The organism is Sphingomonas sp. S6 (genome assembly GCF_043498045.1).
GTDB lineage: Bacteria > Pseudomonadota > Alphaproteobacteria > Sphingomonadales > Sphingomonadaceae > Sphingomonas.
The window spans coordinates 1-56439 of sequence record NZ_JBIEOE010000012.1 but is presented as its reverse complement, the minus strand read 5'-3'; the positions used below and the strand labels follow the sequence as shown (position 1 = coordinate 56439).

The window sequence follows — 56439 nt, the reverse complement described above, 5'->3', positions numbered from 1 at the left end:
GGCGCCGACGAACGGACTCCACACCCTCTACGTCTCGCCGCTGAAGGCGCTCGCGGTCGACATCCAGCGCAACCTCGTCACCCCCCTCGACGAAATGGGCGTCGACATCCGCGTCGAAACCCGCACCGGCGACACGCCCAGCGACCGCAAGGCGCGCCAGCGGGTGAAGCCGCCGCAGATCCTGCTCACCACGCCTGAATCGCTGTCGCTGCTGCTCAGCTATCCCGACAGCGTCACGATGTTCGCCGGCCTGAAGACGATCGTGATCGACGAAGTCCACGCCTTCGCCACCGGCAAGCGCGGTGACCTGCTCTCGCTCTGCATGGCGCGCCTCCAGCGGATCAGCCCTGCCTTACGCCGCGTCGCTTTGTCCGCCACCGTCGCCGACACCGACGGCTATCGCGCGTGGCTCGCCCCTGACGGCGACATCGGTGAGGTCGCGCTGGTGCAGGGCGAAGCCGGCGCCGACCCCGACATCACCATCCTGCTCCCCGAAGACCGCGTGCCCTGGTCCGGCCATTCGGGCCGCTATGCCGCGCAACAGGTGATGGCTGAGATCGAGGCGCACGCCACCTCGATCATCTTCTGCAACACCCGCAGCCTCGCCGAACTGATCTTCCAGGATCTGTGGAAGGTGAACACCAACAGCCTGCCGATCGGCGTCCACCACGGCAGCCTTGCGCTCGAAGCGCGCCGCAAGGTCGAAGGCGCGATGGCATCGGGCCGGTTGCGCGCGCTTGTCGCCACCGCCAGCCTCGACCTCGGCGTCGACTGGGGCAATGTCGATTGCGTCATCCAGATGGGCGCGCCCAAGGGCTCCAGCCGCCTGCTCCAGCGCCTCGGCCGCTCCAACCACCGCCTCGACGAAGCGTCGCAAGGCATCCTCGTCCCCGGCAACCGCTTCGAATATCTCGAAGCGCGCGCCGCCTTGGACGCGGTGGAAGCGGGCGAACTCGACCCCGACATCTTCCGCCCCGGCGCGCTGGACGTGCTCGCCCAGCACGTCATGGCGCTCGCCTGCGCCGCGCCCTTCGACCAGGCGGCCTTGCTCGACGAAATCCGCTCCGCTTTGCCCTATTCGGCGCTCGACGACGACACGTTCGACCGCGTCCTCCATTTCATCAGCGACGGCGGCTACAGCCTGAAGGCCTACGATCGCTTCAAGCGCCTGACGAAGGACCCCGACGGCCTGTGGCGCGTCAGCCACCCCAGGTTCGTGACGCAGCACCGCCTCAACGCCGGCATCATCGTCGAGGCGACGATGCTCAACGTCCGCTTCAAGAACGGCCGCCATCTCGGCAAGGTCGAGGAAGGCTTCGCCGCACAGCTCAGCCCCGGCGACACCTTCTTCTTCGCCGGCCTCAGCTGCGAAGTGCAGAGCATCGACACCGAAGACCTGATCGTCCGCGCCTCGAGCAAACCCGCCCGCATTCCCACCTACGGCGGCAGCCGCATGCCGCTGTCGACCAACCTCGCCACCCGCGTCCGCCACTTCCTCGCCGAACCGGAGCAATGGCACCGCTTCCCGCCCGACGTGCGCGACTGGCTGGAATTCCAGGCGAAACGCTCCGCCCTCCCCCGCCCCGGCCAGCTGCTGGTCGAAACCTTCCCGCGCGAAGGCCGCCACTATATGGTCGCCTACAGCTTCGAAGGCTGGAACGCGCACCAGTCATTGGGCATGCTCATCACCCGCCGCATGGAGGCGGAGGGGCTGAAGCCGTTGGGCTTCGTCGCCAACGACTATGCGCTCGCCTGCTACGGCCTCGAACAGGTCACCGACCCCGCCGCCTTGTTCAGCCCCGACATCCTCGAACACGAATTCGTCGACTGGGTGCAGCAGAGCCACCTGCTCAAACGCGCCTTCCGCGAGGTCGCGGTGATCGGCGGCCTCGTCGAACGCCAGCACCCCGGCAAGCGCAAGACCGGCCGACAGGTGACCTTCTCGACGGACCTCATCTACGACGTCCTGCGCAAATACGAACCCACGCACCTGCTCCTGCAAGCCGCCTGGGACGACGCCCGCGCCCGCATGACCGACGTCGGCCGCTTGGCGCACCTGCTCGACCGCGCCGCCGACACGATGCTCCACGTCGACCTCGACCGCATCACCCCCCTCGCGGTGCCGGTGCTGACCCTGATCGGCCGCGAAAAGGTCTCCACCGGCTCCGCCGACGACGCGCTACTGATCGAAGCGGAAGCGCTGGCGGCAGAAGCGATGCGGATCGATTGAGGGATAACCGGAGAGTATCCTCTCGCCCCACTTGCGGACGTTCGAGGCATCAATCAGAACTCTTGCATGAGCTACGACTTAATGGTGTTCGACCCTGCTATTGCTCCGCGCAGCAGAGATGAATTTCTGCGTTGGTATGATGACCAGACAGCGTGGGATGAGGGTCATTCCTATGACGATCCGCAAGTCACCACCCCCTTGCTTGCAGCATGGTTTGCGGAGATGTCGGAAGCGTTTCCGCCAATGAACGGCCCCCATGCGTCGAGCGATTATGACAATCCGAACGTGACCGATTACTCGATTGGCCGATCCGTCATCTATGCGGCATTCGCTTGGTCGGTGGCCGAATTAGCCTTCGCAGAAGTTGACCGCCTTGCAGTAAAACACGGTGTGGGCTTCTTCGATGTTAGCAGTAACGAAGGCGAAATCCGCTTCCCCTGAATGGCCGCCACCTCCGAAGTCGAGACATTCCACGTACGCCCATTTCAACACATTCGGTGGCAAAAACATCCTTCGTCATTCCCGCGAAGGCGGGAATCCATAACCTCTACCGTTTCGTTCAAGCCGGAAGGCCAGCCAGTCTGGATTCCCGCCTTCGCGGGAATGACGGCGGTGCACACCCCCCTCTGTCCTACACCGCACAAATCTGGCAAAGGGCCAGCATGACCCATGCCCGCCGCACCCCGCCCCTCACCCGGCGGGCCCGTCGCGGAGGGCGTTTTCGACACTTACGTACCGTCCACTTCGTCCACTTCCGCGGTGCCGAATCGGCCCGCGCAGCCGCCCGAGACTGCCTGTGACTTCCCCCCGCCGCACCTTCGCGATCATCTCCCACCCCGACGCGGGCAAGACGACGCTCACCGAAAAACTGCTCTATTTCGGCGGCGCCATCCACCTCGCCGGCGAAGTGAAGGCGCGCGGGCAAAACCGCCGCGCCCGGTCCGACTGGATGAAGATCGAACAGCAGCGCGGCATTTCCGTCACCTCGTCGGTGATGACGTTCGAGCGTGACGGCATCACCTTCAACCTGCTCGATACGCCGGGCCACGAAGACTTCAGCGAAGACACCTACCGCACCCTCACCGCGGTCGATTCCGCCGTCATGGTGATCGACGCCGCCAAAGGCATCGAGCCGCAGACGCGTAAGTTGTTCGAGGTCTGCCGCCTGCGTTCGGTCCCGATCATCACCTTCGTCAACAAGGTCGATCGCGAAGGCCGCCCGGTCTTCGAACTGCTCGACGAGATCGCCGACATGCTTGCGCTCGACGTGTGCCCGATGAGCTGGCCGGTCGGCATGGGCGGCGAATTCGAAGGCGTGCTGGACCTCACCACCAACACGATCAGCCGCCCCGAAGGCGACAGCCGCGCGTTCCTCGGCAAGACCGAGGCCGACCCCAAGCTGTCCAACCGCTGGGCGGAGGAGATCGAACTCGCCCAGGCCGGCTATGCCGAATTCGACGGCGAGGCCTATCGCAACGGCGACCTCACCCCCGTCTATTTCGGTTCCGCGCTCAAGGACTTCGGCGTCGCCGAACTGATCGGCGCGCTTGCCGAGCACGCGCCGCCGCCGCGCGCACAGCCCGCAGAACCCGCCCCCGTCGCGCCCGATAACGACGAAGTCACCGGCTTCGTCTTCAAGGTGCAGGCGAACATGGACCCCAACCACCGCGACCGCATCGCCTTCATGCGGCTGTGTTCGGGCACCTTCAAACGCGGCATGAAGCTGACCCCTACCGGTCACGGCAAGCCGATCGCGGTCCATTCGCCGATCCTGTTCTTCGCGCAGAACCGCGAAGTCGCCGATGAAGCCTTTCCCGGCGACATCATCGGCATCCCCAACCACGGCACGCTGCGGGTGGGGGACACGCTGTCGGAGCGCGCCGACGTCCGCTTCACCGGCCTGCCCAATTTCGCGCCCGAAATCCTGCGCCGTGTTCAGCTGAAGGACCCGACCAAGACCAAGCAGCTGCGCAAGGCGCTCGACGACATGGCCGAAGAGGGCGTGACGCAGGTCTTCTACCCCGAAATCGGCAGCAACTGGATCATCGGCGTCGTCGGCCAGCTGCAGCTGGAAGTGCTGCTCAGCCGGTTAGAGGTCGAATATAAGGTCGCCGCGGGCCTTGAGCCCGCTCCGTTCGAAACAGCGCGCTGGGTCTCGGCACAGGACCCCGCCGACCTGAAGGCGTTCACCGACCTCAACCGCTCGGCGATGGCCAAGGACCGCGACGGCAACCCCGTCTTCCTCGCCAAAAGCGCGTGGGAAGTCGGCTACATTGCCGACCGCTATTCGAAGGTCCGATTCGCCGCGACCCGCGAACGGTAATCCCCCTCGCCCTTCGTCATCCCGGCGAACGCCGGGATCCATGGAGGCAGAACGGTAACGGAGGCGCGCCAACGCTTATGGCGCGCAGTCCATGGATCCCGGCGTTCGCCGGGATGACGAAAGGGGTGTTGGACCGGGGTCGGCATAAACCACTCAATTCGCAGCACAATATGACGGAGCCTGTCCTACACGCCCAAGGCCTCCTATCCCCATGTTTCGTCATTGCGAGCGAAGCGAAGCAATCCAGGGCGTCCTGGTCCGGCTCTGGATTGCTTCGCTGCGCTCGCAATGACCGCCGCACTTTCTCAACCCGCACACAAACGGAAACGATACCCCTACACCGTTTCCGTTCAGGTGTTCATGTTGTCTATCTTCACCCCACCCAGTCGCGCCGCAGCGGCTTTACCGCGCACAGCATCAGCCCCGCCGCGACGACATAAAACCCCAGCGCATAGACCGTTGCATAGCGTAGCGCGTCGGCCCCATAGGCCGCGGTCATCGCGTCCGACACGCGCCCCATGATCGTCGACCCCAGCCCCAGCCCGATCAGATTGTTGATCAGCAGGAAGCTGGCCGAGGCGGTCGCGCGCATCGGCGGCGGCACCAGATGCTGGACCGCGGTCGTCACCGGCCCCAGCCACAGGATGTTGAGCCCGTTGGGGATCAGGAACAGGAACCAGGACAGCGCCGGCGATCCGCTCATCAGCCCTGCGGCATAGAGTGGCACCGTGATCGCCCAAGCCACCACGGGCAGCTTGGCATAGACGCCGCGATCGCGCCCGCCCATCCGATCGGCCAGCCACCCGCCCGCGAACACGCCGATCGTGCCCCCGATCAGCAGCAGCGACCCGATATATTGCGACGCGGTCAGCAGCGTGAACCCGAACGACCGGATCAGAACGGACGGCACCCAGAAGGCCAGGCCATAGCCGCACAGCGAACTGAACGCCGCGGCAAAGCTCAGCAGCCAGAAACTCGGCTTGGCGGCCAGGATGCCGAACACCGTCCACACCGAAGTGCGCTCGGTCCCAGCGGCGGGATCGAACGCCCCGCGCGCCGGCTCGCGCACCACCAGCCGAAATATCGGCGCGATGACGACGCCTGCCAGCCCGACGACGATGAACGCCCAGCGCCAGTCGACATGCGCCGCCAGGATCCCGCCCAGCAGCGCCCCCGCAGCCAGCCCGATCGGAATGCCCAGCGAATAGATCGACAGCGCCCGCCCGCGCTGATGCGGCGGGAAGTAATCCGAAATCATCGCGTAGGACGGCGCAACGCCCCCCGCCTCCCCCACGCCGACGCCCAGGCGGAACGCGAAGAACTGCCAGAATCCGGTCGCGAATCCGCACAGCGCGGTAAAGCCGCTCCACATCGCCAGGCTGATCGTGATCACCCAGCTGCGGCTCGTCCGGTCGGCGACCAGCGCCAGCGGGATCGCCAGCGTCGAATAGAGCAACGCGAACGCCGCGCCGCCCAGCAACCCCAGCTGTGTGTCGGTCAGCTTCAGGTCCGCCTTGATCGGCGCCGCCAGGATGCCGAGGATCTGCCGGTCGAGGAAATTGAACGTGTAGACGACCAGCAGCATCGCCAGCACGAGCGCACGGTAGCGGGGGGTGGGAGTCATGGCATGCATAGGTATTCCCGCGCGCTAGCCCCGCCCACCCGCCACCCCGGACTCGTTCCGGGGTCCACTCTGCGGCGAGGGGGGAGAGCGGAGCCTCTTGCCGTCCCCATGCGGCCCGGTGGACCCCGGAACAAGTCCGGGGTGACGAAGGGGCAGTGCAAACCTTAAAACTTCGCCCCGACGCTCACGAACACCTGACGCGGGTTACCGTAGAAGGCCGTCGCAACGCCCTCCTTGCCCAGCGTTGGGAAGGGCTTGCCGGCCGCATCCGGGATCGGCGTCCCCGCGATGTCCGACCGGATATACTGATACCCGCTGGTCTTGTAGCGCACGTCGGTCAGGTTCTTGCCATACACGCCGATCGTGTACCGCCGCCCCTCGCCGAACGCATAGGTCAGGCCCGCATCGAGCAGCGTGTAGCCCGGCTGGTCGAGGAACGGGCTCGCCGTCTCGAACTGGTGGGTCAGGCTGCGGTAGGACACGGTCGAATTGGCGGTGACGAGGCCGTCGCCCACCGGCACGTTGCCGGTCAGCGTCCCGCTCGCCGTCCAGTCGGGCGTGTTCTGGAACACGCGGACGTTGGCGACATCGACCCCGGTCGGGCCGATGAAGGTCCGGTAGCGGGCGTGGATATACCCCACCGCCCCGTTCAGCACCACGGACGACCCGATCCCGGCGAAGTCGCGCGCCAGCACCGCGGTGCTCTCCAGCTCAATCCCCTTGATCCGCGCCTTGGCGGCGTTGGTGGTGATGCCGCAGAAGCTCTGCACCCCGTTCTGCAGACAGCCGACGGAGCCGGGCACCTGCACATCGGTGTAATCCGCATAGAAGCCCGCCAGCGCCCAGGTCAGCCGCCTGTCGAACGCCGCGCCCTTATAGCCCGCCTCATAGCTGGTGACGGTCTCCGGGCGGAACAGCAGGTAATTGTAGATATCCTGATACGTCCGCCCCGCCGCCGGATTGCTGATCGGCGCCGACGTGCCCGATCCGCGCGGATCGAAACCGCCGCCCTTGAAGCCTTCCGAATAGGAGGCATAGAGCAGATGATCCGCCGCCGGCTTGAAGCTCAGGGACACGCGCGGCGTGAAGCGCTTGAAATTGGCGATGCCGCGGAAGTTCGTCGCCGGGGTGCCGAACGGGGTCGGCGTACCGCCGAACTCGCTGGTCAGGCCGATGTAATTCGCTTTGAACACATAAGCGTTGCGCTGATCCCAGGTGTAGCGGCCGCCGACCGACAGGCTGAACTCCGGCGTGAAATCATAGGTGAAGTCGCCATAGATCGACGACGTCTCGGTCCGCACGTCGCCAGCGGTATAAGCGTCGAACCCCGGCAGCGTCGTCGACAGCAGCACCCCGAACCCCGTCGCCGCCTTCGCGCCGAGGTAATAATAGCCGACCAGACCGTTCAACTTGTCGGACGCATAGAGCAGCTGGAATTCCTGGCTCGTCTGCTCGTTGCGATAAACGGCGGGCACGTCGACGTCGGTCGCGGGCAGCGCGTCGAAGTCGATCGGCGTAAAGCTGGTGTCCTTGCGCCACGCGCTGATGCTGCGCAGCGTCAGGTGATCGGTCAGCTGCGCATTCGCGGTCATCGACAGACCGCCCGCCTGAATGTCCTGCTTGGGGAAGTTCAGCCCGGCGCGCGTGTCGAACACGTTGGCCAGCACCGGCGCACCCGACAGCAGGCCTGAGATCAGACGGTGGCCGTTGCGCGGATTGCTGAGGTCGTGCGTGTAGTCGCCGGTGATCCGCACGAACAGCCGCGTATCCGGGCTCTCGAACTCGATCGTGCCGCGACCCGCCCAGATGTCCTTGTTGTAATTGTCGATATTCAGGTTGGTGTTGCGCCCGAAGCCACCCCGGCTCAGCCGCGCACCGGCCACACCGACCTTGAACATGTCGCCGATCGGCGTCGACAGCGCGACGATGCCATCGGCCTGATCGTACGACCCGTAATTGGCCTTCACGCGCAGCTCGGTCTCGTTCGGCAGCCGCTTGGTGACATATTTCACCGCGCCGCCGATCGTGTTGCGGCCGTAGAGCGTACCCTGCGGCCCGCGCAGCACCTCGATCCGGTCGACGTCATAGATGTCGAGCACCGCTGCCTGCGGCCGGTTGAGATAGACGTCGTCGAGGTAGATGCCGATGCCCGCCTCGAACCCCGGCACCGGGTCCTGCTGGCCGACACCGCGAATGAAGGCGGCGAGCGTCGAGTTGGAACCACGTGCGGTCTTCAGGGTCGTATTTGGGGTGACGTTCTGGATGTCGGTCAGGTCGACCGCGCCGATCTTGTCGAGCTTGTCCGCGCTGAACGCGGTGACGGCGATCGGCACGCTTTGCAGCGTTTCGGACCGACGGCGTGCGGTGACGACGATGTCCCCATTGTCTTGGGGAGGCGTCGCGCTGGTATCGGGCGCCGTTTCGGCTGCCGCGCTCTGCGGGGCGTCGGCCGGGGCCGTCTGCGCCATCGCGGGCGTCGCTAGCAGCGCCGCTGCGCTCGCGCCGAGCTTGAGGATCGTGGATGCACGCCGGTTCATAGCTTTCCCCTCCTGATCGGCGTCAGCCCGGTTGACCCGGCTTGTACGCCCTCTTGCACCCGCTATACTGAAACCTGAACCGGGTTTCAACTTCGGTCTTTGGGGGAGGAACGATTATGACCGAAGCAGCGGTGGACGCGGCCGACGGCACCGGCGCACCCGCAACCGTCACGGCCAAGACACCGCGGACGGCGCGGGGACGGCGGACACTGCGCGCGCTGCTCGATGCGGCGGCGGTGGAGTTTGGGGAGCGCGGGTTTCACGATGCGTCGATCAGCGGCATCACGCGTCGCGCCGGCATCGCACTCGGCAGCTTCTACACCTATTTCGATTCGAAGGACGCGGTGTTCCGTGCGCTCGTCACCGACATGTCGGCGCAGGTCCGCGATCATGTCGCCCCCGCGGTGCGCTCGGCGCCGGATGGGCTGGCGGCGGAACGGGCGGGGCTTGCCAAATTCATCGGCTTCGTCCGCGACCATAAGGAAATCTATCGCATCATCGACGAAGCCGAATTCGTCGACTCGGACAGTTTCCGCGCCCATTACGCCTCCACAGCGGAGCGAATCGAATCGCGGCTACGCGCCGCGGCGGCGCGGGGGGAGGTGCGGGGGGATGTGGATGACGTTCACGCCTGGGCGATCATGGGAATGAACGTGTTTCTGGGCCTTCGGTACGGCGTGTGGAGCGAGGATCGCGACATTGCGGAGGTGGCGGACCAGGCCGCATCGCTGCTGCGCGATGGCCTGTTACCCTAAAGCCGATGCCATCAACGAGACTGGAGCGATTCGTCCTGCCGTAACGCGTCGGCGATGCGGTTCCGGATCGCGAGCAGCATGGTGGTCAGGTCCGCCTGTTCGTCGGCCGGCGGCGGCGGCGGCGTGCGATCCGTGTTGGCGAGGAGTTGCTGGACGCCGCGGATCGTATAGCCCTCGCGATGGAGCAGCGTATCGATGCGGCGGACCAGCGCGACGTCCTCCGGCCGGTAATAGCGCCGGTTGCCTGCCCGCGTGACGGGCCTGAGCTGGGGAAAGCGCGTTTCCCAATAGCGCAGGATATGGTGGGCGAGGCCGGTTTCCGCCGAAACCTCGCCGATCGTTCGAAACGCTCCGCGCGCCTTGTCGGTGCGGGAGGCCATCCGGGTCAGCTGGCCGACACGATGCGGTCGCGCATCATCTGGCTGGCGCGGAAGGTCAGGACCCGCCGCGGTGCGATCGGTACCTCGACCCCCGTCTTGGGATTGCGGCCGATCCGCTCGCCCTTGTCGCGCAGCACGAAGGTGCCGAACCCCGAAATCTTGACGTTCTCGCCGCGCGACAGCGCCTCGCACATTTCGCCGAGGATCTGTTCCACCAAGCGCGCGGAGTCCGATCGCGCCAGTCCCACCTGGCGATGCAGGGCTTCGGCCAGATCCGCTCGCGTCAACGTGCCCACCGGTGTCATCAACACGCTTCCCACTCCATCTGTCAAAACAGCCCCTTGGGGGAGCTACACCAGCACAGACATGTCCGAAAGTGACTTTGTTACACGGCGTGGAAACGCTTGCATGAAAAACTACTCAAAATGGCGGATTACATCCGCAGGACCGCGGCGCCCCACGTGAAGCCGCCGCCCATGGCCTCCAATACCACAATCTGGCCCGGTTGGATGCGCCCATCGCGCGTCGCCGTGTCCAGCGCGAGCGGCACCGACGCGGCGGAGGTGTTGGCGTGGCGATCGACGGTCACGACGACCTTCTCGGCCGGCAGGCCGAGCTTGCGGCTGGTCGCCTCCAGAATACGGGCATTGGCCTGGTGCGGCACGACCCAGTCGACCGCCGACGGCGTCAGACCCGCGATGTCCAGCGACTCCTGCAGCACGGACGCCAAGTTGACGACGGCATGGCGGAACACCTCGCGGCCCTTCATGCGCAGCTTGCCGACGGTGCCCGTGGTCGACGGACCGCCATCGACATAGAGCAATTCGTTGTGGCGCCCGTCGGCGTGCAGGCGCGTGGCGAGAATGCCGCGACCGCCCTCGGCCTCGCTCTCCTGCCCCTCGAGCACGATCGCGCCGGCGCCGTCCCCGAACAGCACGGCGGTGGTGCGGTCTTCCCAATCGAGGATGCGGCTGAACGTTTCGGCGCCGATCACCAGCGCGCGGCGATGGACGCCGGTGCGCAGCATCGAATCGGCGACCTGCACCGCATAAAGGAAGCCCGAACACACCGCCGCGACGTCGAAGGCGACGCAATCGTCGATGCCGAGCATCGCCTGCACCTTGGTCGCGGTGGCCGGGAAGGTCTGGTCGGGCGTCGCGGTGGCGAGGACGATCAGGTCGATGTCCTGCGCGGTGATCCCCGCCGCCTCGATCGCGGCGCGGCAGGCCGCCGCGGCGAGCGTCGAGGTCGTTTCGTGCGGGCCGGCGATGTGGCGGAAGCGGATGCCGGTCCGCTCGACGATCCATTCGTCGCTGGTGTCGAGTCGCTCCGCCAGATCGGCGTTCGACACACGCTGTTCCGGAAGGGCCGAACCCGTACCGAGAACGACCGAGCGGATCATGCGTGCACTGCCTTTTTCTCGAAATTGCCGAGGTCGTCGGCGATGCGGCGCGTGAGGTCGGCGCGCACCATCTTGGCGGCGTTGCCGATCGCCGTGGCGACGCCGCGTTCATTGGCGCTGCCGTGGCTCTTCACGACGATGCCGTTGAGGCCGAGGAAGACCGCCCCATTGTGGTTGTTGGGATCGAGGTGATCGCGCAGCAGCTCGGTCGCCGGCTTCGAGATCAGGAAGCCGACCTTCGAGCGCACCGAGCTACGGAAGGCGCGCTTGAGCAGATCGGCGACGAAGCGCGCGGTGCCCTCGGCGGTCTTCAGCGCGATATTACCGGCGAAGCCGTCGCAGACGATGACGTCATGGTTGCCGCGGGCGAGCTGGTTGCCCTCGACGAAGCCGGTGAAGGTCAGCGGCAAATGCGTCTGACCGCGCAGCACGGCGGCGGCATCGCGAATCTCGTCGGTGCCCTTCTGGTCTTCGCTGCCGATGTTGAGCAACGCGACGCGGGGGCTGTCGAGATCGAGGATGGTGCGCGCATAGGCGGCACCCATCACCGCGAACTGGACGAGATTGCGCGCGTCCACCTCGGTATTCGCACCGAGATCGAGCATCACGACGTCATTGTCGCCCAGCGTCGGCAGCGGCGCGGCGAGCGCGGGGCGATCGATGCCCGGCAGCGTGCGCAGCGCAAGCTTCGCCATCGCCATCAGCGCGCCGGTATTGCCCGACGACACAGCGGCGCCGGCGCGACCCTGCTTCACCAGATCGATGGCGATTCCCATCGACGTGGTCTTGGACCGGCGGATCGCCTGGCTCGGCTTGTCGCTCGACCCCACGGTTTCGGGGGCGTGGACGATCTCGCTGGCATGGGCGAGGTTGGGATGGGCCTTCAGCCCCTCCGCCACCTGTGCCTCGTCACCCACCAGGAAGAAGCGCATGCCGTCGAACCGGCGGCGTGCCGCGGCGACGCCAGCCAGCATGACCGCCAGCCCCTCGTCGCCGCCCATCGCATCGACGGCGATCCAGGAAGTGTCGGGCATGGTTGCGCGTGTATCCAGTGGGTAAAGAGGGCGTTAGCCCTCGACCGAGACGATCTCGCGACCGTTATAATGGCCGCAGGCGGTGCACAGGTTGTGCGGACGCTTCAGTTCGCCGCAGTTCGGGCACTCCTGGAACGCCGCGACGCTGAGCGAGTCGTGGCCACGGCGCATGCCGCGCTTCGAGGGGGAGGTCTTTCGCTTGGGGACGGCCATTTCGGCACCTTGTTCTAAAATCGACGTACGACAATCAGATGGCCCGTACGGGACGGACCAGCCATCGGCAAGGCGCCGACCGCCGGACGCCACCGAGAACCGGACGCATCGCGAAGCGCGGGCCTATAGCGATTTCCCGCGATGTTGCAAGCTGCGCCGTGGGCGCGCATCACGGCGCGGCCTGCCCAAGGAGACTCACGCCGATGCTGTTGCCCGTCACGCTCACCGTCGCCGCCGCCGCCGGAATCGGCAATTTCGTGCTGGCGATGCGAATCGTGCAGCTGCGCCTGAAGGGCAAGGTGCTGCTCGGCGACGGCGGCGACGAACGCCTGCTCGCCCGCACCCGGGCACAGGCCAATTTCGTCGAATATACGCCGTTCGTGCTGATCCTGATGGCGCTGATCGAGGCGGCGGGCGGATCCCCGCGCTGGCTGGCGATCACCGGCGGCCTGTTCGTCGCGGGCCGGATCGCCCACGCCTTCGGCATGGATCGCCTCGCCCCCAACCCATGGCGCGCGGGCGGCGCGGTGCTGACCTGGGTGATTTTGGTCGGCCTCGCGCTGTGGGGCATGACGATCGCCTACGGCTACGAAGCCGCGCCGGTGATGGAGGTCGTGCCGGTCGACGGTGCGCCGACCGTCTGATTCGCGGACGCTCCGGGGCGATTCGGGGCCGCGGAAGTGGACAATGTGGACGATACGTAACCGTCCGAAACGCACCCCCGCGAACGCCCGAAGGTCCGGGTGGCGAGCGGGCGGGAATTGCGCATGACGCGGCTATACACGGATCGGGGCGTGTAGGACAGCGGCGTCACGATGTAGGTTAACCACCTTGTCCAAAAGGACAGGAACCGGCTGCGGTGCCTCCCGTTGAGTTCGGACGGGAGATTCGTCATGAATTACAAAGCACTAGGCTTAGGCCTCGGCCTATTTTCGATTGCACTCGGGGCCGCTGAGTTGCTCGCGCCGAAGCGCATCACGCGCGCGCTGGAGAGCGAGGGGCATGAGGGGCTGGTCAAGGGGTTCGGCGCGCGCGAGGTGCTGGCGGGCGCCACGCTGCTGGCCGCACCGGCGGTGTCGACCAATGTCTGGAACCGCGTGGCGGGCGACGCGATGGACCTGACCGCGCTGGGCTTCGCGGCGGCGGCGCATCCACGCAACAAGGCGGTATGGGGATCGGTAGCGTTCGTGATGGCGGCGACGGCGTTGGATGTGTTCACCGCACGCGGGCTGGATCGCGAGACGGGGAAGCTGTTGCCGGTGGAGGAGTGATATCCGTCTAAATCTCCGGCGGTTCGCCCACCGTCGTCCGGCTTGCCGGTTGTGAGATCGCTATGTCATCCTCGACGAAGTTCGGGGAGGACGGTGACATGATAGCGGCATTGTTGGTGGGCGCGTTTCTCATCGTACAGACGGGCGCACCCCAGATGCAGTCTGCCCCCCGCTGGGCCGTGAAGATCGATCCGGCCCATTGCCAGTTGGAGCGAAGCGGCGACCCGGCGGCGGCGTCTTTGATCGTGGACACCATACCGGGTAGCGATAGCTATCGGGTCTTCATCCTGAATGGCGAGCGGCAGGGTGCGGCACCGCTTGGGCCCGGCTCGCTGCTATTCGCGCCCTCACAGGCGACACTGACGGGCCTTACCCGCGCGTCGGTCTTGCCGGACGGACGGACCGTAGCGCGCATGGAGGGTGTGGCGCCGGCCGTGCTCGACGATATGGCAGGCGCGGACACGATAGCGCTGACGATCGGGTCGAAGGTGGCAGGGACGGTATCCATTCCAAATGCCGCCAAGGCCGTTGCGGCTCTTCGTGCTTGTAGCGCGGATCAGCTGATCGCGTGGGGCGCAGACGCTGCGCAATTCGCTCCGGGCGGCCGCCCCCCGATCGCCGTCAAAAGCCGGGACGAATGGATTCCGAACGGCGATCTCGTCGCACTTGCCGCGACATCCGGAAAAGCCGACTTCGACGCAACATTCCGCGTGGCCGTATCGCCCGACGGGTCGATTACGGACTGCCGACCGGTCACGGAAAAGGCGGCGTCAACCGTCGTTAAGACCGCATGCGGGCCGGTGCTGAACAAGAGGTTGTTCACACCGGCACGCGACCCTGCCGGGACTGCGGTCAAAGGCGTTGCGACCTTCCGCGTTCAGTTGGTCACGCACTTCAGCGTCATCCGGCAGCCGGCTCGCCGTTGAACGCCTACGCCGCCAGCGCCCGATCGCTGACGAACATATTGTTCGCCCGTTCGTGCGCGAAGGTGCTGGGGTTGCCGTGGCCGGGGATGAAGGTGGTGTCGTCGCCCAGGGGCCAGAGCTTGGTGACGATCGTTTCGATCAGCTGCTTGTGGTTGCCGCCGGGCATGTCGCTGCGGCCGACCGAGCCCTGGAACAGCACGTCGCCGACCTGCGCGAATTTCGAGGGCGCGTGGTGGAAGATCACATGGCCCTGGGTGTGGCCGGGGGTTTCGTAGACGTCCAGCTGCAAGTTGCCGACGCTCACCGTGTCGCCCTCGACCAGCCAGCGGTCGGGTTCGAAGGTGACGCCGGCCATGCCGTAGTTCTTGCCGTCGTCGTCGAGGCGGGCGAGCCAGAAGCGGTCGGCCTCGTGCGGGCCTTCGATCGGCACGTTCAGCTCGTCGGCAAGCGGCTTGGCCTCGCCGGCGTGGTCGATATGGCCGTGGGTGAGCAGGATCTTTTCGACCGTGACGCCGGCCTGCGCCACCGCGGCCTTGATGCGCGCCAGGTCGCCGCCGGGATCGACGATCGCCGCCTTCATGGTTTCGGTGCACCAGATCAGCGTGCAGTTCTGCTGGAAGGGCGTCACCTGGACGATGGAAGCGCGCAAGGGGGGCGTATCGGTCATGATCCGAGAGATAGGCGCGTGGGGCGGGGGCGGCAATCGTCGCTTGCACCCGGCGGCATCGCCTGTGCATTTGGACCGGGATGATATCTGCGCCCTTAGTACTGCTGGATGATGCCCGTGACGGGGGAGCAGGCGCGCGGCTCTACACCGATCCGGTCGAGATCGTCGTTGCCGAAACGCGCGAGGCGGTGCTGCCGGCACTGGCGCGGCTGCGTAGCGCGCGGCGGCGGGGCCTGCATGCGGCGGGCTATCTGACCTATGAGGCGGGCGCGGCGCTGGCGTCGCGCGCGGTGCCGGTGCGTGAAGGCAACGGGCCATTGCTGTGGTTCGGGCTGTTCGAGGGATATCGTGCGCTGAGCGCGGGCGACGTCGCAGATCTGCTGCCCGATCCGGCCGGCGCCTGGGCGAGCGCGCCCCAGCCGCGTACGTCGCGCGACGCCTATGACGCCGCCTTTGCCGCGGTGACGGCCCTGATCCGGGCGGGCGATATTTATCAGGCGAACCTGACGATCCGCACCGACGTGGCGATCGCGGGCGATCCGGTGGCGCTGTACGCGCGGTTGCGGCGTGAGGCGGCGGCGGGCCATGGCGCGCTGGTGTCGACCGGCACGGCGCACCTGCTGTCGCTGTCGCCCGAACTGTTCTTTACGCTGGAGGGCGATGCGCTCACCTGCCGGCCGATGAAGGGGACGTCGGTGCGGGGGGAGACGCCGGCCGAGGATTCCGCGCTGGCGGATGCCCTTGCCAGCGATCCCAAGCAGCGTGCCGAAAACCTGATGATCGTCGATCTGATGCGCAACGACCTGTCGCGCGTGGCGCAGGCGGGCAGTGTCGCGGTGCCGGAACTGTTCCGGGTGGAGCGCTATCCGACCGTGCATCAGATGACATCGACCGTCACCGCAATGCTGGCCGACGAAGCGGATGCGGTGGACGTGCTGACGGCGCTGTTCCCGTGCGGGTCGATCACCGGCGCACCCAAGCAGCGCAGCATGGAGGTGATCGCCGCGGTCGAGCCACAGGCGCGCGGCATCTATACCGGTGCGATCGGGCGGATCGATCCGCAAGGCGATGCGGCGTTCAACGTGGCGATCCGCACGCTGGCGGTGCCGGCGGGGGCCGAGGTGGCGACGCTGGGACTGGGATCGGGCGTGGTCGCCGACAGCCGGGTCGACGAGGAATATGCGGAGTGCCTGGCCAAGGGCGCGTTCGTGACGCGCGGGCAGGCGCCGCTCGACCTCATCGAGACGATGGCGTTCGATCCCGACGAGGGGTTGCCGCTGCTGGAGGCGCATCTGGCGCGGCTGACCGCGAGTGCGCAGGCGCTGGGATTCCGCTTCGATCGGCATGGCACGCGCAACGACCTGCAGGCGGCGACCTTCCGGTTGCGCGGTCCCGCGCGGGTGCGGCTGTTGCTGGCGCAGAGCGGCGCGACCGCGATCGAGGTGGCGGCGATGCCGGCGCCCTTCGCCGCACCGCTGCGGGTGGCGGTGGTGCCGTTGCCGGTCGACCCCAGCGATTTCCGTTTGCGGCACAAGACCAGCGATCGCGGCTTCTACGACGCGGCGCGGGCGGCGGCGGGAACGGACGAAGTGTTATTCGTGCGGCCCGACGGGCTGCTGACCGAAGGCAGCTTCACGTCACTGTTCGTGGGCGGCAGCGGCGAGACGTTGCGAACGCCGCCGTTGACGCTCGGCCTGCTGCCCGGCGTGCTGCGGTCAGGATTGATCGATTCGGGGCACGTGGTGGAAGCGAATGTGTCGCCAGAGGACCTCAGCGGGCAATTTTTCGTCGGAAACGCGCTGCGCGGGCTGATGCCGGCGGTTGTTGCGATTGCGAAAAGCGCACCCCCTCGTCTATAGGCGCGCGCATTCCTTCCGCCATCCAAGGCCTGTCCCATGAAGCCCTCTGCCGCGCTCGGCCGTATCAGCCCCTCGCCCACGCTCGCGATCACCAGCCGCGTGCTCGAGCTGAAGCGGGCCGGCGTCGACGTGATCGGCCTGGGCGCGGGCGAGCCGGACTTCGACACGCCCGATTTCGTCAAAGAGGCGGCGATCCAGGCGATCCGCGACGGCAAGACGAAATACACCAACGTCGACGGCACGATCGAGCTGAAGCAGGCGATCGTCGCCAAGTTCGCGCGCGACAACAATCTCACCTACACGCCCGATCAGGTGACGGTGAACGTCGGCGGCAAGCATACGTTGTTCAACGCGATCGTCGCCAGCGTCGATCCGGGCGATGAGGTGGTGATCCCCGCACCGTACTGGGTGAGCTATCCCGACGTCGTGCAGTTCGCGGGCGGCACGCCGGTGTTCGCGGTCGCCGGGCCGGAGCAGGATTACAAGCTGTCGCCGGAGGCGCTGGAGGCGGCGATCACGCCCAAGACCAAGTGGGTGATCCTCAATTCGCCGTCCAACCCGACGGGCGCGGCGTACACCGTCGACGAACTGAAGGCGCTGGGCGCGGTGCTGGCGCGGCATCCGCATGTGTGGATCTTCGCCGACGATATGTACGAGCATATCGTCTATGACGGCTTCCGCTTCGCGACGATCGCCGAAGTGTGCCCGGAGCTGTACGAGCGCACGCTGACCGTCAACGGCTGTTCGAAGGCCTATGCGATGACCGGCTGGCGGATCGGCTTTGCGGCCGGCGCGCCGTGGCTGATCAAGGCGATGGCGAAGCTGCAGTCGCAATCGACGAGCAACCCCTGTTCGATCGCGCAGGCGGCGGCGGTGGCGGCACTGACCGGCCCGCAGGATTTCCTGAAGGAGCGTGCCGCGGCGTTCCAGGGGCGGCGCGACCTGGTGGTCGGCATGCTGAACCAGATCGAGGGCATGACCTGCCCGACGCCAGAGGGCGCCTTCTACGTCTACCCCTCGTTCGCCCCGCTGATCGGCAAGACGACGCCGAACGGCCGCAGACTCGAGACGGACGAGGATTTCGTCGGCTATCTGCTCGACGATGCCAAGGTCGCGGCGGTGCAGGGCGCGGCGTTCGGCCTGTCGCCGGCGATGCGGATCAGCTACGCGACGTCGGACGATCTGTTGCGCGAGGCGTGCACGCGCATCCAGCAGGCGTGCGCGGATCTGCGGTAATCATCCAGCCCGTCACCCCGGCCTTGAGCCGGGGTCCCGCTTCTTCTGCGATGACGGGTGAACAGCGGGACCCCGGATCAAGTCCGGGGTGACGAGTAATGTTCTGGATGGTGGATCCGCATCGGCCGCAAATCCTGACGGGCGATGAACGGAGCGGCCACGCCGCGTTAATCCAGCGTTTCTATAAACGCGCTTGAGAGTGGCGGTCCGGACGACCATCTGGGCCGCTGAAACGGGGCCTGGCGCGCGACGTGCTGGCCCGAACGAGCAAAGACGAAGGTGCGTTATGCGCAACATGTTCAACAGCCGCTTCTTCTGGAAGTTCCTGGGCGGATTCGCCATCGGCGCCGTCGGCGTCGTGACGCTGCAGCCGGCGAGCGCGCAGCTTGCGCAGCCGATCCCGGCCGCCTCGCCGATCGTGCAGGCCCAGTAAACCGCACGGGACCGTGAGCCGCGTCGGAACCGATCCGATCCATGGCTCTGGAAGGACGCGGTTTCCTCACCATATCGGCGTCATGCTGAAAGTTCTGCTGCCCGGCGCCGCTCTGGCGGGCGCCCTGTTCGCCTCCACCGGCTTTGCCGCCGCCGAACGCGCGGTGCCGCTGCCCACTGCCAAGATCGATGTCCCCGCCACCACGGGCACGCAGACCGCGGTGTTCGCGGGCGGCTGCTTTTGGGGCATGGAGGCGGTGTTCGAGCGGGTGAAGGGCGTCAAAAGCGTCACCGCCGGCTATGCGGGCGGCAGTCGCGCAACCGCCACCTACGATCAGGTCTCGACCGAGCGCACCGGGCATGCCGAGGCGATTCGCGTGACCTATGATCCGCGCGTCGTCAGCTATGCGACCTTGCTGCGCGTCTATTTTTCGATCGCGCACGATCCGACCGAGCTGAACCGGCAGGGTCCGGACACGGGGCCGAGCTATCGCTCCGCCATCTTCCCGCAGGATGCGCGGCAGGCCGCGGTGGCACGTGCCTATATCGCGCAGCTGGGCGCGGCGAAAAGCTTTCCCAGGCCGATCGTGACGCGGATCGAACAGGGCGGGTTCTTCCCGGCGGAGGATTATCACCAGCGCTTCTACGACCGGAACCCGATGCATCCGTATATCGTGCGCTGGGACAAGCCGAAGGTTGCGGCGTTCAAGGCGGGGTTTCCGGCGCTGGCGCGATAAGGCGTAGCGCGACGTTGCCGTCTCCCCCACCTCCGTCATTCCCGCGGAGGCGGGGATCCATAACCTCCGAACCCCGGCGATAGAGCCGCACGGTTAGCCAGTCTGGATTCCCGCCTTCGCGGGAATGACGGGAGTAGGTGGCGAGGGATGTCGCACTTGTCATCCCGGCGGACGCCGGGATCCATGGCTTTGGCGTGGCTGGTGATGCGCGCGACGCTGCCTGCATCGTGTCCATGGATCCCGGCGTTCGCCGGGATGACGGGGAGTGTGACGTTACGCCGCGATGGGGAAGCGGAGGAGGCGTTGTTCGACCGGCACCAGCGCCTCGGCGCCCTGCCCCACTGCCTTCACCAGCGCGGGGTGATCGACGTCGAGGCCGCCGGTCAGGGCGCCGAAGGCGGGCAGCACGATCTTGCGCGGCGTCGCGACGAAGCAGCGGCGCGCGACCTGCTTGCCGCGGACGTGGAGGCGCAGCTTGGGGTGGAAATGGCCCGACAGTTCCGGGCGGCCGTCGTGCGGATCGGCCTCGTGGCGCAGGACCAGGCCGTCGACCGTCGCTTCGTCCAGCACGGTGCCGCCGCAGCGATCCTTCAGCCCGGAATCGTGATTGCCGGTGATCCACGTCCAGCGCAGCCCCTCGGTCAGCGCGCGCAGGCGCAACTGCGCCTCGGCGGGCAGCCGGTCGCAGCCGTCGCTGTCGTGGAAGCTGTCGCCGAGGCACCACAATTCCTTCGCCCCCGTCGCCGTCACGATCCGTGCGAGGTCGGCCAGCGTCGCGAGCGAGTCATAGGGCGGCAGCATCTGCCCGCGGGCGGCGAACCAGCTCGCCTTTTCGAAATGGAGGTCCGCGACCAGCAGCGCCGCCCGCGCCGGCCACCATAAGGCGCCATCCGGCAATGCGCACAGGGTCTGACCACCGAACGAAAAGGGAACCATGGCCCGCCCATGCCCGCAAAGCCCTACCCGATCAAGCCGTTACCCTGCCCTCACCCAAAGCCTCTTGCGCGGCAGGCAAATCGGCGTAAAGCGCGCCGTCCTCCCGCGCCGGGGGATTGAACAGGGGTAAAGCGCGCCATGTCGGCTGCCGTCGAAGCACCCGCTTCCGAATCCACGGGCGCGCATTCCGCGTCATCCCATCCCGCCCTGATCGGCCTGACCATCGGCGCGCTGGGCGTCGTGTTCGGCGATATCGGCACCAGCCCGCTCTATGCGTTCCGCGAGGCGCTGCAGCAATCGGCGGGCGACGGCATCGATCCGTCGGAAATCCTCGGTGTGCTCAGCCTGGCGCTGTGGACGCTGACGCTGATCGTCACGGTCAAATACGTGCTGTTCCTGATGCGCGCCGACAATCACGGCGAAGGCGGCGTGCTGGCGCTGGCGGCGCTGGCGCGCAAGTCGATCGGCGTGCGCAGCCGGATCGCGCTCGTGCTGGGCGCGGCGGGCGCGTCGCTCTTCTATGGTGATGCGATCATCACGCCGTCGCTGTCGGTGCTGTCGGCGATGGAGGGGCTGCGCACCATCCCCAGCGCCGCCAAGATGTTCGACGAAGGCACGATCCGCGCGCTGACGATCGTGATCCTGATCGCGCTGTTCTTCCTGCAGTCCAAGGGCACTGCGCGGGTCGCGTCGCTGTTCGGGCCGGTGTGCATCGTCTGGTTCCTGACGATCGGCGGGCTGGGCGCGTGGCATATCGCCGACGAGCTTTCGATCTTTCGCGTGCTGTTGCCGACCTATGGCATCCAGTTCCTCAGCACGCACGGCACGGTCGGGCTGTTCGTGCTGGGCGCGGTGTTCCTGACGGTGACGGGCGCGGAGGCGTTGACCGCGGACATGGGGCATTTCGGCAAGAAGCCGATCCGGATCGCCTGGCTGCTGCTCGTGTTCCCCGCGCTGACGCTCAACTATCTGGGGCAAGGCGCCTTTGCGCTCTCGCGCCTGGAAGCCGCCGCCGCAGCGGGCAAGCCGTTCACCAATCAGGACTGGTTCTTCCTGATGGCGCCTGAATCGATGCGCGGGCCGCTGATCGTGCTGGCGGGCTTCGCCACCGTCATCGCGAGCCAGGCGGTGATCACCGGCGCCTTCTCGCTGACGCAGCAGGCGGTGCAGCTGGGGCTGCTGCCGCGCATGAAGCTGCGGCAGACGTCGGCCTCGTTCGTCGGGCAGATCTATGTCCCCGCGATCAACTGGCTGCTGATGATCGGCGTGCTGGTGCTGATCATCCAGTTCAAGACATCCTCGGCGATGGCCGCCGCTTATGGCATTGCCGTGACGGGGACGATGGTTGTGACGACGCTGCTCGGGTATCTCGTCGCGCGGCACGTATGGCACTGGAACCGGGTGTGGGCCTTGGCGGCGGTGCTGCCGTTCCTGTGCCTCGACCTCATCTTCTTCGGCGCGAACATCCTGCGCGTGATCGAGGGCGGCTGGGTGCCACTCGCCATCGCCGCCGCGATCGGGCTGCTGATCTACACCTGGGTGCGCGGCAAGGGCATCGTGCGCGCGTTCGAGGCGCGGCAGAGCATTCCGCTCGCCGACCTGGCCGCCGCGCTCGCCAAGCGGCCGCCGGAACGCGTGCCGGGTACCGCGGTGTTCCTGACCGCCAATCCGCGATCGGCGCCGGGCGCGCTGCTCCACAATCTGAAGCACAATAAGGTGTTGCACGAGCGCAACCTCGTCGTCAGCATCCGCACGACGGACCGCCCGGTGGTGGAGCCCGAGATGCGATCGACGGTCGAGCGGCTGGACGACAATTTCGAGATCGTCGTGTTGAACTACGGCTTCATGGAATCGCCCGACGTCCCCGCCGACCTGGGCGTCGGCGGCAAGACCGAGATGCGCAGCCTGGATGCGATGAAGACCAGCTTCTTCATCGGCCGCAACACGCTGAAGCCCGAAGCGGACGTCGGTATGCCGCTGTGGCAGGACCGTATCTTCATGTTCATGCAGCGCAATGCGAGCGATCCGACCGACTTCCTGAAGATTCCGCCGGGCAAGGTGCTGGAGCTGGGCGAGCAGGTGACGGTGTAGGGCGCGCAGGACGTTACGACACTATCGCCGTCCGTCATTGCGAGCGAAGCGCGGCAATCCAGAGCCGGACCAGGACGCCCTGGATTGCTTCGCTACGCTCGCAATGACGGGATAGTGTCGAACCTCACGGTGCTCAGGCGAGCAGCGTCACCTGCATCGCGATGCGCTTCTCGCCGCCGGCCGGCACGTCGAACACGCCGGGCTTGTTGCGGAAGTCGCCGGTGAAGCCTTCGGGATCGGCGATGCCGTGCCAGGGCTCGACGCAGACATAGGCGGCGCCGGGCTTGGTCCAGATGCCGAGCATCGGCGTGTCGGGGAAGGCGATGCGCAATTGCGGGCCTTCGGGCGCGCCATAGGTCACCGCGTCGGAGCGGACGTGATCCCACACCAGCGCATCGTCGGTGAACAGGTCGTCGCGCAACTGCAGCGTGCGGCCGTCGAGCGGAGACGGGCGCGTCCCCGCGGCGATCGTGCCGTCGGCGGCGATGACGCGCAGCGCGTCGGGCTCGTCGGCGTCGAAGACGATGCGATGGGCGGCGCGGTCCTGCCCATACGGCAGCGGCCAGGCGAAGGCGGGGTGGAAGCCGAAGCTCGCGAGCATGGGCACGGTCGCGGGGTTGTGGATGCGCGCCTCGACGTGGAGCGTCGCATCCTGAAGCGTGAACGTGATGTCGAGCCGGAAGGCGAAGGGATAAGAGGCACGCGTCTCTGCACTGTCGGTCAGCGCGAAGGTGACGCTGGCGTCGGACTGCCGGACCGTGTCGAACAGGCTGTGGCGGGCGAAGCCATGCTTGGCCATCGGGTAGGACGTGCCATCGAGCCGGATCGCCTTCTCGTACGTCATGCCGATCACCGGAAACAGGATCGGCGCGTGGCCGGTCCAGAAGGCCGGATCCGCGTTGGTCATCAGTTCGCGGCCCTCGGCATCGCGCAGGTGCGTCAGCTCGGCGCCGAAGGGGTTGATCGCGGCGGTTAAATCGCCGGAGCGGATGGTGACGAGGTCGGTCATGGGCTCCAGCTGTGCGTCAGGTGTGGGGCGGCGGCAAGGGTCGGGTGGTCTCTCGACCGTCATCCCCGCGGAGGCGGGGATCCAGACTGGCAGACCTCACGGCTTACGCGCGGACATGAGAGAATATGGATCCCCGTCTTCGCGGGAACGACGGAGCTGGGGGCGTAAGCCTTCCAGCGAGCGCTCACCGCGACGCTGTCTGCAACCACGCCTCGTTGGCGGTCGCCGTTTCGCTTTGCATCGCGACGGCGTCGGCGTTGGTGGGCAGCGTCCAGCCCTCTGCGGCCGACGCGTCCGTCACCAGCACCGGCGTGCCGCGGCTGGTGATCGCGAACAGCTTCTTGGCGAAATCGGTCGGCACGCGGATGCAACCGTGCGACGCGGGGAAGCCGGGGTTCATACCGGCGTGGATCGCAACGCCGTCCCACGTCAGGCGCTGCATGAATGGCATCGGCGCGCTGTCGTACAGGTTGCTCTTATGCTTTTCCGACTTTTGCAGGATCGGGAAGACACCGACCGGCGTCTCCTTGCCGTCCTTGCCCGTCGAAACGGTGGACGCGCCGATCAGCATCGTGCCGCGATAGACATAGGCCTTTTGATCGGGGATCGAGACCACGATGCTGACCGGTTCGCTGCTGCCGCTGTCGTTCCACAGGAAGCGATTGGGGGCGAGCGACATGACCTCCGGCGCCAGGGCATCGCTGGCCGCCGTCGCGAACGCGGGGGCCGGAAGCGCCATCATCAGCGCCGCCGCGGTCAGTGCCGAAAACCATCGTGTCGATCGCTGTGCCATATCGATTCGCCCTTGACTTTCGTTTACCTTTCGCGGGTCTCAACGCGCGATATCGCGGCTGGTGCCATGACCAAATCGGATCAATCGAGCCCAACCCGCGCCGAAGCGTGCAACCGCAACGCCGACTTGGGGCTGAGACCCGCAGAATATTAAGTCCGAAGCTGCTATATGATGTCTAGCGGGCAAGAACCGGGGCATTACGGAAATTCGATGCAAAATCAGAATGATGGCGCGCGCGATCGTCGTGCGCTGCTGAAGAACGGATTGGTGCTGGCGACGACGCTGGCGATGCCGGGAACGGTCTCCGCCGCGACCCGCCGCCTGAGCCAGGCCGACCTGCGCCCGGTCAGCGAACCACCGTTGCCGGCCCCGCGTCCGCGCATGTTCGCCCAAGCCATCACCTCGCCGCGCGTCGTGCGCCCCGATCTGATGCGCCAGGCGATGGCCGCGCTGAACCAGCACGGCCGCCGCATTCCGCGCCGCGACCGGATCGCGATCGCCGACATGGCAGCCTCGTCGTCCGAGCCGCGCTTCCACCTCGTCGACCTGGTGTCGGGCAAGAGCCAGTCGTTCCTGGTTGCGCACGGCAGCGGATCGGACCCGGCGCACACCGGCTATCTGAAGCGCTTTTCGAACGAGCCCAATTCCAACGCGACCTCGCAGGGCGCGTTCGTCACCGACGATTATTACGTCGGCAAGCATGGCCGCTCGCAGCGGCTGATCGGCCTCGACGCCACCAACGACAATGCGCTGGCGCGCGCGATCGTCGTCCATTCGGCTTGGTATGCAAACAAGGACATGTTGCGCACGCACGGCATGCTCGGCCGCAGCCAGGGTTGTTTCGCGGTCGGCGAAAGCGACCTGTCCCAGGTGTTCGCGCAACTGGGCCAGGGACGGATGATCTTTTCGGCGAAGGTGTAACGCCGGTCAGCGTTCGCCGAGCAGCGCCAGCGTGTGCGAATCGCGCTGGCCGGCGTAAAAGCGGTCCAGTGCCGCATCGAACGGTGCCGGATCGTCGGTCACTGCGGCGAACAGCGTCAGCGACGAGCGGAACTTCATCGCGTCGATCCCGCCGAAGATCGCCTGCGCGTCGCCCGGGGCCGCCCTCGCCGCCTGCGTCGTGGCGAGCAGCCGGGCCCCAAGCACCGGATGCGTGAGATAGGCGCGCGCTTCGTCGGCATCACGGATCGCATAGGTTCGCGCCATTGCGCTGCTGCCCAGCCCGGCGATCTGGGGGAAGACGAACCACATCCAATGACTGGTCTTGCGCCCGGCATGCAGCTCGGCAAGCGCTTGATTCCAGACGCCTTCTTGTGCGCGAACGAAGCGATCGAGATCGGTGGCGTTGGAGCCGGTCATGCGACAGGCAACCGCCGGGGCCTGTCTTGCGTTCCATGGCAATGCGTCCGATCCTTCTCGCCATGGGCCTTGCCCCCATCCTCTGCCTCGCGGCCTGTGGCGGCGCCCGTAAGGCGGAGGCCCCCGACAATGCCGCCGCCGCCGGCTTCGTCCCGCCGCCGACGCAGATGCCCAAGCCCCTGCCCGGCCAGGCGCATGCCGATGCGCTGACCGCCTATGTCGGCAAATATCCGACCGATGCCGTCGATGGCGTCGGCTTCTACGACCGTACCGAAGTGGCGCGCGCGCTGAACGATGCGGTGGGCGACGAGCGTATTCGCCGGCGATTCGTCAACCGCGATGCGGTCACTGTGCCGATCTTCCGCACCGCCGACGGCCGCATCGCCGCGCATGGCTGCATGCCGCACGATTGCGGCGACAATGACTGGACGTTGGTGCTGGGCGCCGACGGATCGCGTGCGGAAGCCTGCTATCACGATGCCGACACGATGGGCGACCGCAGCCGCTGGTTCGCCCCCAGCAAGGCGCCGGCGATGCGGCCGGGCGACTGCCCGCAGGAGCAAGGCTGATGCTGGAACATATCCCCGCCTGGCTGGGCAAGGCGCTGTCCGACGTGCGCGCGGGCGCCGAAAAGCTGGCGATCGCGCGCGGCACGCTGGGCATCGCGATCCCGCGGATCGAGCTGATGAGCCCCGCCTTCGCCGATGGCGCGCGGCTGCCCGAACGCTTCACCGCGGACGGCGGCGGCGTGTCGCCGCCGCTGGTCTGGGGGCCGCTGCCCGAAGGCACGGCGCATCTCGCCTTGCTGGTCGAGGATGCCGACGCGCCAGCGCCGCAGCCGCTGGTCCATGCCGTCGTCTGGGGCATGCCCGCCGACACGGGCCGGCTGGAGGAAGGCGCGATCCGGGGCGATGGCGCGGGAACGCCCGAGCGCGACGTCGGCCGGAATTCCTATCTACGCGAAGGCTGGCTGCCGCCTGACCCGCCGACCGGTCATGGCAGCCATCGCTATGCCTTCCAGCTGTTCGCGCTTGATGCAGGCGTCGGCGATCCGGGCGAAACGCCCGGCCGTGCCGCGATGCTGGAGGCGATGGCGGGGCATGTGCTCGCCGCCGGGGTATTGATCGGCACCTATAGCCGGGGCGAAGATGCGCCGGTCGGGCCGATCGGGGCGGTCGCAACCGCCGGATAGGTCGTCAGCCGTTCAGCCGATCGTGCCGGTGCTCTGGCTGGCGAGGACCAGGACGGTGGTGCAGAAGGCGGACAGCGCGAGTGCGAAGCTGCGATACATGATGCGTCTCCTCAGGGCTTGCGGGGATCAGGCGATCGGCAGGACGGGGACGGCAGCGCTGATGGCGAGACCGGCGAACGCGAGAGCGGCAACGACCGAGACGGCGGCGCGCTGAGCGATATCGAAGCGGATGGACATGGTCTTTTTCCCTTTTGGTGCGGCGAGCGAACCGTTCGTCGCCGCATGCCAGGGACTTTGCAGTCATCGTGCCAAATGCAAAAAACCGCGGATTTGCGCGGTTTTCTTCGTCTTCTCAAATTGAGTTGGGAAATTCCGCCACGGCGATGGCGCGCTTTACGCCAATATCAGGCGGCGCACACCCGGTCGCGGCCATCGCTCTTCGCGGTGTAGAGCAAGCGGTCGGCGCGTTCGAACGCGGCATCGATCGTCTCGCCTGTCTGTACGGCGGTCACGCCGATCGACAGCGTCACCTGACCCAGCGGCTTGTCGGTTTCGCGGAGGCGGAATCGCTTGCCGGCGATGACACTACGCGCCCCGTCGAGGTGCGCGGCGGCATCGGCGAGGGTTAGGCCGTGGATCAGAATGGCGAATTCCTCGCCGCCGTGGCGGACGACGAGATATTTCTGGCATTCCTCGCTGAGCGTGCGCGCGACGGCGGACAGGACGCGGTCGCCGATCTGGTGGCCGTGCGCGTCGTTGATCCGCTTGAACCGGTCGATATCGCAGACCGCGAGGCAGAAGGGCCCTTCGAGTTCGCGGCGATGGTCGAACGCCTCGCCGAAGGCACGGCGGTTGGGCAGGCCGGTGAGCGCGTCGCGGCGGGCGGTGTCGTTCGCCTCGGCGAGCTTGGCGCGGAGCGTTTCCGCCTCGCGTGTCGCCTGATCGAGCCGCACTTCGGCATCGCGCACGCGGGCCAGCATCGTGCCGGCGATGCGCGCGATCGCGTCGAGACCGGCCGGCCCCGCCGTGTCGATCGCCGCCGCGCTTTCGGCGAGGTCGGCGCCGAAATCGCGCGTCTGATCCTGCATCGCCCGCATCATCGTCGCGAAATCGTCGACCTGCGCCTGGGTCGCTTCGACCAGGCGGACCGCCTCGTCCTCGACCTCCGACTGGTGATCGCGGTAGCTGGGGCGCGGCGGCTCCACCTCAGGCTGCACCGCGGCCCCCAGCATCACGCGCCCGCCGAGCTTTTCGATGTCGGAGCGGCTGAGGCGGAAGCCGCCATCGGTCAGCCGCATCACCGCCTGCGCGATCGCACCGTCGGGATTGGTGATGACATCATAGGCGAAGGTGTAATGGGCCGGCTCGGGGCTGAGGCCCTGAGACGCGAGAAAGTCGCCGATTCGGGTGAATAGATCACCCTTGCCGTCCTTTCGCGCTGCCAACGGCCCGTTCATTTACGCCCTTTCCGGTGTTCCGCGATGTGTACCCGCGAAATGTTATCAGGAAGTTTCCGTGGCTTCACTTCGCTGCGAGGCGACGAACCGCGGCGAGCGTCAACGCCACATGCTGCGCGGGGTTCATATCGTCGTGCACGAAAGCGACCTTGCCATCGCGGCCAATGACATAGCTGGTCCGCTTGGTCAGCGCGCGGCCGCCGGCGTTGAGCGCGACGTCGTAATTCTTGATCACCGCCGGCCCCGCGCTCGCCACCGCGAACTTGCCCGCGCACTTTTCCGCCGAGAAGCGCTGCAGCGTCGGCACGTCGTCGGCCGACATGCCGATCACGGTCGCACCGGCCTTCTGGAATTCGGGGATCGCCTCGGCAAAGGCATGCGCTTCGGCATTACAGCCGCCGGTGAAGGCCGCGGGGAAGAAATAGAGGACGACCGGCCCCTTCTTCAACTGCTGGGCGAGATCGATGCCGACGACCTGGCCGGCGACGGCGCCGCGGGTGGCGAAGGTCGGCGCCTTCGCGCCCACCGGCAGACCGGCGATGGCGGGGGTGGCGACAAGCGCCATCGTGGCAATAGCGGCGGAAAACAGACGCATGGCAGGGATCCTCTCGCAAAGACGTGACCGGACCCTAGCGCCTGGCCTTGCCCCGCGATAGGGCTGCGATCATGCCGATTACCGCCGCCGATATCCAGCTCGCCCAGCGCCTCGCCGACGCCGCCGGCGCGGCGATCCGCCCCTATTTCCGCGCCGACCACGGCGTCGAGCTGAAGGACGACCGGTCGCCCGTGACCCGCGCCGATCGCGAGGCGGAGGCGGCGATGCGCCGGCTGCTGGATGCCGAGGCGCCGGGCGACGGCGTGATCGGCGAGGAATATGGCACCAAGGACGGCGTGACGGGGCGGCAATGGGTGCTCGATCCCATCGACGGCACGCGCAGTTTCACGGTGGGGCGCGCGATCTTCGGGACGCTGATCGCGCTGGTCGAGGACGGTTGGCCGCTGCTCGGAATCATCGACCAGCCGGTGCAGCGCGAACGCTGGCTGGGCATCGCGGGCCGGCCGACGACGTTCAACGGCAAGCCCGCGCGCACGCGATCCTGCGCCCAGCTGGAGGGCGCGATCGTCGCCACCACCAGCCCGCACCTGTTCGCGGATGGCGACGTGCCGCATTACATGGCGCTGGTCGCCGCCGCCTCGGGCGGCCACGCGCGGCAGGGGCCGGTCTATGGCGGTGACTGCTACAATTACGGGCTGCTCGCGAGCGGGCACCTCGACGTGGTCGCGGAATCCGGGCTGCAACTCTATGACTTTGCCGCGCTGGTACCGGTGGTCGAGGGCGCGGGCGGGCGGATGTGCGACTGGAACGGCGACCCGCTGACCGCGGCGAGCGCGGGCCATGTGCTGGCGATCGGCGACCCGGCGCGGACGGACGACGTGCTCGAGGCGCTGCGCGCGGCGCATGGGCATGATCACGGGGATGGCCACGGGCATTAAGCCCGCCCCGCCTGACGAAAGTGAGAACGACAGTCTTGGCGGTAGGTGTGCGAACGTCCGCCTCAGACGGCCCGTCATTCCCGCGCAGGCGGGAATCCATAACCTCTGACGTTGCGGCTTAAGGCGCGAGGGTAGCGTGTCTGGATTCCCGCCTGCGCGGGAATGACGGATTGGTAGAGAGCTCCCCTCGCCTCACCCGTCATCCCGGCGGAGGCCGGGATCCATGGTGGCGGTGGCGGCAGCGTGTACGCGCCGACGCTTATGGTGCGCTGTCCATGGATCCCGGCCTCCGCCGGGATGACGGAGTGGGGTTACAGCGCGTCTGGGGGCAGTGGGCTAACGTGCGCCCCACACGGCCCGTCATTCCCGCGAAGGCGGGAATCCATAACCTCTGACGTTGCGGCTCGAGGCGCGCGGGTAGCGTGTCTGGATTCCCGCCTTCGCGGGAATGACGGCGTGGTGGAGGGGGCACGAGTGCTCCCCCCTCAGAAGATCCCCAGGAACTTCTTACGCTGGGTCTTGCGTTCGCCGCCGGACGCCTTGCCATTCTCTTCCTTGGCGGTCGTGCCGTGGCCGACGTCGTCGCGGGGGGCGCCCTTGGTCGTGCGCTGCGCCGCGGCGGTGGCGCCGGCGAGGACCGGACCGCAGGCCGCCGCCTTGGCGTCGCCGACGTCGACGAACGCTAGGATACCCGCCACGGGCGTTGCGACCACCGCCAGCCCCAGGCCGGCGCCGGCGCGGCCGAGCAGCTGGTTACTGATTACATCGAGCTTGGGATGCGCGAAGGTGCCGCCGATGCCGACGGGCGACTGCCCTGAGAACAGGCTGAATTTCTTGCCGTCCGCCCGGATGGCGAGGTCGACGCCCTCGGTCCGGAAGCTGAAGCCGCCGCGGCCGAGGATCACGTTCTTCGACGTGTCGATCAGGATCGGGTCCGCCGCCGCGACGCCGCCGCGTACGGTGAAGCCGACGAGCCCGCAGTTGATCCGCACCGGCTCCTTCAATTTGTCCTCGAACATCTTCTGCACGAAGGTGCCGACGTCGAGTTCGGACAATTGCGCATTGCCGGTCGTCAGATCGCCGCGGGGGATGACGAAGGCGATGCGCCCGCGCGCGGTGCTGAGCGAATCGTGGATCGTGTCGCCGCGCCCGTCGAGCCGGATGCGACCGTGGATCGTCCCCGTCGTCCCCGCCTCGGCGACACCATAGCCCTTGAGCAGCCGGCCGAGCGGCGTCGGCGTCAGGCGGATGTCGTAGCGGACCGCCGATGGCCGTGCGCGCGTGTCGAACACCACATCGCTTGCGACATTGCCGCGCGCCATCGCGAAGGTGAGCGGCGACAGCGCCAGCCGCCCGTTCTTCAGCGCCAGCGTCAGGTCGACGTTGCTGATCGGCACGTTGCGCGATCGCACGACGCCGACCGTCCACCTGAGATCGGCATCGAAGCGCTGCATCGTCGCGATCGGCAGCGCCGCGTCGGGCAGCAGCCGGCCGCTCGCCGCACCGGCCGCCGCCGCGGCGGCCTCCGCACCCTTGGTCGCGACGATATCGGGATTGTAGCCGATGAAGGGCGCGGCATCGATGATGTCGAGGCGCTTGGTCGCAAGCATGGAGTCGAGGTGCAGCCGCTCGCCCGTCGTCACGGTGAGCGTGCCGGCAAGGTCCGTCGCGCCCGCCACCCCGGTAAGGCGCGTGAAGCGATAGTCGGCGCCGTCCTTCACCATTTGGCCTCGAACGCGATAGGTTCGGGTGTTAGGGATGGCGACGCCGATGATGCCGAGCAGATCGGCCATGTTGCGCCCGCGCGCGGCGACCGACAGCGGCACGCCCTCGATCTCGGCGAGCGAGGGCAAGGTGCCCGCAACGTCGATGACGTTCCCCGCCGCACGCATCCGCGCGACCAGCTGGTTCTGGCCGCGGTTCACCGTCGCATCGGGGGTCAGCAGCCGCGCGGTCAGCGTGAAGGGCGCGGTGCGGATACGGCCGGTGCCCTGCACGCCCACCGACTTGCCGATGCGCGCGTCGGTCGACCGGATGTCGGCGATGGAAAGATCGGCGAGAACCTGCATGCGCGGGTCGACGTAGCGCACGGTCGTGCCGCGCACGTTGGCGACGTCGATACGCGGGAAGTCGAGCGGCTTCCCGCCCTTTTTCTCGCTGAACGTCCAGGTGTTGGTGCTGTGGTCGGGCTTCCATTCGAGGTCGACCTTGCCGTCGACCAGATCGAGCCAATAGAGCCGGCGCTTGCCCCACAGGAGCGACAGCGGCGCGATACGCGTGTCGATCCGCGCCGCGTCGAACAGATAGGGGCGGCTGGCCCAAGAGGGGTTGGCGATCGTCATCCGTTCGGCGACGAACTTGATCTTGAACGGCGCGAAATAGAGCTGGAAGTCGCCATCGATGCGCACCGCGCGATGCGTCTGGCCGCCGACGAATCGTTCGAAGGACGCGCGCAGGAAGCGACCCTTGGTGATATAGAGCACCAGCCAGATCGCGACGATCAACGTGATGACCGCGAGCACGATGTTGCGCGCGATTCGCCACGCACGGCGGCGGCGGCGCGCGGGCGGAATCGTCTGGGACGAGGCGGAAGCGGGCGTCTCCATCGAGTGGCCAAGCGCGCACGCCCTCGTTCCGGTTCCGCATCGGTCCCCGTCCTTGCGTTTTGCGCGCGGCGGCGGTAAGGGGCCCGCTTCCCGAGCGAGGCGCTACAGGACTGCCCGGCCATCAAGGGCTGCCGCGGCTGTCCATGCCTGCTCATAGCGAAAGGACCAAAATGCCCAAGCTCAAGACCAAGAGCGGCGTCAAGAAGCGCTTCAAGCTGACCGCCAGCGGCCTGCTGAAGCACGGCGTCGCCGGCAAGCGCCACCGCCTGATTTCGCACAACAGCAAGTACATCCGCCAGAACCGCGGCACCAAGGTGCTGTCGAAGGCCGACACCGCGACGGTGAAGGCCTGGGCGCCGTACGGCCTCAAGTAAGGAGATCAGGACATGGCACGCGTCAAGCGGGGCGTAACCACTCGCGCCAAGCACAAGAACATCCTGTCTCAGGCGAAGGGCTATTACGGCCGTCGCAAGAACACGATCCGTATCGCTCGCCAGGCCGTCGAAAAGGCCGGCCAGTATGCGTATCGCGACCGCAAGGTGAAGAAGCGGACCTTCCGTGGTCTGTGGATCCAGCGCATCAACGCCGGCGTCCGCGCGGAAGGCCTGACCTATTCGCAGTTCATGCACGGCCTGAAGCTCGCCAACATCGACCTGGACCGGAAGGTCCTGGCCGACATCGCGATGCACGAGACGGCGGCCTTTGCCGCGATCGTCGCGCAGGCGAAGGCGGCTCTGCCCCAGGCCGCGTAACGCGCCTGACGGACGGCATGCGAAGGGGCGTCGGTGGCAACACCGGCGCCCTTTTTGGTTCTTGTTCTCCCCTCGTCATCCCGGCGCACGCCGGGATCCATGGACTCGGGCCGTTCGCGTTTGCGTGCTACCATCGGCCACACCCCCTCCATGGATCCCGACTTTCGTCGGGATGACGAAGGTGGGGGCCAGAAGGGGCAACCCATCATGCGCGACGTCTTCCAGCCTTGCGTCTACATCCTCGCCAGCCGTCGACATGGCACGCTCTACATTGGCGTCACCTCAAACCTGCTCGTACGCCTCGTCCAGCATCGCGAGGGCTTGATCCCCGGCTTCACCAAGGCATACGGCGTGCACCGCCTCGTCTGGTATGAGGTGCACGCCACGATGGAAGCCGCCATCGTGTGCGAGAAGCGGCTGAAAGAATGGCGGCGCGCGTGGAAGATCGAGCTGATTGAAGCGCAGAACGAAGACTGGGGCGATCTCGGCGTCGGATTGGGGCTTGCCCCCCTGCCGCCGGTCCCGACGAAAGAGAGCATGACGTGACCCAAAACCTCGACACCCTGCGCGGCCAGCTGATCGCCGCGATCGATTCGGCGACCAGCCTCGATGCGCTCGAGGCGGTGCGGGTCGAGGCGCTCGGCAAGCAGGGCAGCGTCACCACGCTGCTGAAGACGCTGGGCAAGATGAGCCCCGAGGAGCGCCAGGTCGAAGGCCCGCGGATCAACGGCCTACGCGAAGCGGTTGCGACCGGCATCGCCACTCGCAAAGAGGCGCTGGAGCGCGCGGCGCTGGATGCGCGGCTGGCGAGCGAGACGCTCGACATGACGCTACCCGCCGATGCGCCGCTCGCCGGCACCGTCCACCCGGTCAGCCAGGTGATGGACGAGCTGGCCGAAGTCTTCGCCGATTTGGGCTTCGCGGTCGCGACGGGGCCGGAGATCGAGACCGACTGGCATAATTTCAGCGCGCTCAACATTCCCGAAACGCATCCGGCGCGTGCGATGCACGACACCTTCTACCTGCAACAGGGAATCGACGCGAAGGCGGACGGCAGCTTCGACGAGCGCGCGACCTTCTCGCTGCTGCGCACGCATACGTCGCCGGTGCAGATCCGCACGATGCTGAACCAGCAGCCGCCGATCCGCATCATCGCGCCGGGCCGCACCTATCGCTCCGATTCGGATGCGACGCACACGCCGATGTTCCATCAGGTTGAAGGTCTGGTAATCGACAAGGGCATCACGCTCGGCCACCTGAAGTGGACGCTGGAGACGTTCCTGAAGGCGTTCTTCGAGCGCGACGACATCGTGCTGCGCCTGCGCCCGAGCTATTTCCCGTTCACTGAACCGTCGGCGGAAGTCGACGTCGGCTATACGATCGAGAAGGGCAAGCGCGTGATCGGCGGGTCGGGTGGCGGCTGGATGGAGGTGCTGGGCAGCGGCATGGTCCATCCGAAGGTCATCGAGGCGTGCGGGCTCGACCCGAACGAGTGGCAGGGCTTTGCCTTCGGCTGCGGGATCGACCGGCTCGCCATGCTGAAATACGGCATGGACGACCTCAGGCCCTTCTTCGACGGCGATATCCGCTGGTTGAAGCATTACGGCTTTTCCAGCCTGGACGTGCCGACGCTGTCGGGCGGCGTCGGGGCGGCGTAAGGCCGCGCGCCCCTATCCGTCATCCCGGCGAAAGCCGGGACCCATGGACAGCGGGACAACAATTGGGACACGGACCGCGCGCCTCACACCGCTCGGGTCCATGGATCCCGGCCTTCGCCGGGATGACGAAGGTAAAGCGACATGAAATTCACCCTCTCCTGGCTCAAGGACCACCTCACCACCGATGCGAGCCTCGACGATATCGTCGACGGCCTGACGCGCATCGGGCTGGAGGTGGAGGGCGTCCACAATCCCGGCGAGGCGCTGCAGGCGTTCCGCGTCGCGCGTATCCTGTCCGCCGAGCGCCACCCGCAGGCGGACAAGCTGCAGGTGCTGAGCGTCGATGCGGGTGACGGCCCGATGCAGGTCGTCTGCGGGGCGCCCAATGCGCGCGCTGGCCTCGTCGGCGTGTTCGGCGCGCCGGGCGCCTATGTCCCCGGCCTCGACGTGACGCTGAAAGTTGCGGCGATCCGCGGCGTCGAATCGAACGGCATGATGTGTTCGGCGCGCGAGCTGGAGATCGGCGAAGGCCATGACGGCATCATCGAACTGCCCGAGGATGCGCCGGTCGGCACCCCCTACCCCGATTATGCCGGGCTGAACGATCCGGTCATCGACGTGTCGATCACGCCCAATCGGCAGGATTGCATGGGCGTCCACGGCATCGCGCGCGACCTCGCCGCCGCCGGCCTCGGCACGTTGGTGCCGCCGACCATACCCGCGATCGACGCGCAAGGCCCCGGCCCGGACGTGCGGATCGAGGATGCCGCCGGCTGCCCGGCCTTCTATGCGCAGGCGGTCACCGGCCTGACCAATGGCGAGGCGCCGGAATGGATGCGCCAGCGGCTGACCGCGATCGGGCAGAAGCCGATTTCGACCTTGGTCGACATCACCAACTACATGACGGTCGACCTGGGACGGCCGCTGCACGTCTACGACCGTGCGAAGCTGACCGGCGGCCTCGTCGCGCGTCAGGCGCGCGACGGCGAGACGATCGAGGCACTGAACGGCAAGACCTATACGCTCGCCAAGGGCATGACCGTCATCGCCGACGACGCCGGCGTCCACGACATCGGCGGGATCATGGGCGGCGAGCATTCCAGCGTCACGGCCGAGACGACCGACGTCCTCATCGAATGCGCCTATTTCGCCCCCGATGCGATCGCCCGCACGGGCCAGGCGCTCACCCTGACCAGCGATGCGCGCCAGCGGTTCGAACGCGGCGTCGACCCGGCGTTCCTCGACGACGGCCTCGCGATCGCGACCTTCCTCGTCCAGCATTATTGCGGCGGCACGGCGAGCGGCGTCACGCGGGCAGGCGAGCCGCCGGTGGCGCCGCGGACGATTCGCTATGATCCGGCACGCGCGGAAACGCTGGGCGGCCTTGCCGTGGCGCCGGAGCGGCAGCGCGAGATCCTCGAACGGCTCGGCTTCGCGGTCGATGGCGACTGGACCGTCACCGTGCCGACGTGGCGCCGCGACATCGACGGCCCCGCCGATCTGGTCGAGGAAGTGATCCGCATCGAGGGCATCGACAAGGTCGCGCCCGTCGCGCTGCCGCGCACGCCCGGCGTCGCGCGCCCGACCGCCACGCCCGAGCAGAAGCTGGAACGGCGCGTCCGCCGCGCCGCCGCCGCGCGCGGGCTGGACGAGGCGGTGACGTGGAGCTTCCTCAGCGACGCGCAGGCCGCGCCGTTCGGCGGGGGCACGTGGAGCCTCGCCAACCCGATCAGCGAAGACCTGAAGGTCATGCGTCCGTCGCTGCTACCCGGCCTGCTGTCGGCGAGCGCGCGCAACCTGAAGCGCGGGATCGCCGCGGTGCGGCTGTTCGAGATCGGGCGCCGCTATCTCGCCGACGGCGAACATCCGACCGTCGGCGTCGTGCTGGCGGGCAACGCGCGCGAGCGCGGCTGGCGCGCGGGCAAAGCTGCGGGCTTCGATGCCTATGACGCCAAGGCGGAGGCGCTGGCGCTGCTCGCCGCGGCGGGGGCGCCGGTCGACAATCTGCAGGTGATGGGGGAAGCTGGGGATGCGTGGCACCCCGGCCAGTCGGGCACGCTGCGGCTGGGGCCGAAGACCGTACTGGCGCGCTTCGGCATGCTGCACCCCAGCCTGCTCAAGGCGTTCGACCTCGACGGCGCGGTCGCGGCGGTGGAAGTGTATCTCGATGCGCTACCCGCCAAGCGCATGAGCGGCTTCATGCGGCCGGCCTTCGCGCCGCCGGCGCTGCAATCGGTGCGCCGCGACTTCGCCTTCCTGGTGCCGCAGGGCGTCAGCGCCGACGCACTGGTGCGCGCGGTGCGATCGGCGGACAAGGCGGCGATCACGGGAGCACGCGTGTTCGACGTGTTCACGGGCGCGGGCGTCGACGAGGGGTTCAAGTCGGTCGCGGTGGAGGCGGTGCTGCAACCCGCCGACAAGAGCTTCACCGATGAGGCACTGAAGGCCATCGCCGACAAGATCGTCGCGGCAGCGGCGAAACAGGGTGCGGTGCTGCGGAGCTGATCCGCGGCACCGCGGGCGGCACGGGCGGGAGACTCGACCTGCCCGTACGCGTCACCTCAGCGCAGGCTGGGGTCTTTGCGCGCGCCATCACTGAAAGATCCCAGCCTGCGCTGGGATGACGGCTGGTTCTGGGCGGATGCATGAGCCGGGAGTCGAAGCGACATTCGATGTCGCGCGCATTCCTTCCCGCCATGGGGAGGTGCCATCCAAGGCGGTGACGGGGGGTGCGGAAAAACGCCCCTAGCACGATGCCTTGCCCTGACCTCCCCCTCCGTCATGCCTTGCGGCATGCCACCTTCCCCTCGCGGGGGAGGACTTGACGGTGCTCGACGCTAGAAGAGGCGGCCGCCGTTCGGCACCGGCTGATCGGGGGCGATCAGCACCACCTTGCCGTCCGCATCGGGGAAGCCGAGCGTCAGCACCTCGGACATGACCGGCCCGATCTGGCGCGGCGGGAAGTTGACCACCGCGGCGACCTGGCGGCCGACCAGGCCCTCGGGCGTGTAATGCGTGGTGATCTGCGCCGACGACCGTTTGATGCCGATGCCCTCGCCGAAATCGATGCGCAGCTTGATCGCGGGCTTGCGCGCTTCGGGGAAGGGTTCGGCGGCGACGATGGTGCCGACGCGGATGTCGACGCGCTCGAACTCGGCGAACGTCAGCGGGTCGGGGCCGAGCGGATCAGAAGTCGACATTGTCGTAATGCGCCGGAGGGCCGATCAATTCCATCCGCTCGGACAGCAGCGGGCGGAAGCTGGGGCGGCTCTTGAACCCGCGATACCAGCGTGCGGTCTGGTCATGCCCCTTCCAGTCGATGCCGCCGAGATAATCGGCGACCGAAATTTGCGCCGCGGCGGCGAGGTCTGCGAGGCTCATCGTCGCGCCGCCCAGCCAGTTGCGGTGATCGAGCAGGTAATCGGTGTAATCGAGGTGGCTGACCGCCGCCTTCATCGCCTCGCGCAACCCCTTGGCATCGGGCGAGGCGCGATGGGCGAGCCGCTTGACGACGCGCTCGTGCAGCAGCGGCCCGGTGACGTCGCGATAGAAATGCGTGTCGAACCACGTCACCAACCGGCGGATTTCGGCACGATTGGCGGCGGTGCCGTTGATCGTCGCCGCCTTGTCGACCGTCTCTTCGAAATATTCGCAGATCGCCATCGAATCGATCAGCGGCGCGCCGGGGCGGCTCGCATCGACCATCACCGGCGTTTCGCCCGCGGGGTTCATGTCCATGAACTCGTCGCGCCGCTCCCACGGCGATTCGCGCACCAGCTGATAGCCGATGCCCTTTTCACCGAGCAGCAGCCGCACCTTGCGGCTGAACGGGCACAGGGGGAATTGATAGAGCTGCCACATGCCTGCGGTGTTAGAAGCATGGGCGGATGGAGGGAAGCAGCGATGACCTTAGATGACGGTGTTCACGTCATCGATGGCGTGATCCACATCGACCATGCGGAGATCGAAGCCGGGCTGCGCGCGTTGGCAGGTCACCGTTGAGAAGGCGTTGGGGATCGTCCTGCGCAACGCCATGGCAGAGCGGGGACGCGAGATGCCGGGCCAGTCGACGGTGGTGGGATAGAGACGCTCCCTTTCATTCGTCATTCCGGCGCACGCCGGAATCTATGGATGCGTACGGCTGATGATGCGCGCTAATGCGACTGCACCGCCTCCATGGATCCCGGCGTGCGCCGGGATGACGAAATGAGGTTTACTCCCCTATTCCGCCGCCACCGCTTCGACCGTGTCGTCGAGCGGGTGCGTCTGGCGGGATAGCATTTCCTTCGGGATCACCTGCCAGAAATCGCCAGCGATCCGGTCCCAGTCGGCAAGCAGGCTCTTCGACCATTTGCTGTCGGTTGCCTTGGCATGACGCTCGACGAGGTCCTTGAGCACGCCTTCCCAATGCGCCGACGCCAGCCGCTGCCAGACGATGCTGTCGGGGTTGGCGCGGCGTTGGAAGGTCGCGTGCGGATCGTAGACGAAGGCCATGCCGCCGGTCATGCCCGCACCGAAGTTCTGGCCGACCGTGCCCAGCAGCACCGCGACGCCGCCGGTCATATATTCGCAGCCGTTGGCGCCGCAGCCCTCGACTACCACGGTCGCGCCCGAATTGCGCACTGCGAAGCGTTCGCCCGCCTGCCCCGCCGCCAGCAGCGTGCCGCTGGTCGCGCCGTAGAGGCAGGTGTTGCCGGCGATCGTATTGTCCTGGCTGGCGAGCGGTGACGACACCGCAGGCCGCAGGATGATCGTGCCGCCCGACAACCCCTTGCCGACATAATCGTTGGCGTCGCCGAACACCTCCAGCGTGATGCCCTTGCACAGGAAGGCGCCGAGCGATTGGCCGGCGGAGCCGCGCAGGCGGATCGTGACGTGGCCATCCGCAAGCTTGCTCATGCCGAAGCGGCGCGTGATCTCGCTCGACAGGCGCGTGCCGACCGCGCGGTGCGTGTTGCGCACCGAATAGGTCAGCTGCATCTTCTCGCCGCGGCTGAAGACGGCGGCGGCATCCTTGATGATCTGCGCATCCAGGCTGTCGGGCACGTCGTTGCGGAAGGTCGACAGGCTGAAGCGGCGCTCGGCGTCGGTCGCGTCGACCTTGGCGAGGATCGGGTTGAGATCCAGGTCATCGAGATGTTCGGCACCGCGGCTGACCTGGCGGAGCAATTCGGTGCGGCCGATCACCTCGTCGAGGCTGCGCACGCCCAGGCGGGCGAGGATGTCGCGCACCTCTTCGGCGATGAAGGTCATCAGGTTGATGACCTTTTCGGGCGTGCCGACGAACTTGCTGCGCAGCGCCTCGTCCTGCGTGCAGACGCCGACCGGGCAGGTGTTCGAATGGCACTGACGCACCATGATGCAGCCCATCGCCACCAGCGACAGCGTCCCGATACCGAACTCTTCCGCGCCGAGGATCGCGGCGATGACGATGTCGCGGCCGGTCTTGAGACCACCATCGGTGCGCAGGCGCACGCGACCGCGCAGGCCGTTGAGGGTGAGGACCTGATTGACCTCGGAAAGGCCCATTTCCCATGGCGTGCCAGCGTATTTGACGCTCGTCTGCGGGCTCGCGCCCGTACCGCCGACATGGCCGGCGACCAGGATGACGTCGGCATGCGCCTTGGCGACGCCCGCCGCGACGGTGCCGATACCCGACGAGCTGACCAGCTTGACGCAGACACGCGCGCGCGGGTTGATCTGCTTCAGGTCGTAGATCAGCTGCGCGAGGTCTTCGATCGAATAGATGTCGTGGTGCGGCGGCGGGCTGATGAGCGTCACGCCCGGCGTCGCATGACGCAGCTTGGCGATGAATTCGGTCACCTTGAAGCCGGGCAGCTGCCCGCCCTCGCCGGGCTTGGCGCCCTGCGCGACCTTGATCTCGATCTCTTCGCAGGCGTTGAGATATTCCGCCGTCACGCCGAAACGGCCGGAGGCGATCTGCTTGATCGTCGAATTGGCGTTGTCGCCGTTTTCGTAGGGGCTGAAGCGCTTCACGTCCTCGCCCCCCTCGCCCGACACCGCCTTGGCACCGATGCGGTTCATCGCGATCGCCAGCGTTTCGTGCGCTTCGGGCGACAGCGCGCCCAGCGACATGCCCGGGGTGACGAAGCGCTTGCGGATTTCGGTGATCGCCTCGACCTGGTCGACCGGCACGCCTTCGGCGGGGAAGTTGAACTGGAGCAGGTCGCGCAGATAGACCGGCGGCAGATCGGCGACGCCGCGGCTGAACTGCAGATACTGCGTATAGCTGTCGGTCGACACCGCGGTCTGCAACAGGTGCATCAGTTGCGCCGAATAGGCGTGTGTCTCGCCGGTGTGGCGTTGGCGGTAGAAGCCGCCGATCGGCAGCTTGGCGACGCCTTCGTCCCATGCCTGTTCGTGGCGGACGATCGCGCTATAGTGGAGCGAGTTATAGCCTTCGCCACTGATCTTCGCGGGCATGCCGGGGAACAGATCGTTGACCAGGCTGCGGCTGAGGCCGACTGCTTCGAAATTATAGCCGCCGCGATAGCTGGAGATCACCGCGATCCCCATCTTGCTCATGATCTTGAGCAGGCCTTCCTCGATCGCGGTGCGGTGGCGCTTGAGGCATTCGTCGAGGCTGAGGTCGCCGAACAGCCCGCGGGTGTGGCGGTCGACGATCGCGGCTTCGGCGAGATAGGCGTTCACCGTCGTCGCGCCGACGCCGATCAGCACCGCATAATAATGCGTGTCGAGGCATTCGGCCGAGCGGACGTTGATCGAGGCGTAGGAGCGCAGGCCGCGACGGACGAGGTGCGTATGCACCGCCGCCGCCGCCAGCACGCCGGCGATCGCGATCCGGTCTTCGGAGACGTGCTCGTCGGTCAGGAACAATTCGCTCTTGCCCTGGCGCACCGCCTGTTCGGCCTCGTTGCGGATGCGCTGGATCGCGGCGCGCAGCTTTTCGGGGCCGCCATCGGCATCGAAGGTGCAGTCGATCTCGGTCGCGGTGCGCGCGAAATGCGCGCGCAGCCGGGCCCAATGCTGGCCGGTGAGCACCGGCGAATCGAGCACGAGCACGCGGTCGCGCTGATCCTCGGTATCGAGGATGTTGGCGAGATTGCCGAAGCGCGTCTTGAGCGACATGACATAGCGTTCGCGCAAGGAATCGATCGGCGGGTTCGTCACCTGGCTGAAGTTCTGGCGGAAGAACTGGCTGATCAGGCGCGGCTTGTCGCTGATGACGGCGAGCGGCGTGTCGTCGCCCATCGAGCCGACGGCTTCCTTGCCGGTTTCGACCATCGGCGCGAGGATCAGCTCCATATCCTCCAGCGTCTGGCCGGCGGCGACCTGACGGCGGGTCAGGCCGGCGCGATCGTAGCGGACCAGCGCATCGGGCACGTCGGGCAGATCGTCGAGCGTGTGGAATTCGCCGATCATCGCGGCATAGTCATGCTCGCCGGCGATGCGATCCTTGACCTCGCGGTCGTTCATCACCCGGCCTTCGTCGAGGTCGACCGCAATCATCTGGCCCGGCCCCAGCCGGCCCTTGGCGACGATCGTCGATTCGGGAACGACGACCATGCCGGTTTCCGATCCGACGATCAGCAGACCGTCCGAGGTGCGCGTGTAGCGCAGCGGGCGCAGCGCGTTGCGGTCGACGCCGGCCACCGCCCAGCGCCCGTCGGTCATCGCGAGCGCGGCGGGGCCGTCCCACGGCTCCATGACGGAGGCGAGATACTGGTACATGGCGGCGTGATCGGCGGGGACGTCGGTATCCTTCTGCCACGCCTCGGGCACCAGCATGATCTTCGCGGTCGGCGCGTCGCGGCCGGAGCGGCAGATCGTTTCGAACACCGCATCGAGCGCCGCGGTGTCGCTGGCGCCCGCCGGGATCACCGGCTTGATGTCTTCCGAATGCTCGCCGAACGCGAGGCTCGCCATGCGGATTTCATGGCTGAGCATCCAGTTCTTGTTGCCGCGAACGGTGTTGATCTCGCCATTGTGCGCGAGGCAACGGAACGGCTGCGCCAGCCACCATTGCGGGAAGGTGTTGGTGGAATAGCGCTGGTGGAAGATCGCGACGCGCGATTCGAAGCGCTGGTCCTGCAGATCGGGATAGAAGACCGACAGGCTCTCGGCGAGGAACAGCCCCTTGTAAACGATCGAGCGGCACGACAGCGAACAGATGTAGAAGCCCTGGATCTGCGCGGCGATGACGCGCTTTTCGATCCGGCGGCGGACGAGATACAGGGTCTTTTCGAATTCGGCGGCATCGACGTCATCCGGCATCGGGCCGGCGATCATGATCTGCTCGATCTCGGGCCGCGTCGCCTGCGCCTTCATGCCGATGACCGACACGTCCACCGGCACCTGGCGCCAGCCGTATATCGTATAGCCCGCCTCGATGATCGCGCTCTCGACGATCGTGCGGCAGGTTTCCTGCGCGCCGAGGTCGGTGCGCGGCAGAAAGATCATGCCGACCGCGAGCCGGTTGGGCAGCACCTTGTGCCCCGATGCGACCACCGCATCGTCGAAGAAGCGGTGCGGCAGGTCGATATGGATGCCCGCGCCGTCGCCGGTCTTGCCGTCGGCATCCACCGCACCGCGGTGCCACACCGCCTTCAGCGCATCGACCGCCGACTGCACGACGCGCCGCGAGGCGCGGCCATCGGTGGCGGCGACGAGGCCGACGCCGCAGGCATCGCCCTCGCTATCGGGGCGGTACATGCCGTGTTCGGCGAGATAGGCGCGCTGGTCGGTCTTCATGGGGTCGGTCTTCAGGGAGTCGGTCATCAATCTCGTCCTACTTCGTCGCCGGGGCGCCGAGCGCCGCGAGACGAGCCTGAATCTTGGGGAACGCCGTCATGCCGGCCTCGCGCCCGAGGGCGCGGCCCTGCTCGGACAGGACCTGCTGCAACTGCGGCAAGGCTTCGAGCAGCTTCGCACCCGTCGGAGACGTGTAGAAAGCCAGGATGGCCTTCAACTCGGGCTCGCTGAACAGCTTGCGATATTCCTCTGCCGCCCCTTCGGCGATATCCGGATAATGCTCGCGGAAGGCGGCGGTGAATTCCGCGCTGATGATGTCGCCGATCTGTTTGCGTCCCTCTTCGGTCTTGAGCTTCGCCTTGAGAAACTCCGGCGTTTTCGGGGCCGTCGCCATCGCGTTTTCGACATTGGCGGTCATCAGCGGCATGATCTGTTGGAACATCGGGTCCATCGTCCGCTCGATCCGCAGCTTGCTGACGATCGCGCGTGCCGTCGCGATCGTGCCTGGCTGTGCCGCAGGCGCGACCTGTGAGATCGCCGGCATTGGCGCCGCAATCAGCGCAGCGCCGAGCATGATAGCGTAGCGCCTCACGCCGCGACCCTCCCGGCCTTCGCCTTGGCCTTCAGCCACTTGTGCATCGTCGCGGCGACGTCGCGGCCGTCGCGGATCGCCCAGACGACCAGGCTGGCGCCGCGGACGATGTCGCCAGCGGCGAACACGCCGTCGAGGCTGGTCATCAGCGTCTTGCCGTCGACCAGCACCGTGCCCCAACGGCTGACGCCCAGTTCGGGCGCGCCGAACAGCGTCGGCAGATCCTCGGCATCGAAGCCCAACGCCTTCACGACCAGATCGGCCTGCAGCGTGAAGTCGCCACTGGGATCGGGTTCGGGCGCGCGGCGGCCGCTGGCGTCGGCGGCACCCAGCCGCATTTTCCGCGCACGGACGGTGCCGTCGGCGTCGAACGCGGCGGGGGCGGAGAGCCAGACGAATTCGGCGCCCTCTTCCTCGGCGTTGGCGACTTCGCGCTGGCTGCCGGGCATGTTGGTGCGATCGCGGCGATAAAGACACTTCACGCTCGCCGCGCCCTGGCGGATCGCGGTGCGCACGCAGTCCATCGCGGTGTCGCCGCCGCCGATCACGACGACATGCTTGCCCTCGGCATTCAGCGCGCCATCATCGAACGACGGCACCGCATCGCCGAAGCCCTTGCGGTTCGACGCGATCAGATAGTCGAGCGCCGCAACGACGCGGCTGTCGTCACCGCCTGCGACGTCAAGCGCGCGTGCCTTGTAGACGCCGGTCGCGATCAGCACCGCGTCGTGACGCTGGCGCAGGTCGTCGAGGCCGGCATCCTCGCCGACGCGGAAGCCTTCGTGGAAGACTATGCCGCCCGCCTTCAGCCGCTCGACGCGGCGCATGACGACGGGCTTCTCGAGCTTGAAGCCGGGGATGCCATAGGTCAGCAGCCCGCCGGCGCGATCGTGCCGATCGTAGACGTGAACCTCATAGCCATGGCCGCGCAGATATTCGGCCGCCGTCAGCCCCGCCGGCCCGGCACCGATCACCGCGACCGACTGGCCGCGCGCCGGCCCCGGCACCAACGGCTCCACCCAGCCTTCTTCCCAGGCGGTGTCGGTGATGAACTTCTCGACCGATCCGATCGTCACCGCGCCGTGGCCAGTGAATTCGACGACGCAATTGCCCTCGCACAGTCGATCCTGCGGGCAGATGCGGCCGCAGATCTCCGGCATGGTCGAGGTGGAATTGCTGAGCTCATAGGCTTCGCGCAGCCGCCCCTCGGCGGTCAGGCGCAGCCAATCGGGGATATGGTTGTGCAGCGGGCAATGGACCGAGCAATAGGGCACGCCGCACTGCGAGCAGCGCCCGGCCTGATCCTCTGCCGCCGGCGGCGCATAGCGCGCGGCGATCTCGGCGAAATCCTCCGCCCGCGCGGCAGCATCGCGCTTGGCGGGATAGGCCTGCGGCCTGCCTACGAACTTCAGCATGGAATCGTGCGCCATAAGGCCTCCTCACTTTCCGCAATAGGAAGCGAAGAGGCCTATGTCATGCGCAAAATAACCGATATGGCTTATTTACTGACCTAAAATCCGCGATTATCTTTGCGATCGACTCTCATCAACGCCGCAACGCAATAAACTAGGTCCGCTTTAAATCCTATCGCATTTGGAGCGCGACGAGCGCCACCGCGCCGACGATGATGCGATACCAGGCGAAGGGCGCGAAGCCGTGCCGGCTGACGATGCCGACGAACCAGCGGATCACCACGATCGCGACGACGAACGACACGACGAAGCCGATCGCGATGCTCAGCCACTCGCCCTGCCCCAGCGTCGCGCCCGATTTCAGCAGATCGTAGGCGGAGGCGGCGAGCATCGTCGGAATGGCGAGGAAGAAGGAAAATTCCGCCGCCGCGCGCCGATCGACCCCCATGCTCAGCGCGCCCATGATCGTCGCGCCCGAGCGGCTGACGCCCGGGATCATCGCCAGACACTGAACGACGCCGACACCCAGCGCGGTCGACCACGGCATCGCCTCGACCGATTCGATCCGCGCCTGCTTCACCAGCCGCTCGATGACGAGGATCGCGATGCCGCCGACGATCAGCGCGACCGCGACGACGGTCGGGCTTTCCAGCAGCGCCTTCACCGCCTTGTAGACGACGAGACCGATGACCATCGCCGGCAGGAAGCCGAGCACGATGTTGCGCACGAAGGCGAAGGCGCCGGGCTTCCTCGCGAACAGACCGACCGCGACATCCCAGAACCGCCGCCAGTAGAGGACGACGACCGCCAGGATCGCGCCGAGCTGGATGACGATGTCAAAGGTCGCGGTCGCCTTGTCCTGGACGCCGAGCAGCGTGCCGGCGAGAATCAGGTGCCCGGTGGAGGACACGGGCAGGAATTCGGTGACCCCCTCGACGATGCCGAGGAGGATGACGGTGAGGAGGTCCATGCACGGTCCTTAAGGCGGGGGCGGTATGGGATGTCCGGTCGCCCGGGCCGGTCGATGCCACCCGCGTGCCCGTGGGGCGGGGGTGGTGACCGGCTCGGGGCGAACGGGGAAGCGGTCGAGCCGTCCGCGTTATGCGGCGAGGGTGGCCGCGCGGCGACCGAAGCGACCGGTGCGACGGAAGCGGACGAGCCAGTCGGGCGCGACCGCCTGCAACGGCGTCGGGTCGACGCCCAGTGCGGCCAGCCCCTCCGCCCCCGCAGCGACGACATTGTCGTGCTGGAGCATGAGCCACTGATCTTTGGTGATCGGCGCCAGCGGCAGCGCTGCAAGCAATGCGCCGGCGGCATCGGGCAGTTCGACGATCGAGGGGCTGCGGCCAAGCGTTGCGGCGATCCAGCGGATGATCTCGCCCATCGTCATCACGTCCGGCCCGCCGAGTTCGAACGTGCGGCCCGCATAGGCCGCGCCGGTCGCGTTCGCCATCGCATCGCCGACGTCCGCGGCGAAGACCGGCTGGAACTTCACCGGCGCGCGCAGCACCGGCACCACCGGCGCCTTGGCGACCATGCCGGCGAAGCGGTTGATGAACTGGTCCTCGCGCCCGAACACGATCGAGGGGCGGATGATCGCCGCGCCCGGGAAGGCGGCGCGCACCGCTGCCTCGCCGTGGCCCTTGCTGCTGCCATAGCCCGATTTCGCATCGGGATCGGCGCCGATCGCGGACATATGGACGAGCGTTTCGACACCCGCCGCAGCCGCCGCCTCGGCGACGGTGCGCGCGCCACCGACGTGCAGCGCTTCGAAATTGCCGGACAGGATGCCGACCATGTTGATCACCGCATCCGCGCCTGCGACGGCGCGGGCGACCGTCTCCGGCTTGGTCACGTCGGCCGCGACGAACTGCGTCTGGCCCAGGCCGCCCAGCGGGCGCAGGAACCAGGCATGACGCGGATCCCGCTCGGCGATGCGCACCCGGGCGCCGCCGCGCAGCAGCGCCTGCACCACATAGCGACCGACGAAACCGCCGCCGCCGAAGATCGTAACTAGCTTGTCCTGCATGCGCCTCGGGCCTTTTTTTCGTCGCTGTCCTGACAATCGCCCCCTTGCCCCCCAAAAGGCGTGTTGACAAGGCACATGGCCGCCCCCTAAAGGCCGCCACCTACCCCGTGCCCAGATGGCGGAATTGGTAGACGCACCAGCTTCAGGTGCTGGCGATCGCAAGGTCGTGGAGGTTCGAGTCCTCTTCTGGGCACCATTTTCTCCTGCAATGTGCAGTTGAGGGCGAGATGTGAGGATGAGCATGCCGCCGGGCTGCTCTCACGTTTTCCTCACGTGTTATGCCGATCCGTTCGTCGATATTAGTGAGCGCGGGCGTATTCTTTATAGCGCCTCTGTAATCCTTAGCGGTGGCCAGCGTATCGACCCGCCCGAGGTACAGCATCGTTATCACGCCCAAGCGGGTGGTAGCCGGCCGCGCTCCGGGATCAATCGGCCCTGAAGGGGTTGAGACCGTCTTTTGTCGAACCATGAAGACTCATTGGGCGTGAGGTTCTCAGGCCTGGATGACAGCGAGCCGATTCCGGCAGGAGCTGCCTATCTCAATGCGCGCTTGGCTCGATCTAGCCCCTTGTGATCACGTGCTTTGCGGAGCGGGCGGGCGATGCGCCCATGGTGATGCCAGCTAAGGGTGGCTCCGAGGCCTGACGATCGGGATCGCTCGACGATCTTTCGGGGATGATATGCCAGAAATCCTGGGATTAACCCTCGGACACGAGGATATGCCGTCTTTAACAGCACTCAGGCTGGTCCTAGCACGCAGCAAGGGCTTGATCCTGTATGCGTAGGTTTCGGCGCTGTGCTGCCTCTAAGCGGCTGCGGCGGAGACGATGGTAGCAGCGTCGCTACAGCGTGTGCGGTTTGATTAGCGAAGCTCCCGACGCCCAGCCATCCCCCTCCTGCGGCTCCCACCTTGCAGCGAGGGACACTGAAACGAGATGCTCACGCTTCATCTTCATCTGAACAGCAGGCAGCGCCACAGAATCTCAGTTCCATCGGCTCCTCCAACTCTTCTCCGTGTGCGCCGCGCATCTCATCGGTCGGTGCCAAGGTCAGCGAGCGCGAACATGGGAACCGCGCGGGCGATGACGCTGCGCCGTGCCGCTTTCGCCCTTGGAGACGTGAATGGCACGGAACAGCGTTCAAAGCTCGCTCACGCGGCCGCGCCGATGGCTGGGCGCGCAGCTTGGGCTCGACTAGCGCGTTAAGACGCTCAGCCGGCTCTGTCGTAGCCCAGCCATATGCAATCGCAGTTTGGTTGATCTGACTGCAATGTTGCCCAACAGGCCGGCTTTGTGGACCTTGTCGGGTGCCTCGGCGCTCCGTACCATGGGCATCGGCCGGCAGCGTGACGCTGCGCCTATCGGCTTGCCGCAAGCCGGAGAGGCAACGTGCTGATGCGAGGCGAGCGGCCGTGCCGGATGGTCGTCGGCGAGCCGCGACCGGTGGCGCTGCCGCGCGCGTGCGGCAGTCTTTAACGCCGTCACAACCTCGGGCGCGGCCCTCTACCCGAACCACGGCCCTGCCCCAGTTCTGCTAGGTCTCAGTCCGCTGAGGCGGGCCTAGCAAGCTGGTCGTTGGAATAGGCACCGGGTCGAACAGTTTTTTCCCGGCAGCGAAGCGGTGCTTAGTCCGCTGAAGTGGCGTCAGCCCCGGTCAGCCCCGGCAGGTCGCGCAAGAAAGGCATAAAAAAGCCGCCTCGGGGGTATCCTGAGACGGTTGTGGCTTTTTGGAAATGGTTGCGGGGACAGGATTTGGCCGCTGCAGAACACGCTTTCGGCTTAACAAGACGAGGGTCGTTTCGAGCACCGATGACCGCACGTAATCGACGAAATACCGATGCCTGTGCAGCTACAGCAAAAGACGCCATACAAGGCGCAAAGCGCTTAAAGCCTTGGCCCAGCGGAACCGTTGTCCTTGCCCGAAGCAATTCGGGCGAGGAGGAATCAAGCGGCGTCACGCTGCCGTCAGTGTGCGACCCTTTCGTCGCTTCGCCGCGGCGACCGGAGCGGCCGCCATCCTATCAAGCTCAAGGCCGAGTGCCTTCGTCCCCTCGCTGTAGGCGAGCTGCACCAGGCGCTCTAGTACATGAAAGTCGTCGCTGGCCTGGAGCCAGCGAACGAACCGGTCGCGCATCGCGGCGCTGGCGAAGCGATGCCGATAGATCAGCTCCGAGCGCATACCCGATCCACCCTGCAGCTGCTCGCCAATCGTGAGCTCGCGAGGATCGGCGTGCAACGTGATCGTTGCCCCCAACACATGCTCAGGCGGTTCAGCAACCATCATCGCATGCATGTGCTGCGCGAACGCCTCGTGGCCGATGCGTTCGGCGAGCTTGCCCCAGTCTTGCCACTGGTCGCGGCGGAACCCGAGCCAGCGCGCCAGCGCAGACAGGGTGGCGTCATCCAGGCAGGTTCCGACCCAGAGCGTCACCATCGGGTTTGAGCCGCCAAGTTGATCGGCGGTGACGAGCAGCGCGTGGAAGCCACGCGTGTCGTCGAGGATGATCTGGAAGTGCTCGTTCCGGTCGATGATTGCGGGAAGCATGTCGTGTACTCCTTAACATCGTTGTCGTTGCTTCACCGAGGCAAGGCCGGAACTCGTCTCTCCGGCTGCGCCGTCGGCGTGCGGCGCCTGTCGCCGCGGTCTTGAATTTCATCCTTTGGATGACCTTCACCCCGCGTCTTTCGAGGACGCCTGCTTCCGCCGCATATGGCGGCGCGGGAGCCGGCGGCTCCCGGAAGTCGCGCGCGAACGCGCACGAACGGACGTTTACGAAGTCTTCACATCCGGCAGATTAGGAATGGGGGTAAGGGGGCTTTCCTCCCACTGTCGGCCTTCGCTTACCCCCTCCCCCCAACGGCTCTGCCACTCGCCGGAATAGCCGGACAACCGCGCAGCACATCGTGGTGACGGACAATGCTGACAGTGCGTTGATGGCGGCGGCTCATCCGCTCAGGCGTACCAGGGCCCCGACCGCAGACTCATGTTGACGGAACAATCACGGAACGGCATGATCCCCGGCGTGTCCAACGTTCTGTCCGCCTTTGCAGCTCTCACCGGCCTCAATGCCGAGGTGATTGACGAGGGATTCCAACATGAATTCGTTCGCGCCAACGAACGCAACTACGACGTGCGGCCGGTGACCGAACAAACCGAGATGGCATCGCTCCGGCGCTTCGTAATGCGCCCGCCCGCGGGCTGGGAGGCCTCGTAAGCCCCTCTTCAGGGTCCAAGCACCTCTGAAGATAGCCGTTAAGCTGAGGGCAATTGCACCGGTCCACCCGTTGACTGTGGATCGTACGTTTGTCGGCGAGCTACGAGGGGCTGTACGCCGACGTCGACCTTCACCTCACTTGAGCCGAAGGTGTGAACGTCTTGTAGGCCCTTCGCGGTCTCACCGCGAAGGTAGTGCTGTCAGCCGCAGAGGTCCGCGGTTCAAAGCCCCGCTGATTCCGTTCCAAGGAAAGCCGTCCCGAAGGTGGGATTTACGCAAGCTACGCCGTTGGGAGATCAGCTGGCACCAGACGCAGAGCGCTTCTGTCACTGTCTCATGGAAAAACTGATATGAAAAATCTTGAACATCTTATCGGGCTTTTAGAGGCTCGCGCTGCCTACTATAAGTGGTGCGCGGAGACATCCGCCGATTACGAAAAACAAGACTGGACGGAATTGCGTCCTCTTTACAGCGCACAGGCAGAGGCACTCGAAAGCGCCGTGGCCGAGGTGCGCGCCGCCATTGTCGAACTTCGACCTCCCTATTCGCTTCCGATCACGGGCTGGCTGCTCGCCACGGAGATGGGTGGGCTGCTCACTGCCAACCCCTTCTTGGATCGTGAAAGCGCCATCCGCGCCAAAGATCAGTTTTGCGAACGACACTTCCTAGAAAATGAGGCAGGCACGCTGGACGGCGCCTCCGCCGGACATGCGCATTGCGAAATCAGGGAATATACGTTGTCGCCACGCCAGGATTTGAATCCAGGTGATCTCGACGGTCGATACGTCGTGATGAGCTGCTTCGACGAGCCAAACGCGATAAGCGTGCTCGAAACCAAAGACGATGCCGAGGCAGAAGTTGAACGGCTCAAGGAATGGTTCGGAGATGACGCATGGGTGTGCTACCATCCCATTCTGATCCCACAAAACTCCACGCTGGCTTCTATGCAGTCTGATGAAGATTCTTGTACATACCATTGACCTGATCTGACTGCGTTCTGGCGCCAGCAACGTGTTTGGTAATGAACGGCAATTATCGTCGGTCATGGCGTCCGACTTTTTGGATGATCATGTATGCAGTCGGCTTCGACAGCCTGCGCGTGCCCATTTAAGCGCTCCAGGGCAGCTCCCCCTGCCGTATGATACATGGATCAAGAGCGGCTCTGAAAGTTTGAGGGGGCAACTGCGTAATCAGTCGAAGTCGGACATGTCTCGGTGGAGCTGGTGAACGATGCTGGCTCCCCACGTGACCAGAGCCAGCGCGGCCTGGCCCCGTCCGATCCCCACCATATGGTCGATGGGCGAGAGCGTTGGTGTCGGGACTAATCGAAGCCCATCGGTGCAGAGACCAACGGAAAGGTCGGCAGGGTAGCCGCCAAGCAGCATCGAGACGCCGGCTCGCGGCAGGAACAACGAGCAGGCGCTCAAGTGCTGCATCCGGCCTTTCGTTCGCACGTGGACGTCGAACAGCAGGGGATAGCCCTGCCGATCCTCGTCCACGTCGATCGTCACCAGATCGAGCTGGGCCTTCGGCCCCCCCCGGCGCAGCTGCGCCTGATCCAACGGATGGAGTGGGTTGCCCGCCGCGAGCATCAGCTTCATGGCCGGCAGCAGCAGCCTGACGTGATGCTCGGACGAGGTAACGATTACCGGGCCGTGTAGAAATCGAAGCAGCGCGACGAGCGCGCGAGATCGCGCGTCGCCCAGAGAAGGAGCGATCATGTGAATGTCCTGATGTCTGTTGCCGGTCGTTGACCGGCTGCATGGGTAGAGATGTGCCGGGTTCAGCCCCGCCGATTGGGGTAAAGCGCGTCGAAGCGACGGATCGCCCCTGGCGGCGTGAGATCAACGTTGGTGCCGGGCGCCGTCATGTCGAGCATCCGCGAGACGGCGTGACCTTCGTCATCGAGTTCGAGCGACCGCAGATCGCCCTGCAGGCACTTGGCCAGCCGCTCGCTTTCCAGCCAGTGGATGTAATGCTCGGCAAAGGCGCGGTTGCCGCCGAACCCCCGCATGACAAAGCCGGGGAAGTCGGTGGCGTGGATTTCGAGCGTCACCAGCTTCAGGACGTTCCGCAAGACTTCGAGCTGGTCGGTTTCCCGCTCACAGTCGCACATGCGAAGGCGGAACCTCGCGAACAGCTCCCGCATGCTTTCAAAGTGGCCATTATCGGGCGCCACGAAGAACGTATGCGTGCCGTGCGTGGCCGTGCGCATCCATCCGAATTTACCACCGCCATGTTGGTTCGTCCAGCGCACCGTGTGATAAATCAGCGTCATCGTTTTTCCTCTGTCTGCAAGATTGCTTCTAGTTTCTCGTTATTTCGCTCCTTCATCATCACAGGTCGCAGTTGCGCAGGTGTGCAGGGGTCAGACATGCACCACCACCGCCCCCGCGAGGCGGCGTGGCATAGGGCAGCAAATGAGCGAGGTGCGGCTGGTCCGAGCGGATCCACGCGGCGAGACGGTTCCAGTCCTCGATGCCCGTGCCGCGCACCTGTGTGGAACGCCACATGCACCGGGCAAGATAGGTCGCGACGACGTCCGTCTCGCAGTAGCGTGTGACCCTGGCGAGGTCGCCGGCCTCGGCGAGAGCCGTGACATTGCCGCCATGGGCCTCGATTTTCACTGGAATATTAAACGCCCCGCACAGGGCCGATAGCGGCGGTCTTGGGGCCGCCCGATTGAAACACACCTCGTCGAGCAGGTCCTCGTGACGACCGGTCACTCGGATTGCGAGGGTATTGATCGCCGGCACGACGAGCCCGCAAAGCGCCGCGCGAGCGATGACGACTGGCACGTCAAATCCGCGGCCATTGTAGGTGACGACGCACTGGGCATCGCTCACATGCTCCTCGACGGCCTCGATAATGCCGCGTTCGGACAGATCGAGACGCGAATAGGTATTGATGGCGTAGGTGTGTTCGTTCCAGCCACTGCGCACGATCTCGAGGATCGAGACACACAGGATCTCGTGGAGCGGAAATGGCGGAAAGCCGGCCGCAGGGTCGGCGCCGGCTCGCGCGCAGGCAGCCGCGTCCGGCCGGGTCTCGATGTCGAGCACCAGAGTCTTCATACCTGTCCTTCAATTTCATTTGCGCAAAAGCACGCGCACCAGCCCCGAGCTTCACCTCTCGAGTCGGCGCGCTTACCTGCGGCTCAGACGTTGCCGGCGAGCCAATCTGCCCATTCGGCGGCCAGGATGGCGCGTGCGCCGGGCTTGGTCAGCTCGCTGAAGGCCCCGAATGTGCATCCATGCAGCGCCCTGACGAACCACATGCAATGGACGTGCTGCTTACTGGCCCTGGCCGCTAAGCCCGGCACGTGCTGCACGAGATCAACGACGAGGTTGCGGCCGCTAAACGATTGCCTCGCCCAGCCGCGGGCAAGATCGAAGGCGACGTGCTTTGGCACGTCGTGGTCGAACCGCACCGTCGTAATGCCGAGCAGGTCCTTCTGCGCGGGCAGGCGTTGCTGCTCATAAAGCTTCAGTAGGGCCTCGATGTTCATCAACAAGTCTGGCGCGGTCCGCGGCAGCAGCAGTTCGCCGTGATAGGCCTCGCCCTTGCCGGGACCATGCGGCGCCACGCGGCGGAGCATTGCTTCGGCGACGGTGTTGGTCTTGCCCCTATATTCTGTCTGGATGATTCCATGGGCCATGTCGATGCCGGCCGGCAGCGGCCCGCGTTCGGGTGCGTAGTCGGCCATCTCAGCGCGTCGCCACGCAAGAGAGGATGTCAGTCTTGCGATCGTCGGGCGCGGCATCGTCGATTGCGATCATGGGCCGGTTGCATCGTGTCATGGGAGCGTACCTTGAAAGAAGTTTAGGTCAGCTCCTTTCGTTTGAAGGCCTTTTTCACCCTCAGCTGCAGGAGCATCGCTCCAGCCTCATCCCCTTCCCTGTTCTATCCGTAGGTCCTGCTCCTTCAGCCGGGACCGTCAGCCCCACGTCCGCGACGTTGCAGCAGCGCCTCCTGGCCGTGGGGCATTGAGGATGGCGTCGGCACGCTTGCCCATTGCGCACCAGTCAGCGGGAGCACCTTGTCGTTCAGCGCCGACGCCAGCTGCGAGAGCAGCTTCGAGCCCAATGGACTGCCAGCGAAGACAGCCAGATCGTCATAGAACCCGCTTGAGGGGATACCGCCGACCTGCACCTTTCCCTCCTCGAACCGGATCGACAGAGTGCCGTCGCGAATGGGATCGACAAACATGGCAGCGCGCCGCTCGAACTCGGCATAGGTCATGGCGCCCGCGCCGTTGCTCCCATTCCGCCGATGTGAGGCGAGTATCGCGGCGACCGTTTCGGCGCGATCGGGGGGACGGTGGCCGGTCCGCGACAGCTGGGTCGGGGCGACGTTCCTCATAGGGTCGGGTGATCGCGGCGACGCGGATGGCGTTTTAGCCGCACGACCTCCGACAGACCGCTTTGGATGGAGAAGGCCGCGTCGCAATAGCTCAGTCGGCGTTTCCGTACGCTCGGCTTCCCGCTCCTGTCGAGGCAGCGGTGTGAGATTGGGCGTCGGCAGCGCGTCACTCTTGGCTTTGGGCATCGCCGGACGCACCCCTTTGCTCTCCTGCGGTGCCTGCGTCGCTGCTCCGACACGGACTAGAGCCGCGGGGGTCGTCGGTATCGGTGGCGTCTCGATACCGGATGCGTCTGCCTCGAAGCCCTCCGGCGGCGGCGCTGACGCTTCCGGAACCACGGCTTTATCTACCATCCTGGCCTGCCTCTCAGCCGCCACGCCCGTTGATAGCGGCGGCGGTCCCGGCGGGTCTGACTTGCGCGCGGTAACAGCTGAAATCTGATTGTTCGAATGTTGCTCCGCAAGCCGATCTCCGAAGCCTTGCGCTAGCTTCCCTTGCGCCGCGTCCACCTGTTGGGTTGCGCTATCGGGCCTTTTGTCTGGTCCATTGTCCGGCTGAATGGAATCCGTCGCCTTGGCCGTGGCCGCTGGTCGAGCCACGCTCACCGGTCGGTCCGCATCGCCTTCGCTCACCTGAGGTCGCGTCTGGCTGGAGGCAACCACCTCTGGAAGCGCGACCTCGCGTAACGCGTCGATCTGGATGGGCGCCAAGGCCGGCTCCGCCATCGTCCGATCCACGCCCGCACCGCTACCCGCACCGCTACGATCGGGTTCCGGATCACGGTTGCGTTCCGTCCTTTCGATAAAGCCGGCTGTGACACTCGCGGTCGGGTCCAGTGTCGATATGCCAACCGGGTCGGGCTTCTTTAGGCCCAGGTATTGATTGTTGTCGCCTGCTGTCTCGTACAGCCTGTTCGCCCGGCGGATCTCGGCCGCATAAACGGGATGCCCATCCAATCCGTCTCGGAACCGCTTAAGCGTCGAGGGCAGTTCACTGCCGGTCGTGTCCGTCAACGTGGTGTAATTTCAGGTGTGCCACCGGGCCGCATCGTTCAGGCGGCCTTGGGTGTAATCTGTAGGGGCGGTACCTCCTCGATCTGTGGTGTGGCGAGAGCGGTCATGCC

At 66.4% G+C, this 56439-nt stretch carries 51 protein-coding genes and 1 tRNA gene (1 of these 52 only partly in view); 24 read left to right on the top strand and 28 right to left on the bottom strand.

Going from position 1 to position 56439, the window contains the following annotated elements; genetic code table 11:
* From ACGVWT_RS15335 to ACGVWT_RS15325, 3 genes are all read left to right on the top strand, one after another.
* Positions 1–2230 carry the 3' portion of a ligase-associated DNA damage response DEXH box helicase gene (locus ACGVWT_RS15335; RefSeq protein ID WP_315462611.1) on the top strand. The gene continues 176 nt to the left of window position 1, outside the view, so the window shows 2230 of its 2406 coding nt (coding positions 177–2406); its start codon lies beyond the left edge, outside the window; it ends in the stop codon at positions 2228–2230.
* 66 nt (positions 2231–2296) lie between these two features.
* Complete coding sequence (locus ACGVWT_RS15330; protein ID WP_315462610.1) at positions 2297–2671, top strand: hypothetical protein; 375 nt, start codon at positions 2297–2299, stop codon at positions 2669–2671.
* A gap of 355 nt (positions 2672–3026) precedes the next feature.
* Positions 3027–4553 (top strand): peptide chain release factor 3, encoded by a 1527-nt coding sequence (locus ACGVWT_RS15325; RefSeq protein ID WP_315462609.1) that lies wholly within the window; start codon positions 3027–3029, stop codon positions 4551–4553.
* Positions 4554–4926: 373 nt separating this feature from the next.
* On the opposite strand, the gene ACGVWT_RS15320 is transcribed toward ACGVWT_RS15325, so the two are convergent.
* Both ACGVWT_RS15320 and ACGVWT_RS15315 read right to left on the bottom strand, forming a co-directional pair.
* Positions 4927–6186: an MFS transporter gene (locus tag ACGVWT_RS15320; protein ID WP_315462608.1), complete on the bottom strand. Its 1260-nt coding sequence runs from the start codon at positions 6184–6186 to the stop codon at positions 4927–4929.
* A gap of 155 nt (positions 6187–6341) precedes the next feature.
* Entirely contained in the window at positions 6342–8714 is a 2373-nt protein-coding gene (locus ACGVWT_RS15315; protein ID WP_315462607.1) for a TonB-dependent receptor domain-containing protein, read from the bottom strand.
* A gap of 116 nt (positions 8715–8830) precedes the next feature.
* On the opposite strand from ACGVWT_RS15315, the gene ACGVWT_RS15310 reads away from it, so the two are divergent.
* Positions 8831–9469 carry a TetR/AcrR family transcriptional regulator gene (locus ACGVWT_RS15310; RefSeq protein WP_315462606.1) on the top strand — a complete coding sequence of 213 codons (639 nt, stop codon included), beginning with the start codon at positions 8831–8833 and terminating at the stop codon, positions 9467–9469.
* Positions 9470–9480: 11 nt separating this feature from the next.
* On the opposite strand, the gene ACGVWT_RS15305 is transcribed toward ACGVWT_RS15310, so the two are convergent.
* From ACGVWT_RS15305 to rpmF, 5 genes are all read right to left on the bottom strand, one after another.
* A complete protein-coding gene (locus ACGVWT_RS15305; protein ID WP_315462605.1) occupies positions 9481–9849 on the bottom strand; it encodes a MerR family transcriptional regulator in 369 nt (122 codons plus the stop codon).
* A 5-nt stretch (positions 9850–9854) separates the two neighbouring features.
* A complete protein-coding gene (locus ACGVWT_RS15300; RefSeq protein ID WP_116462898.1) occupies positions 9855–10154 on the bottom strand; it encodes an integration host factor subunit alpha in 300 nt (99 codons plus the stop codon).
* A 128-nt stretch (positions 10155–10282) separates the two neighbouring features.
* Complete coding sequence (locus ACGVWT_RS15295) at positions 10283–11251, bottom strand: beta-ketoacyl-ACP synthase III (protein WP_315462604.1); 969 nt, start codon at positions 11249–11251, stop codon at positions 10283–10285.
* Positions 11248–12285, bottom strand: a complete 1038-nt coding sequence (plsX, locus tag ACGVWT_RS15290; protein ID WP_315462603.1) for a phosphate acyltransferase PlsX — start codon at positions 12283–12285, stop codon at positions 11248–11250. Before plsX ends, ACGVWT_RS15295 begins: the two co-directional genes overlap by 4 nt.
* Before the next feature lie 33 nt (positions 12286–12318).
* The gene (rpmF, locus tag ACGVWT_RS15285; RefSeq protein ID WP_017977281.1) at positions 12319–12498 is read right to left on the bottom strand and encodes a 50S ribosomal protein L32; all 180 of its coding nucleotides are present in this window, start codon (positions 12496–12498) and stop codon (positions 12319–12321) included.
* A gap of 203 nt (positions 12499–12701) precedes the next feature.
* On the opposite strand from rpmF, the gene ACGVWT_RS15280 reads away from it, so the two are divergent.
* From ACGVWT_RS15280 to ACGVWT_RS15270, 3 genes are all read left to right on the top strand, one after another.
* Positions 12702–13142, top strand: coding sequence for an MAPEG family protein (locus ACGVWT_RS15280; protein WP_315462602.1), 441 nt, complete (start codon positions 12702–12704; stop codon positions 13140–13142).
* A 249-nt stretch (positions 13143–13391) separates the two neighbouring features.
* Complete coding sequence (locus ACGVWT_RS15275) at positions 13392–13769, top strand: hypothetical protein (protein ID WP_315462601.1); 378 nt, start codon at positions 13392–13394, stop codon at positions 13767–13769.
* Between the two features lie 98 nt (positions 13770–13867).
* A complete protein-coding gene (locus tag ACGVWT_RS15270) occupies positions 13868–14695 on the top strand; it encodes a hypothetical protein (protein ID WP_315462600.1) in 828 nt (275 codons plus the stop codon).
* A 4-nt stretch (positions 14696–14699) separates the two neighbouring features.
* Here ACGVWT_RS15270 and ACGVWT_RS15265 read toward each other — a convergent pair whose 3' ends face one another.
* Positions 14700–15362, bottom strand: coding sequence for an MBL fold metallo-hydrolase (locus tag ACGVWT_RS15265; protein ID WP_315462599.1), 663 nt, complete (start codon positions 15360–15362; stop codon positions 14700–14702).
* 80 nt (positions 15363–15442) lie between these two features.
* On the opposite strand from ACGVWT_RS15265, the gene pabB reads away from it, so the two are divergent.
* From pabB to msrA, 4 genes are all read left to right on the top strand, one after another.
* A complete protein-coding gene (gene pabB, locus ACGVWT_RS15260; RefSeq protein ID WP_315462598.1) occupies positions 15443–17221 on the top strand; it encodes an aminodeoxychorismate synthase component I in 1779 nt (592 codons plus the stop codon).
* Between the two features lie 36 nt (positions 17222–17257).
* The gene (locus tag ACGVWT_RS15255; protein WP_315462597.1) at positions 17258–18457 is read left to right on the top strand and encodes a pyridoxal phosphate-dependent aminotransferase; all 1200 of its coding nucleotides are present in this window, start codon (positions 17258–17260) and stop codon (positions 18455–18457) included.
* A 286-nt stretch (positions 18458–18743) separates the two neighbouring features.
* Positions 18744–18890: a hypothetical protein gene (locus tag ACGVWT_RS15250; RefSeq protein WP_315462596.1), complete on the top strand. Its 147-nt coding sequence runs from the start codon at positions 18744–18746 to the stop codon at positions 18888–18890.
* Between the two features lie 82 nt (positions 18891–18972).
* The gene (gene msrA, locus ACGVWT_RS15245; RefSeq protein ID WP_315462595.1) at positions 18973–19626 is read left to right on the top strand and encodes a peptide-methionine (S)-S-oxide reductase MsrA; all 654 of its coding nucleotides are present in this window, start codon (positions 18973–18975) and stop codon (positions 19624–19626) included.
* A gap of 273 nt (positions 19627–19899) precedes the next feature.
* Here the strand turns inward: msrA and pdeM are convergent, their stop codons facing one another.
* Positions 19900–20562: a ligase-associated DNA damage response endonuclease PdeM gene (gene pdeM / locus ACGVWT_RS15240; protein WP_315462594.1), complete on the bottom strand. Its 663-nt coding sequence runs from the start codon at positions 20560–20562 to the stop codon at positions 19900–19902.
* Positions 20563–20700: 138 nt separating this feature from the next.
* Between pdeM and ACGVWT_RS15235 the strand changes: the two genes are divergently transcribed.
* A complete protein-coding gene (locus ACGVWT_RS15235) occupies positions 20701–22653 on the top strand; it encodes a potassium transporter Kup (RefSeq protein WP_116462908.1) in 1953 nt (650 codons plus the stop codon).
* Between the two features lie 133 nt (positions 22654–22786).
* Here ACGVWT_RS15235 and ACGVWT_RS15230 read toward each other — a convergent pair whose 3' ends face one another.
* Both ACGVWT_RS15230 and ACGVWT_RS15225 read right to left on the bottom strand, forming a co-directional pair.
* Positions 22787–23662, bottom strand: a complete 876-nt coding sequence (locus tag ACGVWT_RS15230; protein ID WP_315462593.1) for an aldose 1-epimerase family protein — start codon at positions 23660–23662, stop codon at positions 22787–22789.
* A 184-nt stretch (positions 23663–23846) separates the two neighbouring features.
* Positions 23847–24455, bottom strand: coding sequence for a L,D-transpeptidase family protein (locus ACGVWT_RS15225; RefSeq protein WP_315462592.1), 609 nt, complete (start codon positions 24453–24455; stop codon positions 23847–23849).
* Positions 24456–24665: 210 nt separating this feature from the next.
* Between ACGVWT_RS15225 and ACGVWT_RS15220 the strand changes: the two genes are divergently transcribed.
* The gene (locus ACGVWT_RS15220; RefSeq protein WP_017977268.1) at positions 24666–25376 is read left to right on the top strand and encodes a murein L,D-transpeptidase catalytic domain family protein; all 711 of its coding nucleotides are present in this window, start codon (positions 24666–24668) and stop codon (positions 25374–25376) included.
* A 6-nt stretch (positions 25377–25382) separates the two neighbouring features.
* Here the strand turns inward: ACGVWT_RS15220 and ACGVWT_RS15215 are convergent, their stop codons facing one another.
* Complete coding sequence (locus ACGVWT_RS15215; protein WP_315462591.1) at positions 25383–25814, bottom strand: DUF1810 domain-containing protein; 432 nt, start codon at positions 25812–25814, stop codon at positions 25383–25385.
* 41 nt (positions 25815–25855) lie between these two features.
* Here ACGVWT_RS15215 and ACGVWT_RS15210 point away from each other — a divergent pair, with 41 nt between their 5' ends.
* On the top strand, positions 25856–26383 hold the full coding sequence (locus ACGVWT_RS15210) for a hypothetical protein (protein ID WP_243403489.1): 528 nt from the start codon (positions 25856–25858) through the stop codon (positions 26381–26383).
* Positions 26383–27006, top strand: a complete 624-nt coding sequence (locus ACGVWT_RS15205) for a YbhB/YbcL family Raf kinase inhibitor-like protein (RefSeq protein WP_315462590.1) — start codon at positions 26383–26385, stop codon at positions 27004–27006. The genes ACGVWT_RS15210 and ACGVWT_RS15205 overlap by 1 nt, the downstream gene beginning before the upstream one ends.
* A gap of 404 nt (positions 27007–27410) precedes the next feature.
* Here ACGVWT_RS15205 and ACGVWT_RS15200 read toward each other — a convergent pair whose 3' ends face one another.
* Positions 27411–28463, bottom strand: a complete 1053-nt coding sequence (locus ACGVWT_RS15200) for a GGDEF domain-containing protein (protein WP_116462914.1) — start codon at positions 28461–28463, stop codon at positions 27411–27413.
* 64 nt (positions 28464–28527) lie between these two features.
* Entirely contained in the window at positions 28528–29058 is a 531-nt protein-coding gene (locus ACGVWT_RS15195; protein ID WP_315462589.1) for a peroxiredoxin, read from the bottom strand.
* Between the two features lie 71 nt (positions 29059–29129).
* Between ACGVWT_RS15195 and ACGVWT_RS15190 the strand changes: the two genes are divergently transcribed.
* Positions 29130–29957 (top strand): inositol monophosphatase family protein, encoded by an 828-nt coding sequence (locus ACGVWT_RS15190; RefSeq protein ID WP_315462588.1) that lies wholly within the window; start codon positions 29130–29132, stop codon positions 29955–29957.
* Positions 29958–30442: 485 nt separating this feature from the next.
* Here the strand turns inward: ACGVWT_RS15190 and ACGVWT_RS15185 are convergent, their stop codons facing one another.
* A complete protein-coding gene (locus tag ACGVWT_RS15185; protein ID WP_315462587.1) occupies positions 30443–32563 on the bottom strand; it encodes an AsmA family protein in 2121 nt (706 codons plus the stop codon).
* Positions 32564–32733: 170 nt separating this feature from the next.
* Between ACGVWT_RS15185 and rpmI the strand changes: the two genes are divergently transcribed.
* The 5 genes from rpmI to pheT all read left to right on the top strand — a co-directional run bounded on the left by rpmI (position 32734) and on the right by pheT (position 37478).
* Entirely contained in the window at positions 32734–32937 is a 204-nt protein-coding gene (rpmI, locus tag ACGVWT_RS15180; protein ID WP_017977259.1) for a 50S ribosomal protein L35, read from the top strand.
* Between the two features lie 12 nt (positions 32938–32949).
* The gene (rplT, locus tag ACGVWT_RS15175) at positions 32950–33315 is read left to right on the top strand and encodes a 50S ribosomal protein L20 (RefSeq protein WP_017977258.1); all 366 of its coding nucleotides are present in this window, start codon (positions 32950–32952) and stop codon (positions 33313–33315) included.
* A gap of 207 nt (positions 33316–33522) precedes the next feature.
* Positions 33523–33861 carry a GIY-YIG nuclease family protein gene (locus ACGVWT_RS15170; RefSeq protein ID WP_315462586.1) on the top strand — a complete coding sequence of 113 codons (339 nt, stop codon included), beginning with the start codon at positions 33523–33525 and terminating at the stop codon, positions 33859–33861.
* Positions 33858–34973, top strand: coding sequence for a phenylalanine--tRNA ligase subunit alpha (gene pheS / locus ACGVWT_RS15165; RefSeq protein WP_315462585.1), 1116 nt, complete (start codon positions 33858–33860; stop codon positions 34971–34973). Before ACGVWT_RS15170 ends, pheS begins: the two co-directional genes overlap by 4 nt.
* A 141-nt stretch (positions 34974–35114) precedes the next feature.
* On the top strand, positions 35115–37478 hold the full coding sequence (pheT, locus tag ACGVWT_RS15160) for a phenylalanine--tRNA ligase subunit beta (protein ID WP_315462584.1): 2364 nt from the start codon (positions 35115–35117) through the stop codon (positions 37476–37478).
* A 332-nt stretch (positions 37479–37810) separates the two neighbouring features.
* On the opposite strand, the gene ACGVWT_RS15155 is transcribed toward pheT, so the two are convergent.
* From ACGVWT_RS15155 to ACGVWT_RS15125, 7 genes are all read right to left on the bottom strand, one after another.
* Complete coding sequence (locus ACGVWT_RS15155; protein ID WP_315462583.1) at positions 37811–38173, bottom strand: tRNA-binding protein; 363 nt, start codon at positions 38171–38173, stop codon at positions 37811–37813.
* A complete protein-coding gene (locus tag ACGVWT_RS15150; protein WP_017977253.1) occupies positions 38160–38834 on the bottom strand; it encodes a glutathione S-transferase family protein in 675 nt (224 codons plus the stop codon). Before ACGVWT_RS15150 ends, ACGVWT_RS15155 begins: the two co-directional genes overlap by 14 nt.
* 360 nt (positions 38835–39194) lie before the next feature.
* Positions 39195–43733, bottom strand: coding sequence for a glutamate synthase large subunit (gene gltB, locus ACGVWT_RS15145; protein WP_394427091.1), 4539 nt, complete (start codon positions 43731–43733; stop codon positions 39195–39197).
* Positions 43734–43743: 10 nt separating this feature from the next.
* Positions 43744–44298 (bottom strand): DUF2059 domain-containing protein, encoded by a 555-nt coding sequence (locus tag ACGVWT_RS15140; protein WP_394427088.1) that lies wholly within the window; start codon positions 44296–44298, stop codon positions 43744–43746.
* Entirely contained in the window at positions 44295–45728 is a 1434-nt protein-coding gene (locus tag ACGVWT_RS15135; protein WP_315462581.1) for an NAD(P)-dependent oxidoreductase, read from the bottom strand. The genes ACGVWT_RS15140 and ACGVWT_RS15135 overlap by 4 nt, the downstream gene beginning before the upstream one ends.
* Before the next feature lie 154 nt (positions 45729–45882).
* On the bottom strand, positions 45883–46680 hold the full coding sequence (locus ACGVWT_RS15130) for an undecaprenyl-diphosphate phosphatase (RefSeq protein ID WP_116462924.1): 798 nt from the start codon (positions 46678–46680) through the stop codon (positions 45883–45885).
* A gap of 129 nt (positions 46681–46809) precedes the next feature.
* Positions 46810–47739 (bottom strand): complex I NDUFA9 subunit family protein, encoded by a 930-nt coding sequence (locus ACGVWT_RS15125; RefSeq protein ID WP_315462580.1) that lies wholly within the window; start codon positions 47737–47739, stop codon positions 46810–46812.
* Positions 47740–47848: 109 nt separating this feature from the next.
* Between ACGVWT_RS15125 and ACGVWT_RS15120 the strand changes: the two genes are divergently transcribed.
* A tRNA-Leu gene (locus ACGVWT_RS15120) sits at positions 47849–47935 on the top strand.
* 1757 nt (positions 47936–49692) lie between these two features.
* Here ACGVWT_RS15120 and ACGVWT_RS15115 read toward each other — a convergent pair.
* Positions 49693–50283: a hypothetical protein gene (locus ACGVWT_RS15115; protein WP_315462579.1), complete on the bottom strand. Its 591-nt coding sequence runs from the start codon at positions 50281–50283 to the stop codon at positions 49693–49695.
* Positions 50284–50749: 466 nt separating this feature from the next.
* Between ACGVWT_RS15115 and ACGVWT_RS15110 the strand changes: the two genes are divergently transcribed.
* Entirely contained in the window at positions 50750–50953 is a 204-nt protein-coding gene (locus ACGVWT_RS15110) for a hypothetical protein (RefSeq protein ID WP_315462578.1), read from the top strand.
* A 350-nt stretch (positions 50954–51303) separates the two neighbouring features.
* A complete protein-coding gene (locus tag ACGVWT_RS15105) occupies positions 51304–51933 on the top strand; it encodes a hypothetical protein (RefSeq protein WP_315462577.1) in 630 nt (209 codons plus the stop codon).
* Between the two features lie 210 nt (positions 51934–52143).
* Here the strand turns inward: ACGVWT_RS15105 and ACGVWT_RS15100 are convergent, their stop codons facing one another.
* The 5 genes from ACGVWT_RS15100 to ACGVWT_RS15080 all read right to left on the bottom strand — a co-directional run bounded on the left by ACGVWT_RS15100 (position 52144) and on the right by ACGVWT_RS15080 (position 56329).
* Positions 52144–52674, bottom strand: coding sequence for a hypothetical protein (locus ACGVWT_RS15100; protein WP_315462576.1), 531 nt, complete (start codon positions 52672–52674; stop codon positions 52144–52146).
* Between the two features lie 62 nt (positions 52675–52736).
* On the bottom strand, positions 52737–53231 hold the full coding sequence (locus ACGVWT_RS15095) for a hypothetical protein (protein ID WP_315462575.1): 495 nt from the start codon (positions 53229–53231) through the stop codon (positions 52737–52739).
* A gap of 58 nt (positions 53232–53289) precedes the next feature.
* The gene (locus tag ACGVWT_RS15090; RefSeq protein ID WP_315462574.1) at positions 53290–54027 is read right to left on the bottom strand and encodes a ribonuclease H-like domain-containing protein; all 738 of its coding nucleotides are present in this window, start codon (positions 54025–54027) and stop codon (positions 53290–53292) included.
* Positions 54028–54110: 83 nt separating this feature from the next.
* Complete coding sequence (locus ACGVWT_RS15085; protein ID WP_315462573.1) at positions 54111–54659, bottom strand: hypothetical protein; 549 nt, start codon at positions 54657–54659, stop codon at positions 54111–54113.
* Positions 54660–54877: 218 nt separating this feature from the next.
* Positions 54878–56329, bottom strand: a complete 1452-nt coding sequence (locus ACGVWT_RS15080; protein WP_394427078.1) for a hypothetical protein — start codon at positions 56327–56329, stop codon at positions 54878–54880.
* Positions 56330–56439: the final 110 nt, after the last annotated feature.

Bases quoted from the DNA above. Each gene is read 5' to 3' on its own strand.
- ACGVWT_RS15135 (WP_315462581.1), bottom strand. From the start codon at position 45,728: ATGGCGCACGATTCCATGCTGAAGTTCGTAGGCAGGCCGCAGGCCTAT.
- ACGVWT_RS15205 (WP_315462590.1), top strand. From the start codon at position 26,383: ATGCTGGAACATATCCCCGCCTGGCTGGGCAAGGCGCTGTCCGACGTG.
- ACGVWT_RS15110 (WP_315462578.1), top strand. From the start codon at position 50,750: ATGATCCCCGGCGTGTCCAACGTTCTGTCCGCCTTTGCAGCTCTCACC.
- ACGVWT_RS15255 (WP_315462597.1), top strand. From the start codon at position 17,258: ATGAAGCCCTCTGCCGCGCTCGGCCGTATCAGCCCCTCGCCCACGCTC.
- pheT (WP_315462584.1), top strand. From the start codon at position 35,115: ATGAAATTCACCCTCTCCTGGCTCAAGGACCACCTCACCACCGATGCG.
- ACGVWT_RS15270 (WP_315462600.1), top strand. From the start codon at position 13,868: ATGATAGCGGCATTGTTGGTGGGCGCGTTTCTCATCGTACAGACGGGC.
- ACGVWT_RS15330 (WP_315462610.1), top strand. From the start codon at position 2,297: ATGAGCTACGACTTAATGGTGTTCGACCCTGCTATTGCTCCGCGCAGC.
- ACGVWT_RS15125 (WP_315462580.1), bottom strand. From the start codon at position 47,739: ATGCAGGACAAGCTAGTTACGATCTTCGGCGGCGGCGGTTTCGTCGGT.
- ACGVWT_RS15150 (WP_017977253.1), bottom strand. From the start codon at position 38,834: ATGTGGCAGCTCTATCAATTCCCCCTGTGCCCGTTCAGCCGCAAGGTG.
- ACGVWT_RS15300 (WP_116462898.1), bottom strand. From the start codon at position 10,154: ATGACACCGGTGGGCACGTTGACGCGAGCGGATCTGGCCGAAGCCCTG.
- rplT (WP_017977258.1), top strand. From the start codon at position 32,950: ATGGCACGCGTCAAGCGGGGCGTAACCACTCGCGCCAAGCACAAGAAC.
- ACGVWT_RS15195 (WP_315462589.1), bottom strand. From the start codon at position 29,058: ATGCGTCTGTTTTCCGCCGCTATTGCCACGATGGCGCTTGTCGCCACC.
- ACGVWT_RS15210 (WP_243403489.1), top strand. From the start codon at position 25,856: ATGCGTCCGATCCTTCTCGCCATGGGCCTTGCCCCCATCCTCTGCCTC.
- ACGVWT_RS15095 (WP_315462575.1), bottom strand. From the start codon at position 53,231: ATGACGCTGATTTATCACACGGTGCGCTGGACGAACCAACATGGCGGT.
- ACGVWT_RS15170 (WP_315462586.1), top strand. From the start codon at position 33,523: ATGCGCGACGTCTTCCAGCCTTGCGTCTACATCCTCGCCAGCCGTCGA.
- pabB (WP_315462598.1), top strand. From the start codon at position 15,443: ATGATATCTGCGCCCTTAGTACTGCTGGATGATGCCCGTGACGGGGGA.
- ACGVWT_RS15130 (WP_116462924.1), bottom strand. From the start codon at position 46,680: ATGGACCTCCTCACCGTCATCCTCCTCGGCATCGTCGAGGGGGTCACC.
- pdeM (WP_315462594.1), bottom strand. From the start codon at position 20,562: ATGGTTCCCTTTTCGTTCGGTGGTCAGACCCTGTGCGCATTGCCGGAT.
- ACGVWT_RS15220 (WP_017977268.1), top strand. From the start codon at position 24,666: ATGCAAAATCAGAATGATGGCGCGCGCGATCGTCGTGCGCTGCTGAAG.
- plsX (WP_315462603.1), bottom strand. From the start codon at position 12,285: ATGCCCGACACTTCCTGGATCGCCGTCGATGCGATGGGCGGCGACGAG.
- rpmI (WP_017977259.1), top strand. From the start codon at position 32,734: ATGCCCAAGCTCAAGACCAAGAGCGGCGTCAAGAAGCGCTTCAAGCTG.
- ACGVWT_RS15310 (WP_315462606.1), top strand. From the start codon at position 8,831: ATGACCGAAGCAGCGGTGGACGCGGCCGACGGCACCGGCGCACCCGCA.
- ACGVWT_RS15230 (WP_315462593.1), bottom strand. From the start codon at position 23,662: ATGACCGACCTCGTCACCATCCGCTCCGGCGATTTAACCGCCGCGATC.
- ACGVWT_RS15295 (WP_315462604.1), bottom strand. From the start codon at position 11,251: ATGATCCGCTCGGTCGTTCTCGGTACGGGTTCGGCCCTTCCGGAACAG.
- ACGVWT_RS15215 (WP_315462591.1), bottom strand. From the start codon at position 25,814: ATGACCGGCTCCAACGCCACCGATCTCGATCGCTTCGTTCGCGCACAA.
- ACGVWT_RS15155 (WP_315462583.1), bottom strand. From the start codon at position 38,173: ATGTCGACTTCTGATCCGCTCGGCCCCGACCCGCTGACGTTCGCCGAG.
- ACGVWT_RS15280 (WP_315462602.1), top strand. From the start codon at position 12,702: ATGCTGTTGCCCGTCACGCTCACCGTCGCCGCCGCCGCCGGAATCGGC.
- ACGVWT_RS15105 (WP_315462577.1), top strand. From the start codon at position 51,304: ATGAAAAATCTTGAACATCTTATCGGGCTTTTAGAGGCTCGCGCTGCC.
- ACGVWT_RS15250 (WP_315462596.1), top strand. From the start codon at position 18,744: ATGCGCAACATGTTCAACAGCCGCTTCTTCTGGAAGTTCCTGGGCGGA.
- ACGVWT_RS15275 (WP_315462601.1), top strand. From the start codon at position 13,392: ATGAATTACAAAGCACTAGGCTTAGGCCTCGGCCTATTTTCGATTGCA.
- rpmF (WP_017977281.1), bottom strand. From the start codon at position 12,498: ATGGCCGTCCCCAAGCGAAAGACCTCCCCCTCGAAGCGCGGCATGCGC.
- gltB (WP_394427091.1), bottom strand. From the start codon at position 43,733: ATGACCGACTCCCTGAAGACCGACCCCATGAAGACCGACCAGCGCGCC.
- ACGVWT_RS15315 (WP_315462607.1), bottom strand. From the start codon at position 8,714: ATGAACCGGCGTGCATCCACGATCCTCAAGCTCGGCGCGAGCGCAGCG.
- ACGVWT_RS15200 (WP_116462914.1), bottom strand. From the start codon at position 28,463: ATGAACGGGCCGTTGGCAGCGCGAAAGGACGGCAAGGGTGATCTATTC.
- ACGVWT_RS15185 (WP_315462587.1), bottom strand. From the start codon at position 32,563: ATGGAGACGCCCGCTTCCGCCTCGTCCCAGACGATTCCGCCCGCGCGC.
- ACGVWT_RS15265 (WP_315462599.1), bottom strand. From the start codon at position 15,362: ATGACCGATACGCCCCCCTTGCGCGCTTCCATCGTCCAGGTGACGCCC.
- msrA (WP_315462595.1), top strand. From the start codon at position 18,973: ATGCTGAAAGTTCTGCTGCCCGGCGCCGCTCTGGCGGGCGCCCTGTTC.
- ACGVWT_RS15190 (WP_315462588.1), top strand. From the start codon at position 29,130: ATGCCGATTACCGCCGCCGATATCCAGCTCGCCCAGCGCCTCGCCGAC.
- ACGVWT_RS15305 (WP_315462605.1), bottom strand. From the start codon at position 9,849: ATGGCCTCCCGCACCGACAAGGCGCGCGGAGCGTTTCGAACGATCGGC.
- ACGVWT_RS15085 (WP_315462573.1), bottom strand. From the start codon at position 54,659: ATGGCCGACTACGCACCCGAACGCGGGCCGCTGCCGGCCGGCATCGAC.
- ACGVWT_RS15100 (WP_315462576.1), bottom strand. From the start codon at position 52,674: ATGATCGCTCCTTCTCTGGGCGACGCGCGATCTCGCGCGCTCGTCGCG.
- ACGVWT_RS15235 (WP_116462908.1), top strand. From the start codon at position 20,701: ATGTCGGCTGCCGTCGAAGCACCCGCTTCCGAATCCACGGGCGCGCAT.
- ACGVWT_RS15225 (WP_315462592.1), bottom strand. From the start codon at position 24,455: ATGGCACAGCGATCGACACGATGGTTTTCGGCACTGACCGCGGCGGCG.
- ACGVWT_RS15115 (WP_315462579.1), bottom strand. From the start codon at position 50,283: ATGCTTCCCGCAATCATCGACCGGAACGAGCACTTCCAGATCATCCTC.
- ACGVWT_RS15090 (WP_315462574.1), bottom strand. From the start codon at position 54,027: ATGAAGACTCTGGTGCTCGACATCGAGACCCGGCCGGACGCGGCTGCC.
- ACGVWT_RS15320 (WP_315462608.1), bottom strand. From the start codon at position 6,186: ATGCATGCCATGACTCCCACCCCCCGCTACCGTGCGCTCGTGCTGGCG.